We start from the raw sequence: 53,772 nt of genomic DNA on the forward strand, positions 1-53,772 counted from the left end.
GGCAAAGGTCAGTTCTTTGACAATGGCCAGACGGATGAGAATCCGGGCGTGGCAACCATAAAGCACGAACCTTGGCCAGCCGTCTGGCCATTCCTCGGGGTCCCCGCCAGCGACGAGCGTAGCGAGCGAGCTTAACGGCGGGGCAAAGAGTCCCAGACGCGAAAGCGGGCGTGGCAACGAATAAGCATACACATCTCTTCGTCATCCTAGGGCGGAGCAGGCCGAAGGCCGTTGCGCAGACCCTAGGATCAATGCCGTGATCAAGACGCAGCGCGCAAAAGGCGCAAAAGAAAGCTCCTCATCCCGAGCCACCCCTTACAACGTGACCCTCACGGCATGGATCCTCGGGATCAAGACGCAGCGCGCAAAAGGCGCAAAAGAAAGCTCCTCATCCCGAGCCACCCCTTACAACGTGACCCTCACGGCATGGATCCTCGGGTCGCGCCTTTCGCTACGCTCTGGCTTGCCCGAGGATGACGAAAGAAGAAGAACCTCCCACGAGAAGAAGCGAGCCATCCCCACCGCGTCATCCCGGAAGCGAGCCCAGCGAAGTGACGGCGATGCTGTCCGGGATCCATTCCGTGACTTTGCGGAATTATTCTGGGCGGGCAGTGCGCAAGCGAGGCGGAAAACGCCCGGACGCAAACGCAAGCCTGGCAACGAATATGTGCTGGCCTCAGCCCGCCTTGACCAGCACCGAGTTCTCGAACTCGATGACCTTTGCGCCGGTCGAATCGAAGGCCTCGGCGAGGATGGTCAAAAGGTGCCAGCCCGGGCGTGATGCCAGCGGCCGATGGCCGATGCCTGTGCGTGTGAAGTTTATCGTTTCACCGGAATAGACCGGCTTTAGCCATTTGAGGTTCTTGAGGCCGGGCGAGGGGCCAAACTCCGGCGTCGGTCCGGTGCCTGTCCATCTGGTGTCCGCCGAGGTGATCTGGGAGAGGTTGTATTTCATCCACATCGCCGCTGTGTGCCAGCCGGAGGCGCACAGCCCGCCGAGCACGCTCTTCTTCGCCGCCTCTTCATCGAGGTGGAAGGGCTGAGGATCGTATTTGGCGGCGAATGCCTTGATCTCGTCCGGTCTGAACGTATGCGATCCAAGCTGGACCGTTTTTCCGATGCCGAGAAATTCATCGAGCGTCATCAGGCAGCCTCGCGCGTCAGGAACATTACGGAGTTCCGCAGTTCGAACACGGGTTCACCGCGCTGGTTGAACAGTTCCGTCCTGATCGTCACGAGACCGACACTGGGACGAGATTTGGACAGCCGCTTGGACAGCACCGTGCATTTACCGGTGAGCGTGTCGTTGGCCAAAACCGGCGCCCGCCATTTGACCTCGTCTATGCCGGGCGATCCCTGTGAGGTCGAATCGATCAGGAAGGCGTCGCAGATCATGCGCATGAAAATCGCGCAGGTGTGCCAGCCGGAAGCTGCCAATCCGCCGAGGATGCTGGCCTTGCCGGCTGCTTCGTCCAGATGCATGGGTTGCGCGTCGAATTCGGAGGCGAATTCGATGATTTCCTCAGCCGTTACCAGCTTGCTGCCGAGGTCGAGCGAGGCACCTTCGGCAAAATCCTCGTAGGCCCATTTCTTGGCGGTCATGGAATAGAATCTCGTTCAAACCCGTACAACCACCATGAACTGGCCGGGGAACGCATTCAAGAACGAGAGCGCCGCTTTTGCTATGCCACTTTCGTCAGTGCCGGCGGGACGCCGATGGCGGGCAGCACTTGGCCGCCCGCCGCTCATGCCCTCGTTACCGGGTGTTCGGAAGCACCTGGTGAAGAACGATGGCCCATACCGCGCCGAAGGCGATCGACGAGCCCAATATGTACTGCACGAAGTCGGGCAGCGTTTTCACGAAGTCCGGCGGAGCAAGGGTCGCAAACAGCGCCATCAGGATCGGCAGGCCGATGACGAGCATGTTGCGTTCGTTCAGGACGGTGGAGCGCACGACGCGGAAGCCGTTCATGGCGATCACCACGCACAGCACCCCGAACACGCCGCCGATGACGGGGCCGGGGATCGATGCGATGATTGCCGAGAGCTTGCCGATCAGGCCGAAGACGACGAGGAAAATGCCGGCCGCGGCAAAGGCGACGCGGCTTGCGATGCCGGTGATGGCGATGATGCCCGCATTGGAGGAATAGCTGGTGACGGGCGTGCTGCAGAGCAGGGCGCTGACGAGGCAGCCAATGCCTTCGCCGGTTGCGCCACGGTCAAGCTGCTCATCCGAAAGCGGCTTGTCGATCACCGCGCCAATTGCGAACCAGGTGCCTGTCGTTTCGGCCAGCACCACGATGTAGACGATCAGCATGGTGAGCGCAGCCGGCAGAGAGAAGGTCACGTCGAGGTTCAGGAACGCAATTCTCGGCAGCGAAAACCACGTCGCATCGCCCACCGCCGCGAAGCTCAACTGCCCCATGAAGGCTGCGACGACGCAGCCGGCGGCAAGGGCGATGATGACGGAGAGCAGGCGCAGCCACGTGCCCTTCGCGCCGAGCGCCATGCCGGTCAGCATGCAGCCGACCAGTAGTGCGGCCGAGATGAAGGCGAGCACAATATTGCCGCCGACGGTCGCGTTGCCGTGGACGGCGAATACGCTCTCCTTCAAGGCGACGGGCATCAAGGCGACGCCGACCACGATGATGATCGCTCCGCCGACGATGGGCGGCACGAAGCGGGCGACGAGGCGGTGGAATATCTTGGTTGGCGAGCCGAGCAGCATCACCAGTATTGCGCCGGGAATGAGTGCGCCTACCACTGCGGAAAGACCGGCGATGCCGCCGCCCGCGGCGAACGCAATCGCCAGCACGGCTCCGATCGGCACGAAGGACGGACCCTGCACGATCGGCATGCGCATGAAGAGTTGCGACTGGATCAGGGTCGCGATACCGGCGGCGACGAAAGCGGACTGGATGAAGGATGCGGCGTCGCTGACGCTGAACGCCAGTACGGACGCGATGATGAACGGCACGATGTAGACGTCCATCGCCAGAACGTGCTGAAGGCCGAGGACTGCGGCCTTGCCGGGCGGAAGCGGATCATCCGGCTGGCTGATCAGCGAAACTTCTGTCGCAGGTCGTTCCATTTGGTCCCCCTCTATGAATTGAACAACAATCATGTGATCAGTCGCTGCGGATGAACAGGTGCCTTCGCACTTGCCACCGGATTTTTTTGCAACCCGCCACGCCTGGGATCAAACGGACCGAAGAAGATGAAAGAGCCTTTCCTACTCGCAGGAACCGCCTTCCATACGCCGCAGTGCGGAACGTTGGAGATTCTCGAGGATCATCTTTTCATCATTGACGGCGATGGTCGCATCGCCGAAATCCTGCCGCCCCACCATCCCGCGTTTGAAGCAAGAAAATCCGCTGCCCGGTTGGCAGGGAAGCTGACGGAGCTTGGCGCCGGTCAGTATCTTCTGCCGGGGCTGGTCGACCTGCACATCCATGCGCCGCAATGGCCACAACTGGGCAAGGCTCTCGATGTTCCGCTCGAGGTGTGGCTGCAGAAGTACACCTTCCCTCTGGAAGCGAAGTACTCCGATCTGGAATTCGCGCGTGAGACCTATTCCGATCTGGTCGACGGCCTGCTGGCGAACGGTACGACCACCGCACTCTATTTCGCCACGGTGCACACGCCGGCAACGCTGGCCTTGGCCGAGATATGCCTGGCCAAGGGCCAAAGGGCGCTGGTCGGCAAGGTGGTGATGGACGATCCCGATCAGTGTCCGCCCTATTACCGCGACGCCGATGCGGCAAATGCGGTGGCCGACACCAGGCGCTTCATCGAAGCGGTCAGAGAGATGGATCAGGGCGAAAGGCCGCTCGTCCAGCCGGTCATCACCCCGCGCTTCATTCCAAGCTGCACCGACGCCGCCTTGCAGGGGTTGGGAGAACTGGCGAGCCACTACGGCTGCCATGTCCAGACGCACTGCTCGGAAAGCGACTGGGAGAAGAATTTCGTCGAGGAGCGCTTCGGCAAGAGCGACACCGCCTGTCTCGACGGTTTCGACCTGCTCACCCGGCGCACCGTACTGGCGCATTCGAACTTCATCGACGAACAGGATATGGATCTCATTCAGGCAAAGGGCGCCGCCGTTGCCCATTGCCCGCTTTCCAATTTCTATTTTGCCAATGCAGTCTTCCCGCTCCGGGCCGCTCTGGATCGGCATATGCATGTCGGGCTGGGGACGGATGTTTCCGGTGGCTACAGCCCTTCGCTCTTTGATGGCTGCCGTCATGCGCTTTCAGCCTCGAAGGCTTTGCATGGTGGCGTTGATGCCGACCTTCCGCCGCAGGAGCGAGGTGCGTGAGGACGAGCCATCACGCACAAGGAGGCATTCTGGCTGGCAACTGCGGGAGGAGCGCAGGCGCTCGATATCCCGACCGGCAGCTTCCGTGCCGGTCATGAATTCGATGCGCTCGTCATCGATGCCGCGGCGGCATCTTCAAACATCCGCACATACCCGAAGTACGACGCGCTGGAAGACGTGTTCCAGAAGATCGTTCTGAACGCGACCCGGGCAAACATCGCCACGGTGTGGGTAAGCGGCCGAAAGGTAGCCGGCCACTAGAGTAGCGTCGCTTTCGGTGGTCCGGCGATCAGGTGTTGAACTTGAACAGCATCACATCGCCGTCCTGTACGACATACTCCTTGCCTTCGTCGCGGGCCTTGCCCGCTTCCTTTGCGGCAACTTCGCCGCCAAGCGTGACGTAGTCGTCGTAGGCGATAGTTTGAGCCCTGATGAACCCGCGTTCGAAATCGGTGTGGATGACGCCCGCCGCCTGCGGGGCCTTGGTCCCGCGCGAGATCGTCCAGGCACGCGTTTCCTTCGGACCTGCGGTGAAATAGGTGATCAGGTGCAGCAAATCGTAGCCGGCACGGATCAGCTTATCGAGGCCCGGCTCCTCCAACCCCATCGACGCTAGGAATTCTCGCTCCTCATCATCGGGAAGCTGCGCCACTTCAGCCTCGATCGCTGCCGAGATGACCACGGTTTTCGCGCCTTGCGCCTCGGCCATCTTCTCAACGGCGCGGGTATGTTCATTGCCGGTCGCGGCGTCTGACTCCGCGACGTTGCACACATAGAGAACCGGATGCGAGGTGAGCAGGTTCAGACCCCTCAGGATGGTCAGGTCCTCCGCTGCGATCCCGTTCAGCATCACGCGGGTCGGCTTGCCGTCCTGCAGCAGCGTCAGCGCTTTTTCCATAAGCGGCAGGATGGTCGTCGCTTCCTTGTCCTTGCTGCTTGCGCGCTTGCGGATCTGGACGATGCGGCGCTCGATGCTGTCGAGATCGGCCAGCATCAACTCGGTCTCCACCGTCTCGGCGTCCGCAACCGGGTCGATACGGCCCTCGACATGGGTGATGTCGTCGTCCTCGAAGCAACGCAGCACATGCACGATGGCATCGACCTCGCGGATGTTGGCGAGAAACTGGTTGCCCAGCCCTTCGCCCTTGGAAGCGCCGCGAACCAGACCGGCGATGTCGACGAAGGAAATGCGTGTGGGGATGATTTCCTTGGACTTGGCAACCTCTGCGATCTTCTTCAGACGCGGATCAGGGACGGCAACTTCGCCCGTGTTCGGCTCGATGGTGCAGAACGGATAGTTGGCAGCCTGGGCGGCCGCCGTCCGGGTAAGCGCGTTGAACAGCGTCGATTTGCCGACATTGGGCAGGCCGACAATACCGCATTTGAAGCCCATGATTTATCAAGTCCTGTCGATCTTCGGGGGTTGCCCACGGCTATGGGCGAAAGGCCTGACGATCGTCAAGCCCCGGCGGGCCAGCTATTCCTTGTTGCCGAACAGCTTCTTCAACATTGCTGCCATCGGCCCCGTTTCGGGGATTTTCATGGCAGGCCCTTGCTGGCGAGCCTGGCGGATGTGGCTTTGCTGCGGCTTGGGGGTCGCTTTCTTCGGCGAAGGCGTGTCGTCCTCTCCGGTTGGCTGGAGCTTGTCCCGCAAAGTCAAGGTAATGCGGTTCATGAAGGAATTGTCGTCGCCCTTGGCAATCAAGTCTGCATTGTCTGCAACCGACTGGATCAGGACGTCCAGCCATTCCTGGTCGCCCTTGGAGAAATCACCAAGGACATGCCCGTGCACCATTTCCCTTGCGCCCGGATGACCGACGCCGATGCGCACGCGTCGATAGTCCTTGCCGATATGCTGGTCGAGCGAACGGATGCCGTTGTGGCCGCCTGCGCCGCCCCCCACCTTGACCCGCACCTTGCCCGCGGCAAGGTCGATCTCGTCGTAGAATATGGTAACCGCGGACGGCTCAAGCTTATAAAAGCGAAGAGCTTCACCTACTGCTTGGCCGGAAAGGTTCATGAAGGTCTGGGGCTTGATCAGCAGCACCTTCTTGCCGCCGAGCTTGCCTTCGGCGATCTCGGCTTGGAACTTGCGCGACCAAGGAGAAAACGAATGGCGGCGGGCTATCGCGTCCGCCGCCATGAAGCCGACATTGTGCCGGTTGTTCGCATATTTCGCACCCGGATTGCCGAGGCCTGCAAAAAGCAGCATCGTCGTCTCTCCGGGTGGAAAGAGGTTACTTCTCTTCGGCAGCTGCAGGAGCAGCAGCGTCGGTCGCGCCTTCGGCTTCCTGCTTGGCTGCGGCTGTTCCAGCGATGGTCGCGATGGTGAAGTCGCGATCGGAAATCACAGCCTTGATGCCGGCCGGCAGCTTGACCGCAGAGATATGGATCGAATCGCCGATGTCGGCGCCGTCGAGATCCACCGTAATGAAGTCGGGGATCGCATTGGCGGGGCAGTGGAACTCGACTTCGTGGCGCACGACATTGAGCGTGCCGCCGCGCTTGATGCCCGGTGACTTTTCTTCGTTGATGAAGTGAACCGGAACGTTGACGGTCACCTGGGTGTCCTTGCCGACGCGCAGGAAGTCGACGTGCATGGGGAAGTCCTTGACCGGATCAAGCTGATAGTCCTTGGGCAGGACCTGAATCTTCTTGCCGTCAACGGCGATGGTTGCGACCGTCGTCAGGAAGCCGCCGCCATGGATCTTGTAGAAGATTTCCTTGTAGGGCAGCGTGATAGCCAGGGGAGGCTGCTTGTCGCCATAGATGACTGCTGGCACTTTACCGTTACGGCGAACTGCACGGGCGGACCCCTTACCGACCTGTTCGCGCGCTTCGGCCTTGAGCTCGTATGTGTTGCTCATGGCATTTCCTTTCGCGTTGTATGGAGCGTTCGCGGCAGGCAAAGCCAGGCCGTAAACGTTGAAGGTTGCCACAGCGATGCATGATGGCCTGAGAACCGGTATCCGCTTTCGGGGATCATGCAGGAAGGCAGCCTTCCGCCGTGTTGCCTCCAAGGGTGTCTACACGGGTGGCGGCTCTATAGCGGAAGGGGGCGGGCAGCGCAAGGCTTGGTGGCCTTACGCCTTGGTTTTGCTCGCTTGCTTCATGTTGGGCAGGAAGATCGTCAGCAGCCCAAGGAGCGGCAAGTAGGAGCAAATGCGGTACACGTAATCGATGCCCTTCACGTCGGCAACAATGCCGAGCAAAGCGGCAGCGATGCCGCCCATGCCAAAGGCGAAACCGAAGAACACGCCGGCAATCATGCCGACGCGGCCGGGAACCAGTTCCTGGGCAAACACCACGATGTTGGAGAACGCCGACGACAGGATGAGGCCGATAATGATGGTCAGGACAATCGTCCATTCCAGATTGGCGTAGGGTAGGGCCAAGGTGAACGGCAACACGCCGACGATCGAGAACCAGATCATGGCTTTCTGGCCGAAGCGGTCGCCGAACGGTCCCCCAAGCAAAATACCGAGTGCCGAAGCGCCGAGGAACGCAAACAGCAGCACCTGAGACATCTGTACCGAAACACCGAATTTTTCGATGACGTAGAAGGTATAGTAGCTCGAGATGCTGGCCATGTAGGCGTTCTTGGACAGCACCAGCAGGGTCAGGATTGCCAGTGCCCAAGCGACGCGGTTCCGCGAGAAAGGCGAGACGAAGGGCGCTGCCTTGCGGGCGGCCTGCGTGGCGCGGAAGCGGATGTACCAACCTCCAACCTGATAGAGAACGATGATGCCGATCAGGGAGCCGATGGCAAACCAGGCGATGCTCGATTGGCCGAAGGGAACGACGATGAAAGCGGCAAGCAATGGGCCGATCGATTGACCGGCGTTGCCGCCGACCTGAAACAGGGATTGGGCAAGGCCGTGCCGTCCACCTGAGGCGAGGCGAGCGATGCGCGAAGATTCAGGGTGGAACACGGCCGAGCCGATGCCGATCAGCGAAGCGCCGATCAGCAAAAGCCAATAGTGACCGGCATAGGCGAGCACAATCAGCCCCACAAGCGAAGACGCCATGCCGACCGGTAGCGAGTAGGGCATTGGCCGCTTGTCGGTGACGAAGCCCACAACTGGCTGCAGCAATGATGCCGTTACCTGGAAGGTGAAGGTGAGCAAGCCGATCTGCCAGAAATCGAGACCGTAATTGTCTTTGAGCAACGGGTAGATGGCCGATAGCAGCGACTGCATTATGTCGTTGATGCCGTGGCAAAAGCTTACGGCGAGGATGACCGTGAAGGCCGTAGTCGTCGCGGTCGTGGTGGTGCCATCAGCTGTCGCTGTCGTGTCGGTCAAGGAAGGCTCCATGAGGCTTGCAGGCGGTCCTGCGATGTCACGCAGCTTATAGTCCGGTTGCGGTGCGACTTCTTTCGTGGTTTGGTCCAAATATTACGCAAGTGGGCCAACGCTAATGGTAATCAAAGTTTCCCGTCTGGAAGCACCGGTCACGGATCTCTTTACCTTGCATCGGTCACGCCTGGATTGGCTGGAGAGAACCAGCGGGCCGATCATTGCGCTGCCGTCGGAATACCCCGACGGCTACCGGGTGCCGGAGCATCAGCATAGCCGCAGCCAGTTGCTGCACGCCTTGACGGGGGTGGTGCTGGTGAAGACTGACTATGGCCGCTGGATGGTTCCGCCCGACCATGCCATGTGGATCCCGGCAGGCATCGAGCATGCGGTGGAGATGCTGGGCGATGTGAGCATGCGCTCAGTCTATGTTACGCCTGATGCAATCGAGGGGTTGCCGGGCAGCCTTCGCGTCGTGGCTGTCAGCGACCTTATGCGCAGCTTGATTGTCGAGGCCGTCACCTTGCCGCCTGAACCGCAACTTGCCGGTCGTTCCGGCCTGGTCCTTAATCTTCTGCTTCATGAAATTCCGAACCTGCCGGAGAAACCTCTCGGCCTGCCATTTCCTAGCGACAACAGGATTGCCGCACTTTGCCGGCGGTTCGTCGCGGAGCCTTCGCCGCATGCGACCATCGACGACTGGGCTGCACTGGTTGGCATGAGCCGGCGCTCCTTCACGCGGACGTTCCAGAAGCAGACGGGATTGTCCCTGTCGACCTGGCGTCAGCAAGCCCTCTTGTTCGCGGCTTTGCCGCGACTGACGGACGGGGAGCCGGTCACGCGAGTGGCGCTTGATCTCGGCTATGATAGCGTCCCGGCCTTCACGACAATGTTCAAGCGGATGCTGGGCATTTCGCCGAGAGCTTATCTGCGAGGATCGCGAGATATCGAACGGACGGCCCGCTAGAGCCGATACGTTTGGTTTGCGTAATGATGCGTAGATGGCCTGTTCTTAGTCGAACAGGCTGGATACCGACTGTTCCGATGCAGTGCGGGAAATCGCTTCACCCAGCAAATCTGCGACGGTAATGACGCGAATGTTCTGCGCATCAAGTGCAGCCTGGGTCGGCTGGATCGAGTCAGTTGTGACGAGTTCCTGCAGGTGCGAACCGGCGATGCGGGCGGCGGCGCCGCCCGAAAGGACGCCGTGGGTGATGTAGGCAGTGACGCTAGTCGCGCCCTTTTGGAGGAGCGCGTCGGCGGCATTGCAGAGCGTGCCGCCGGAATCGACGATATCGTCGATCAGCAGGCAATCCTTGCCGCGCACGTCGCCGATGACGTTCATCACTTCGGATTCGCCTGGCCGTTCGCGGCGTTTGTCGACGATGGCGAGTTGAGCATCGATGCGTTTGGCTAGCGCACGGGCGCGCACCACGCCGCCGACGTCAGGCGACACGACCATGACGTTGCTGAGTTGCTTGTACTTGGCCTTCACGTCGCGGGCCATTACCGGCACCGAGAACAGATTGTCGGTGGGAATGTCGAAGAAGCCCTGAATCTGGCCGGCGTGAAGATCAAGCGTCAACACGCGGCTGGCGCCGGCGCGGGCGATCATGTTTGCGACGAGCTTGGCCGAGATGGGCGTACGGCCCGAGGCGCGGCGGTCCTGCCTTGCATAGCCGAAATACGGGATGACCGCCGTGATGCGCCGCGCTGACGAACGCATGAAAGCGTCTATCATGATGAGCAGTTCCATCAGGTGGTCGTTTGTTGGGAAAGACGTCGACTGCAGGATGAAGACATCCTCGCCGCGCACGTTTTCCTGAATTTCGACGAAAATCTCCTGATCGGCGAAGCGCCGGACGCTGGCCTTGCCAAGCGGGATGTTGAGATAGCGGGCGACCGCTTCGGCCAGCACCCTGTTGGAATTGCCCGCGAAGAGTTTCATATGTCGTTCCTGGAGAGAATTTTATCGGGCTTTTATCCGCCTTGACCGGTATTGCAAGCACTGAGAGGCGGAATCCTCCGGCAAATCCCAAAAAACGCGATCAAGGCAGGCAGAAGCGTTGTTAGCCGGTACGACCACCGAGCCACGATGAAAATTGGTCTATGGTCTTATTGGCAATGGCCTGCATCGTTGCCGGAGCCACTCCCGCCCAACCTTCGGCGCCATTGACCGCAGGCGCTTTTTCCTGGCCGTTGATGCGGTGAAGGCGATTGCCTCCGGGATCATAGACATCCCAGACGTAGATCACCGTGGTTTCCTTGCCTTCGGTGATAACCGAGAAATAGCCCTTCAAAACATGCGTTGCGGACTGATCGGTGCTTCCGGCCAAGGTAATGCCGCGCTGACGCGCTTCTGTCTGAAGCTGTTCGGACAGCGGGGCGGCAGCCTCCACCGTAGCCCCCACGATGGGTGCGATTTGCAGACGCGTTCTGCTTGCGACAGCCGTTTGCTGGGGTGCGGATGCCGGGGCAGTGGCTGTTGGTGTGGATGCCTGCAGCGGGGTATTGGACGCAGGTGGGCGCACAGCAGTGGTTTCGGTCCCGAATTCGGATGGTATCCTGGAAGACATATCCCCTTGGGATGCCGGTGTGGGGTCAGGCTTCTTACCGAGCGCCGACGGGTCCAGTACACCGGAGCTATTGCAGCCCGAAAGCCCCAGGATCAGGAGCATAGATACGGCCGAAGTGGGCAATCTCCGCATGTGCTCCAGATGCTCCTTGATGGCCCGCTGCGCAGCGCGTTGGTTGTTTCACTTTACGATCAAGTCGAGATCATGGCGCGACAAGGGCTTCGGCTGGGTCTCTGTCGTGAGATAGGTCCGGCCAAGCGTCATGGCCGTTTCCGTCTCGGAATCCATGATTATCATGTGGGCGAACAATGTCATGTTGGGTGCAATCGGCTCGGAATTGCCCTGATAGAACATCGGCATGTCCATCCACGATGGCGTGAAGCGCGCACCTACGGAGTAGCCGCAGGCGTTGAGCCGATGTTTGGTCAAGCCGTGTGCTTCCATGGTCTTTGCATGAGCGTCGAAGACATCGCCGAAGGTATTGCCGGGGGTCATCGCCTTCTCGACGGCGACAAGCGATGCCTGGGACGCGTCGAACAGTTCCTGGTGACGCTTGGAGACCTTGCCGGTGAGGATCGTGCGCATCATCGGTGCATGATAGTGGTGGAAGACGCCGGCCCATTCCAAGGTCAACTGGTCGTTCTTGTTCAGCTTTCGGCGGCCGGCCTTGTAACGGCAAAGCAGGGCGTCGGCTCCGGAACCAATGATGAATTCGTTGGCAGGATAGTCGCCGCCCCCGGTAAAGATGGCCCCTTGCATGGCGGCCAGAATGGCGCCTTCGTCGCCGCCTTGCTTGACCAGAGGGAGTGCAGCGTCGAGTGCATTGTCGGCGAGTTCGGCTGCTTTCTCGACCTTCGTTATCTCGGCGGGACTCTTGAACAGGCGCAGCCGGCCGACAATGCCGGATGCATCGGCGATCTGGCCAAAAGTTTGCAACTGTTCGTCGAGGCGGCGGCCGTTGAAGGCGGTAAGGCCGTGGGTGTCGTATTCCACGCCGATGCGTGCGCCGAGCAGGTCGAGTTCATTGAGCAGGTTGCGCAGGTCGATGGCCGGATTGGCGCCTTCGCGATCCGTCCACAAGACGATGTTGTCGATGATCGAAGTATGTCGGGCCTGGCGCAGGTCGGCTGAGCGGGTAAGCAGCGTCATCGAGCCATCGGCTTTAACGACGAGGCATTGGAAAAAGCAGAAGCCGAAGCTGTCGTAACCTGTCAGCCAGTACATGCTTTCCTGGGCGAACAAGAGCACGGCGTCGAGCTTTTTCTCCGCCAGTTCGATCATCAGCCGGTCGCGACGAGCGTCAAATTCTGAACGTTCGAAATGCAACGCCATTCGTGTCAATTCTCCAAGACGATTGCCGAAACCTGGCGACCGTAGTCCGGTTCCTTACGGTGCGTGGTGCGGCGGTATGAATAGAAGAGATTTTCCTCGGCATAGGTGCAGCGGCCAAGGCATTCAGCAACAACACCGGCCTTGCGCAGGCGGTCAACGGTGTAGGTATTGAGATCGAACAAGGAATGGCCAGGCTTTCCCGAAGGCAGGAAATAGCGGTCGTTCGCAGCATCTACTGACGTGAAACGCTCGACAAATTCCGGCCCGACTTCATAGTTCGCCCGGCCGATCGAGGGGCCGAGCACAGCGACGATGTTTTCACGCTTTGCGCCAAGGCCTTCCATCGCGGTGATGGTATTTTCCAACACGCCGGTGAAGGCGCCTTTCCAGCCAGCATGTGCGGCCCCGATGACACGTGTTTCGTTATCGGCGAACAACACCGGACCGCAGTCAGCAGTAGAGGCTCCCACTGCGATTCCCGGCCGATCGGTAACGATAGCGTCTGCCTTTGGCCGTTCGCCGGTAAATGGCGCGCGGGCTACGATCACATCCGGCGAATGGATTTGATAGGCGGTGAGCAAGTGGTCTGCGGGGACGCCCATCCATTGCGCGACCCGGCGGCGATTCTCCAGCACCAGCACCTGGTCGTCGGCCGAGCCGGTGCCGATATTAAGGCCTTGATAGATGCCCTCGGAGACCCCGCCAATGCGGGTAAAATAGCCGTGGCGAATGCCTTGCGCCTTTGCCTTTTCAAGCAACGGTGACCGGAGCGGGTCCGGTTTGAGCTGATTCAACATTACCGCTTTGTTGTCTCCGCAAACCGTTTCGTCAAGCCAGCGTCCTCCAACGAAAACAATCCGGCACGAGACCTTTTTCTAGATCGGAGAGTGGCGCACCACGTTGTCGAAAGTCAATTCTCTGTTGGAAAAGGCACGTCCGCGGCATTTTTGGGCAGGACTGCCAGCACCTTGAAGAGGTCTCCCATCTCGCCGGGGCCCGCCAATCTTTCGACATCCCGGGATATCTTTTCGCGCCCTGCATCGTTCGCGCTTGCGCCAAGATTGCCTGCCCGTTCCAGCAAGCCCATGGCAACAAGGAAATCGCCCTGCCTCGCCAAGCGCGTAACCAGACCCTTGGCCTGGGCAATTTCGGCAAGCGCCGCGAAATCGACATGCGCGGTCAGATCTGCTTCGCCCGGACTGGCGAGAACGTCTTGATGGGCGTGACCTTTCAGCGCCTGCAATGTATCGCCTACGCCCGGCTCCAGATGGCCGTAGTCGAAAAACAGACCCGCGCCGCCATCTTTTCCTATTCTCTCGGCGATCATATCCATCAGTGCGCTTCGGGCAGGTGCGACCTCGATGACTGCGCCTTCCGGTGCATCGCGGGCGATGTCAGGAACAAGGAATGTGTCGAGTGAGGCTGCGCCCGCGAAGAACGACAGATCATCGTTGCTGTCGAGGCCAACCATGCGTTCGCGCCAATTGCCGCCCTTGCGGACGAATTGGCGAATGGGCACTGCGTCAAACAATTCGTTGCCGATGATGAGGAGGGGGGCGGAGGGAACCGCTTCAAGAGATTCGTGCCATGATATGTTTGCCTCGACACCGCTCAGTGTCTGCTTCTGTATTTCCGTCAGGCGTGGGCTGATCTCGATCATTGCAAATGCCGTCCCACCCAAAAACGCGGGATCGAGGCGTTTGAAGGTTCGCAGCATGTCCTTCATCAAAGTGCCGCGGCCGGGGCCGATTTCAGCCAATGTCACGGGTATGGGACGGCCGATTGCCGACCACGCCTGATATAGCCATATGGCCGCCAATTCTCCGAACATCTGGCTGACTTCAGGGGCGGTGACGAAATCGCCAGCCGCACCAAAGGGCTCGCGGGTCGTATAGTAGCCATCACTTGGGTCGAACAGGCATTGCGCCATGAATTCGTTTACCGGAATAGGCCCCAGCGTTCGAATCTGCTCGACAATGCGCTGTTTCAGCCGAGTCATGCCGGTTGGCGATGTGCCAGCGGTTTTGCCGTCGCCATTGCCCAGGCCCCGATCAGGACCATTGGGATCGACAGGATCATCCCCATGGTGAGCCACCCTCCCAACAGATAGCCAATCTGCTGGTCCGGTTCACGGAAGAACTCAACGAGAATGCGGGATAGCCCGTAGCCGGCGACAAACGCGCCGCAGACGAATCGCGGTGTTTTCAGCTTAAGTCCAGAATGGGTAAGCACCCGCAAAACCACGAATAGGACCAGCCCCTCCAGCAACCCTTCGTAAAGTTGGCTGGGATGACGCAGGAACGGTCCGCCAGTGGGAAACTCGACTGCCCACGGTACGTCGCTCACGCGCCCCCAAAGCTCGGAATTGATGAAGTTGGCAAGCCTTCCCAAGCCGAGGCCGACAGGGACACCGGCGGCTACGACATCGAACAGCGTCCAGGGATGGATGTTGCGTGAGCGGGCGAACAGCGTCATCGCCACAAGCGTTCCGAGAATGCCGCCATGAAAGGACATGCCGCCTTGCCATACGGCCAAGATGTCGGCTGGATTGGCGATGTACCGAGGCAGATCGTAGAACAAGACATAACCGGTCCGCCCCCCAAGCACGACACCTACTGCGGCCCATACGACGAAGTCGTCGATGTCCTGCGGTTTCATCGGCAGGATGCCGTCCGGCCAAAGTCTCTGGTTTGTCACCAGGCGCTTGGCGTACCACCACGCAAACACGATGCCGACGACGTAGGCCAGTCCGTACCAATGCACAGCAAGCGGCCCTAGCTGTATGATGACCGGATCGATGTTGGGAAAGGGCAGTGAAGCCGGCAAGAGCAGGGGGTGGGCGCTCAACGAGAAAACCTCGGGCTGTTGATGACAGGGGCGGACCATGCGGCAGCGTCCCGGCAGGGTCAAGCGATGGTGCGTCGCGAGCGCACTTGCATTCCCGATAGATGGACACTACGTCAAATCCGAGCAAGCGAGGTATTGCCATGTCGACCGGCCCGAACCGCATTCTGGACGAACTTGCCAAGTTGGTGACGGACGCAGCCGGCGCTGCCCAAGGTGTACGCCGCGAAGTCGAAACCGCATTTCGCGGTCAGGCCGAGCGGATTCTCAACTCGATGGAAGTTGTCCAGCGCGAAGAGTTCGACGCAGTGCGTGATATGGCGGCAAAGGCCCGCGAGGAAAATGCCAGACTTGCAGCACGCATCGATGCACTGGAATCCAGATTGGCCGAGCTTGGCGGGTCGGCGGGCAAAGCCGCAAGTGCAACAGCCCCGCGCACCAAAAAATAATCGATAAACTTGTCCACAAAGCGCGAGCCCGAAAAGCGCTTTGTCATGAATCGCTTACCAGCATCGCGTGAATCATCTTGGCAGCGGCTTTCCACATGGGAATGACGCCACGCGTAAAATTGGGCTGGTCACGCGACTCCCGATCAATAGACTGAATTTGTTGCATGATTCGCGGAAGCGATGATGCGCCGGGCGGTGGGGTCCGGTCATGGGGTGTAGCGTCGAGCAGTCCAGGCCGTCCGAGTTCTAAAACAAGAATGTTCGTTGTGTGTGCCTCTTCACGGAGCGTGTGGTGGTGCTCCCAAGCGACAGGAAGCAGTGAATGGAACTCCTCGAACTCGAAGTCTCGCGCGAAATCCACCCCGTGGATGTCATCGAGCAGGTTGCGCACAACAACGACTGGTCCTTCGAGCGGGCCGGCGACGACGAAATCTCGATTACTGTTGTCGGGAACTGGACGGAATATCAGGTTTCGTTCTCCTGGATGGAGGACTTCGAAGCACTGCATCTTGCATGCGCCTTCGATATCAAGGTGCCTGAAAACCGCGCCCTCGAAGTGATGCGGCTGTTGTCACTCATCAACGAACAGATGCTGTTCGGCCATTTCGACCTGTGGGAACAGGAAGGCGCGATCATGTTTCGGCAGTCGCTTCTGCTTGCCGGCGGCGTCGAACCGTCGAGCCAGCAGGTCGAGGTACTGCTGTCTTCGGCACTCGAAGCCTGCGAATGCTATTTTCAGGCGTTTCAGTTTGTCGTCTGGTCGGGCACCTCAGCCAAGGACGCATTGGCCGGCGTCCTGTTCGAGACCTATGGCAACGCATAGGTCCTGTTACAATGAGTTCGGGCAACGCGCGAAAGGCGGAAATCAGCTTCGCCGATTTCGATAAGGTCGATATCAGGGTCGGTACGATTGTCGAGGCCGAGCCTTTCCCCGAGGCGCGCAAGCCGGCCATCAAGCTCAGGATTGATTTCGGTCCTGACATCGGCGTGAAGAAATCGTCGGCGCAGATTACCAAATATTATCAGCCCGAAACGCTTATCGGTCGGCAAGTGTTTGCCGTCGTCAATTTTCCTCCGCGTCAGATTGGGCCGTTCATGTCGGAAGTGCTGACTTTGGGCTTTCCGGATGAGGAGGGTGCCGTGGTGCTTGGTGCGATCGAGCGCAAAGTGCCTGATGGCGGAAGGCTGTTCTGACGTTACTTGAACATCAGGCGGTTGCGCGGACTCCTGGCCTCAGCGCCTCCTCGACCACCTCCAAGAACATTTGAGCACATGCGGTCCAAGTATAGCGGGTGGCGCGCTCGCGAGCCTTTTGCCTGTCAGAGCTCAGTGCGGTCAGCGCGGCTTCTCGAAGATCAGTAGAGATTGCGCCACCAATGCCATCGCCAATGATGTCTATTGGTCCGGTGACCGGGTAGGCCGCAACAGGCGTGCCGCTGGCAAGTGCCTCGATGATGACGTTGCCAAAAGTCTCGGAACGGCTGGGGAGCACGAAAACATCCGCTCCCGCATAGTAGCCTGCGAGTTCACTATTGGGGCGGTGACCAAGAAAGTGCACGTCCGGATATCGCGCCTTGAGCGATGCCAATGCGGGTCCATCTCCTATGACGACCTTTGAGCCCGGCAGATCGAGATCAAGAAATGCGGGCAAATTCTTTTCGATTGCAACGCGGCCCACGCAGAGAAAGACAGGGCGAGGCAGGTCAAGTTCGATCGCTTTCCCGGGATTGAATAGCGTTGTGTCGACCCCGCGCGTCCAAGGCCTCAACTTGTTGAAGCCACGCGCCGACAGATCGATTGCCATAGAATTTGTTGCGACCAGCGTGCCCTGTCCTGCGTTGTGGAAGTTGCGAAGCCAGCCGTAGGTCCATGCTTCGGGGAGCGGCATTCGGGCGCGGAGGTATTCGGGAAAGCGCGTGTGATAACTGGTGGTGAACGGCCTTCCAATTGATAGGCAATAACGCCGGGCCATGATGCCAAGCGGACCCTCGGTGACAATATGGACGTGATCCACGTTCGATTTGTCGATCATCCGGGCGATTCTGCCCGGCGTTGTCAGTGCCAGGCGGATGTCTGGATAGGTCGGCATCGGCAAAGTGGGGAAGATTGCCGGCGTCAGGAATTGCGTTGCCACGCCAAATTCCTTGAGCGCTTGCTCCAAGCGTTCCAAGGTATGGACAACGCCGTTGACCTGCGGGCGCCAGGCGTCGGTGACCATCAGGATGCGCATGCGGCGCCACTCGGTCTGGAATCGTGGATCGTGCAGTTCATTTGCCGCCTAGACCATGTTTTCGCGACAAGCAGATGAAAGCGCGTTTGGCGAAAGATTTTAGGCGGGGACTTTGATGATGGCGCGCAGTCCGCCCAAGGGGCTTTCTTCGAGCGTGATGTCGCCGCCGTGACTGCGCGCGATGTCGCGCGCGATTGGTAGACCAAGACCGGTGCCACTGGCGTCGAGGTTGCGCGCTTCGTCCAATCTCACGAAAGGCTTGAAGACTTCCTCGCGCTTCTCGACAGCAATTCCAGGGCCGTCGTCATCGATCACGATGGTCAAGGATCCATGGCCATGCTTTGCCGCGATCTCGATACTCTGGGAATATCGGAAGGCATTGCCGACGATGTTCGCCATCAGGCGTGCAAAGGCGTTGGGGCGGACCTGGATGTCGGGGTTGCCGCTTAGCGACGTGGTGAGCTTGCGTTTGCGCAGCTTGGCTTCCTCGCCCAGTTTCTGGAAATAGGCTTCGAGATCGAAATGGCCGGCATCTTCGGCGGCATCGCCGCGCGCAAATGCCAGATACCCTTCCAGCATCGACTGCATGTCGTCGATGTCTTTGCCTAGCGCTTCGATATCGGCCTTGGAGCGAGTGAGCGCCAGTTGCAGCTTGAAGCGGGTGAGGATTGTCCTGAGATCGTGACTTACGCCCGTAAGCATCGCCGTGCGCTGCTCGATCTGGCGCTCAATTCGCTCTCGCATCTGGATGAAGGCGAAGCCCGCCCTTCGCACCTCTTCGGCGCCGCGTGGACGGAAATCCGGCGGCATTGGTCTTCCCTTGCCGAAGCTTTCCGCGGCCGCTGCCAGTGCCAGGATAGGCCTGATCTGATTGCGCAAGAAAGGGATGGCAATGGTCAGGAGCACAAGGGAGGTTCCTACCATCCAGATCAGGAAGATGTGGGTGTTGGAGGCGTATGCTTGGTTGCGGCGTACGAATACGCGCAAAACCTTGTCTTCCAACTGGATGCGCACTTCCACAATGTTGGAATTTCCGACCGTGTCGATCCAGAATGGCCGGTTGATCTGTCGCGTGATTTCCGTCGACAGAATCTGGTCCAGAATGGAGAAAAACGGCTTCGGACCGGGAGGCGGCAAGGGATCGGCCGGCAATAGGTCGACCTTCAATTGCATCCTGTCCTGCGCGATGCGGATGATTTTGGCGTAATCGGCGTCGTTGGGATAGGTTTCGACCAGGTCGATGACGGCGGCAATGTCACGGGTGACGGCTTGCGACAGTCGCTGCGTAACGGTCTGCCAATGCCGCTCCATGAAAACGAACGCAATGACTGATTGCAGCAGGATCATCGGGGCGATGATGATGATGAGCGAGCGGGCATAGAGCCGCTTCGGCATGTAGAGCGAGACGAGCCGCCAAAAACGCCGCCATGCGCCGCGCATGGCACCCGCAGCGCGCGAAACGCGCGCTATGATGCCGTCTGGCTCGGGGCCGCCTTGCAATTCTGTTGTCGCCATTCCTTACCGGCCTGCGAATATGCACAAACGGCAAGGTATCTGCCGTTCGCCACAATCTATTCCACGCTGAGCCGATACCCAATACCGCGCACGGTCTGCAGCCACACCGGATTCGATGGATCGCGCTCGATCTTGCGGCGCAACCTGTTTATCTGCACGTCGATGGTGCGCTCGCCGACGTCCGAATCGTCACCGACAAGTTCATGACGCGGAATGGTTTCGCCTGCCCGTTCGGCAAAAATTGCCAGGATCTCCTGTTCGCGATCGGTCAGCTTCAAGACCTCGCCACCCCGCTTCAATTCCCGCCTTGCTATCTGGAATGTATAGGGGCCGAACACCAACTGCTCGACCTTTGGCGTCGATGATGGGCCGCCTCGCCGGAGAATATTGTTGATGCGCAATATCAGTTCGCGCGGGTCGAACGGCTTTGGCAGATAATCGTCGGCACCGGCTGAAAGTCCGGTGATGCGATTGTCAGTTTCTGACAATGCCGTCAGCATCAGAATGGGAACATTCTTGTCGGCCCTCAGAGCCTTTGTCAGTTCGACGCCGCTTTCGCCCGGCATCATCACGTCCAGCACAAGGAGGTCGAAATCGAGACCGGCGAGTTTGCGTCGCGCCTCTGCGGCAGTCCCTGCCACGGTTACCCGAAAGCCGTTCTCGGTCAGATATTGCTTGAGCAGATTGCGAATGCGCGTGTCGTCATCAACGACCAGCAGGTGAGGGGCGTCATCCTCGGGAACCGTATGGTCCAGCCTTTCAGAATTTTCCATGGCTGTCTCCTGAAGCATCCGCTTCATTCATGATTCCTTGGTGGAGCATCAATTTGCGCCCTCAGTTCCGGATTGACCATAGCATTCAGGAAACCCTCCACGAGTGCCCGACCTTCGGCTCCGACATCTTGCAGTGCAGTATGGATGCGGCGTGACTGTGGCCTTGCCAACGCCAAAGCGAGCGCGCGCCCCTTTGCTGTGGGATAAAGCTCACGTTGGCGGCGGTCGCGGGGGCCCTGCAGCTGCACGATGTGATCGGTATCGATCAATTGCTTGAGTACCCGTGCCAATGATTGCTTGGTTATCTTCAAGACTTCGAGAAGTTCGGCAACTGTCAAACCGGGACGACGGTTGACGAAATGCAGCACCCGGTGGTGAGCGCGGCCGAAGCCATAGTCGGCGAGCATCTCGTCCGGATCGGAGGTGAAATCCCGGTAGGCGAAAAAGAAGAGTTCGATGAGAGTAAAGTCGATCCCATCCTCGTTGGCTACCGCCGTTCTTATCGGCAATTCTGGCACGCGTTTCCTGTCCGGCATGGTTTTCCTATAGCGGCGCAAAAATATGTCAGTACTATTGACATATTTTTATTGGGATGGTAATTTTTGACAAGCTTTAGGGCCGATTGCGACCGAAAAGGCAAGACTGGGACCGAATTCCGGAACTTCCTGAGTTTGCCAGAGCCACAATATGGCCTACGCTTTAAGGAAAGCGGCTGCCTTTTTGGCGACCGGCTCGATATGCAACGCTCAGCTTTATGCGGATTTGGTGTCCGCGGGAGGTAATAATGGCATCCGTTCCCTTTGATCAGCTTGAGGGCTTTATCTGGATGAATGGTGAGTTCGTCAAATGGGGGGACGCCAAGGTCCACGTGCTGACACACGGTCTCCATTACGCAAGCGCGGTGTTCGAGGGTGAGCGTGCGTATGGCGGTGAGATATTCAAGCTTACCGAGCACAATGAGCGCTTGCATGAATCGGCTCGCATCCTCGGCTTCAAGATACCCTATTCGGTTTCCGAAATTGACGATGCCTGCATTGCTCTCCTGAAGAAGCAGGGTTTCAAGGATGCTTATGTCCGGCCGATTGCCTGGCGGGGTAGTGAGCAGATGGGCGTTTCGGCACAGAACAGCCGTATCAACTGCGCCATCGCCATTTGGCAATGGCCAAGCTATTTCGACCCGGCGCAGAAGCTGAAGGGGATCAGGCTTGATATGGCGGAGTACCGTCGTCCCGATCCGCGCACCGCGCCTTCGAAATCGAAGGCGGCGGGCCTATATATGATCTGCACGATCTCCAAGCATGCGGCTGAAGCCAAGGGCTATGCCGACGCAATGATGCTGGATTGGCGCGGTCAGGTGGCTGAGGCAACCGGTGCCAATATCTTCTTCGTAAAGGACGGCAAGATTCATACGCCGAAGCCCGATTGCTTCCTTGATGGTATTACACGCCGCACAGTCATCGGCCTGGCCCGCGATCGCGGGTTGGAGGTCATCGAGCGTGCAATACTTCCGGAAGAACTGGAGGGTTTCGAGCAGTGCTTCCTGACTGGAACGGCGGCTGAAGTGACGCCGGTTTCAGAGATCGGTCCATACCGTTTCGAGGTTGGCGAAATCGCCAAAACCCTGATGCATGACTACGCTGCTGCTGTTCAGCCCAAGCACGCTATCGCGGCAGAATAACGCTCTTTATCAGCAAGTTGCGAAGGGGGTGGCATCAGGCCGCCCCTTTTTGTTTGTGTTCCCGGATTTGACTTTCGTTCAATTCGGCGTCTCATGATGCAATCGGCTCAGGCGAGTCGGTCTTACACTTGGAGGGATGTCAGTATGGAAACGCTTCTTCCGATTATTGTTCAGGTGATTACGGGTATTATTGGTGGCCAGGCGGTAGGCGCTGCGGTCAAACAAGCCGCGATGAGCCAGCTTCCCAAGATTCTCAGCGGCGCAATTGGCGGTGTTGGCGGTGCGGCGATCCTGGGAAGTCTGCTTGGAGGTGGTGCGATTGACCCTGCGGCAGCCACGGCGGCGGCTGGCGGAATTGGCGACGCACTCAATCTTAACAATATCGTTGGCGGTGCCGGCGGTGGTGCCATTCTGACTGCAATCGTAGGCGCTGTCATGAATGCTATGAAAAAGTAAGACCGGCTTCGGTTTCCATCCAGAGGGCGGCCTTGGCCGCCCTTTTTTGTTTTGGCTCGGATTGTGTTGTGGACGATTACCCACGATCAACCTACATCAACGGCCACAAAGCAAGGAGCCAACATGGGTCAACTCAACGCTGGTATCGTTCCGGTTACGCCGTTTCAGCAGAATTGCACCATCCTTTTTGACCAGGATGAAAAGACCGGCGTCGTTGTCGATCCGGGCGGCGATGTTGACCGTATCCTGGCAACGCTAAAAGACAATTCCATTGCGGCCACTGCTATCTGGATTACGCATGGTCACATCGATCATGCCGGTGGCGCCATGGATTTGAAAGAAGCACTGGGCGTCGACATCATCGGACCGCATAAGGATGACCGGTCGCTGCTTGCCAACCTTGAAAATCAAGCCAAGCGATTTGGCATCGCAGATGCCGTGCGAAACTGCACCCCTGACCGGTTTCTAACGGAGGGCGAGACGGTTTCTTTCGGCGAGCATCTGTTCGAGATCCTGCATTGTCCGGGCCATGCGCCCGGTCACGTTGTGTTCTACAATCGCGCCGCCAATTTCGCTCATGTCGGCGACGTGTTGTTTCGAGGGTCGATTGGTCGAACCGATCTCCCTGGCGGCGACCATGCCGCATTGATACGCTCGATCAAGGAAAAGCTATTGCCGCTTGGTGACGACATCGGGTTTCTGTGTGGCCACGGCCCCGGTGGACGCTTCGGCGAAGAGCGTCGGACCAATCCGTTTCTCATTGATTGAAGACACAAAAAGCGCCGCTTGAAGCGGCGCTTTTCTCGATAAATTCGACTGTTGTCAGTTCGCCTGGCAGAAGTGACGCAGGCCGTCATACCCGACAAAAGTGCCAGTGCGGGGATTGAAGCTGCGATAGCGGTCCGAGCAGTACTGATACCACTCAGGGCTCCATGGCTCGTACGCGCCGCCGTAGTCGTAGTCGGCGCGATAGTAGCGGCGAACCGGGGCAGGACGCGGCTCACGGATAACGTAGGTGGGTTCCGGCTCGTAGTAGCGCGGCTGCGAAGCAAGTGCTCCGCCGATCAGCGCACCGGCAGCCAGGCCGATGACGCCGGCTGCAAGCGCATCATCGTTGTGGCGATGATGACGACGCCAGCGCCAGTCGTCGGCATGGGCAGCGGGAAGCATAGCCAAGGTCGTCGCGCCAACGGCGAAGGACAAAACGGATGCTTTGAGAATTCTGTTCATGACGATCTCCTTGTTGCCGGCCTGCCGTTGCAGGTGGCGCAGCCCGGTGTTGCCCGAACCAATAGATGACCGTGGCTGAACGGCGGCTGAACGAACTTAGTTCGCGCGATTAACGCAGCCGCATCCCAAATGTTCCCTCGCGGCGCTTAGCCGACGGTGAGGTTGACCGCTTTCGGACCCTTGCCGCGCTTGTCCGGCTCGGTCTCGAACGTCACTTTCTGTCCATCCTCAAGGCCTGGCAGGCCCGATGCTTGCACTGCGGAAATATGCACGAAGACGTCCTTCGCTCCATCATCCGGCGTGATGAAGCCGAAGCCTTTGGCATGATTGAAGAATTTTACTGTGCCGGTCTGCGGCATGGGAAACTCCCTTATGATCCCATAGTCTGCTTTCGGGCTGGCAATGCCCGAACGGCAATTTGTCGTTTATTTTGAGTTGATGGGCAACAAAAAACTTTTTTTGCTAGCTACTATTCAAAAGTCGACGCTATCCGCCGCGCCGCTTAAATAGAAGAAGGGCGCAGCCCGCACGGCCCGCGCCCTTCTCGAAACTTTTTAAGCCGGTAAGGAGCCGGGACTTACGCCGCGCGCAGGTTGACCGCCTTCGGGCCCTTGCCCATGCGGTCGGGCTCGACGTCGAAGGTGACCTTCTGGCCATCGACGAGGGTGCGCAGGCCGGAGGCCTCGATCGCGGAGATATGGACGAACACGTCCTTGGCGCCGCCCTCAGGCGTGATGAAGCCGAAGCCTTTGGTGGTATTGAAGAACTTTACGGTACCGGTCTGGGACATTGGGGGGAAACTCCTTCACCCGATCAGTTTTTTGGTCCTGCCCGCCGCCTGGGTCGGATGCAAGTCCGGTGGTTGCTTCGGCGGTTATGCATTCGCGCACAATAGAACCCCCCGCCAAAAAACGGGGCTGTCAGAGATTTACGATATCGGGGATAGGGTCGTGCAAACGTTCCATTCTCCGGGTGGCAAATGCCCGAACGGCGAATTTATTGCACGGAATTGTGTTTGTTACAATACACTCACTCGCAGGTTGCGTCATCAGCAGCAAGCCCTACGTTGGTAGGGGACTACGCCGCAAGCGGGGCGGCGTCATCGGCCAAAACCGGCCAAGGATAGGCACAGATGCCACCCCAGCGATTATCCGCCCCGTCCGGGTTGTATTTTTCCGCCGATTTGCGACGATCATGGGGCGGTGCTGCCCCCAGCCGCGCACATATTTTTGATGGAGATATGTCATGCGGCTTCAAGGCATTTTCCTTTCCGGTGCGGCGGTCCTGCTTTTTTCCGGCATCCTTGCCGCCTGTACCGTGGTGGTTGACGAAAGCCCCGGCTACAGGCCGCCACCGCCGCCGCGTCCCGGCCCGCAATTCTGCACGCGCGAATACGCGCCGGTGTGCGGACGGCAAGGCCCGCGCATGAAGACGTTCCCCAATTCCTGCGAGGCCGACCGCGCCGGCTACCGCATTGCCTATGGCGGCCAGTGCCAAGGCGGAGGCGGCGGCTGGAACCCGCAGCCACCACCGCGGCCCGAACCGCCGCAGCGCCCGCCGCAAGCCTGCACGATGGAGTACAGGCCGGTTTGCGCGACGCGCCGGGGACAGGTGCGCACCTTCTCCAACGCGTGCTCGGCGCGCGCCGAAGACTGGCGCATCGTCGATACTGAAGGCCCCTGCTAGGCCCGACGCGTCCTGCCCGCCTGATTTCGTGCATGCCTCCCGAAACCGGTTTCGACGTTCGGGAGGCTATCGGCCAGACTTGCGGCCGGCGGATTTGCGGCCCGGCCTGCCCTTGTCCCGTTTCGGAGCGGGGGCGGGTTCGAAGCCGGATTCGGCAAGAAGGCCGCAGACATAGGCGTGGGAAGCGGCGCGGCGCTCCTGCTCGGCAAAGGCGGCCAGTTCGATGCCGGCGGCGATGAGGAAGAAGCGTTCGACGAGTTCGCCGCTCCAGCGCGCGGCGCATTCGGGCGCGCAGACGTCGAGCGCGCGGCAGGACCGGTTGCGGCGGCAGGCGCGGTTTTCACAAGCGTGGTGAAAGCCGGCGGCGGTGGCAAGCAGCCGCCGCGCCACCAGCACCTCGGGCCGCGGCTGGTGGCGCGGCGCAAACAGTTCGGCAAGGGCCGTGGCCGCCTGCGGCACGCACGCGCCGACCAGCTCGATCTGATGATGCAGAAAAGAGATTTCTTCGTACGGGTCCATGACGGGTCCTTTCGACTGCTGCCGTGGTTTCAGGAATGGCGGCGACATGCGCGCATGCTTCGCCGCCCCGGCCGGTGGTCCGGTCGGTTTGAGAAAAAGTCCGGGAAGACGGGCGGCCGTTCGGTCGCTCGTTTAGATAAAGTATGCGGCCTTGCGGCCGCCCGTCCGGTGCTTGTCATCCAGTCGACCGGTCCCAAGATCGTCCGATGGGTCTCACCCTGTCGCGACGATCAGGCGAAATGCGCCTCCTGCCGCCACGGGTTCTCTTTCCTTTGTCATGGAAAGCCCGCCGCAGGACGCCGGCCTGTCGGATGCCCTCGGGTCCATTGGCGCCGAACCAATGGGGGGAGGTCACCGCCGCCCTGTTCCCGCAAGAGCGATGGGGTGGATTATGGGGGAAGGTGGAGAGGGTGTGGATAGATGTGAGGCGACAAATATGTTAAGATATTGAAACCTAACTAAATTATTATAATCGAGTGCATCTATCATTCACCGCAGCATATTTGATCTATCGCTGTACAGTCCAATTCAAATTGATTGGTCGCGTACGAGCTGCCAGCCGACAGTCAACTTTGAGTTTAAGTGCCGCAGTAGCAGAGAACAGCTAATCCGATTTCGTCAATAGGCTTTAGCGCGCTATCTGGATCATCCTTGTAAGTGCTACCAGTTGATCGCTTGTCTCATCATGCTCTGAAGCCCCAAATTTCTGAGTTTAAGAGCGATGGTAGAGGATTTATCGATCGCACCTTTTTGATGAAGAGCGTCGTTGTAGACAACGCCGAGCAGAAGGCATGCCTCGGGAACAGGTACACCGACAGATTCGGCAAAATCCAACTTATTTGCAGTGCCATTACAATCGGTGAGAAATTTTATTTGATCCGCCTGATTCTGGATTTTATCGTAAGTGCATCGCTCGATCTGAACCCTAACGTGAGCACATACAGCGAATGGATCGTAACTTCCGTTGTTGGAAACACATTTATCCCATTCCTCTTTTAAAAACTCATAAAATCCGTGACTCTTACCGTGTTTCTTCGGAAGCCCGTAATTAATATTAAATATATTTGAGATGTCATGATTGTCAGGGTGGTAATGAAGAAAATACCTTGACAGATCTTTGTCCCAAAGCGTGTCGTCTCTATTCAAAATAACCTTACGCATGGTTTCGCTAATTTTTTGCTTTGTGTCTCCAAGGTATACAGTCTGTTGGCGTTTGAGTGCATATCCCTTGAAATAAATTGGGTCTAAGTGAGTTAGTAAACAAATATAAATCTCTCTCCCTTCGTTTCGATACAAATCAATCAATTTACTCAGATAATATTGGGCAACGACGATGTTAGCATCATCAAGATAATCAAATACCTCATCGATTAACAAGATACATGGTTTTGTACGTCCAATGTCCTGAGTTTGCAGCAAATTACAACCGAAGTATAGAAGATCACGCTGGCCGTTTGATAGCGACAAAGCGTCAGGGAAATTGACTAGGACGCGACCTTTGGTCTCTTTTATTTCAGCAGTTACCCAAGCTCCATTGATATCTCCGATGAAATCTTTCAAATTTTGGAGCCGCCGGGAATAAGCGGCGTATTGCAGCCACTTCTTCAGGTTCGGTCTGTCGGATTCACACAAGTCCATCAGTATGTAGCATATGATGGCGCTATCAAGCCAAGTGCCTCCTCCTTGCCCGTGTTTCTTTACCACATCAAACACGGCCTTGAGATGCGGCAGTTCGTCAATTTTGTGAGCGTATTCGGCTGCGACCTGATCGCTGATTGATGCTTTTGTTCCGGCTAAACCCTTTACCTTCTGGATCATTTCTTCGAATAAATCCGAGGGTTTTTTCTGCTTAAGCTTGTCGATAGATGTGATAACCCCAAGCAATTCAATTCTGATAAGTTCATCGTCGCACCTGGTTGATATATTTGGAATAACTTTAGAATTGTTACCAAATAACAGCTTGTATTTCTTAATGTCAAAATTTAATTTTTCTTTTTCATATTTTGTTCCTAGGTCAATAGGTGGAATTTCTAAGTATGGCTTCGCCACTGTGAAGCCATTTATTTTTGGAAGCTTTGCTTTTGGTTCGATATTTGATTTAATCACATGAATATCGAACTTACCTGATATTTCGTTCAGGTGCGAATTCGCGCTCAGGGTATTTCCGTCGTATTCAATGGCAAGACGTGATACAGCAGCGTCTTTTTTCTTGTATTTGTCTTTTTCGTCAACGTTGAGCTTATTACCTCTAGTGCAGTTGAAGGCCGTAGATATGCTGCTCTTACCAAACCCATTTGGGGCAACGAGGATGTTAGTGCAATTTTGGCGAAGATTAACCGTCAAACTTACCTTTTCAAACCCCCGAATATTTTCAATGTGAATTTTTGAGATCGTCATATCTAGCCCTACGAATCGTCAACCACTGTTACGGGTCAAGTGTAGGGTGACTTTCTGTGCTTCGGCAAGCCGGAGGCGTGGAGCCAGTTTTGCCTGCAATAGGCCTTCGTATTCTCATTTCCAGTTGTTTAGCGTCCTCAGATTAGAATATCGCGATGGGCAGTTTATGGAGTGAGGGCCAGTCCATTTGAAGGCGTCGTTGATGCGTTGGTCGCTTTTGGGATGATATTAGCTTGGAATTCATGACTTGAAATTGATGCAAAGTGGAAGTGGTGGCAGGTTGGAACGTGGATGTGTCCGCCTCTCTCATCCTTCGACCCATTCTTATGTCACTCTCATCACCTCACCCCTTCTCCCCATTCAGCGCGACCGCTGCCCTAATGAGCGCGGCGAAGGCGGCTTCGTCGAGTTCTTCACCCTCGCGTATATCAATGGCGCGGCGGGCGTTGCCTTCGAGGCTGGAGTTGAACAGGCCTGACGGGTCTTCCAGCGACGCGCCCTTGTGAAAGGTGAGCTTGACCACGCTCTTGTAGGTCTCTCCGGTGCAGATGATGCCGTTGTGCTCCCACACCGGCACGCCGCGCCATTTCCACGTCTCGACCACGTCCGGCTCTGCCTTGTGGATGAGCTTGCGCATGCGGGAAAGCGTCTTCCCGCGCCAGTCGCCCAAGTCTGCGATGCGGGCGTCGATCAGCCGGGAGGCTTCTTCAGTCTGGCCGGCGGCGGGCGGGGAGGCGGGCTTGTTCGTGGTCATGTCCGGTCTCTTTGCGGTGGGTGCTTGCCTTAGTAGGGATTGCTTGGCGGGGCTGGGCTGGCGGTGGCTCACATGCGCTCGCCCGGCAGCGCGCTTGCCTGTTTCACCCAGTCGGTGAAGCGGGCTTCGTCGAGCGCGTCGTTTTCGCGGATGTCGAGGTAGCGCACGTCCTTCTGTTTCGAGGTTCCGGGCGGCAGGGGGTCAAGCGCCGCGCCGCGGAAGAAGGCGACCTTGATGTATTTTTCGAAGCAATGATAGCTGAGGAACCAGCCTTCGCCCTCGATGCCATAGAAGGGCGAATTCCATTTGACCGCCTTGGCGACGCCGGGAACGGCGCTGGTGACGAGCGCGTCGAGGCGGCGGCCGAGCGCGCTTTTCCAGCCCGGCATGGCGGCGATGTAGGCCTGCACGGGTTCCTCGCCATAGCCCTTGGCGATCTGCGGGTTGCCGCCGGAAAGCAGGCGGGGCGGCTGTTTTGCCTGCGGTGGTTTCGCTGTCTTGCCGGCCATTTTTCTTCTTCTTCGATCGAGGAAGGGAAGGTGAAGGATAGGGCGGTTTCGGCCGATGTCGACAGAGTGGCGACGCCCGATGCCGGGAAGGCGGCCCGCAGCAGGGTGCGAGCCGCCTTCTCTTGCCGGCGGGTCAGGCCTTGTTCAGCTCCATCATGGATTCGAAGCCGCCATAGATCATGCGCTTGGCATCGAACGGCATGGTCTCGAAGTTGGGCTGGGTGCGCGGGTCGGCCATGACCTTGGCGTTGATGTCGTCGCGGTGCTGACGCGAGTTGTAGACGATCCACGAGAAGACGACGGTCTCGTCTTCCTTGGCCTGCACGGCGCGCGGGAACGAGGTCAGTTTGCCATAGGGCACGTCGTCGCCGACACATTCGACATAGGCGAGCGCGCCGTATTCCATCCAGACATCACCGGCCTTGCGGGCCATTTCCCTGTAGGCTTCCAGATTGGCCTTCGGCACGGCCAGCACGAAACCATCGACATAGGACATGAGTTCTCTCCTCGGTTTTGTTTTGCGGGTGGTCGCGGTCAGTTCTGTGGAGCGTTAAGGGCCCATTCGACGCCGAACGGATCGCGCAACGCGCCCCAGCGGTCGCCCCAGAACATGAGCTGGAGCGGGGTGGTGATCTCGCAGCCGGCATCGACGGCGCGTTGCCACCAACGGTCGATGTCGGCGTCGGCGAGGTGGAGCTGCATGGTGCAGCCCTGCGGGGTCTTCGCCGGGTGGCCATGCTCGGGGTAGAAATCCGAGATCATCAGGCTGGACCCGTTGACGTAGAGGTGGACGTGCATGGTGCGGCCCTTCTCGTCGGGCGGCACGGCGAATACCTGCTCGGCGCCAAAGGCCTTGCCATAGAAATCGGCGGCCTTCATCGCGCCGTCGATCTGCAGGTAGGGGGTGAGGCCGCCAAGCGGCTTCGGCATGGGCGGGAAGGGCGGTTGCGGTCCTTCATCGGACATGGGATTCTCCTGTCTTCGGCTTCTTGCCCCCACAGGACGTATGGCGGCGGGGCGATCCGACAAGCGGGGCGAAGTTTTTTGGCGGGTGCAGGCGGTCAGTTGACGAAGGTGTTGCGCACGCGCACCGAGTTCACGACGTAGGCGACCCAGATGGCGCCGATGATCGCGCCGGGGGCGTAGACCTTGAGGAAGTCGGCCGTGGCGAAGTTGGCGACGGTGTTGATGCCGGTGGTGGCGGTGACCCACACGCCGATGACGAAGGGCACCGCAAGGCCGACGATGTAGCTGATGATGAACAGGTTGGGGAAGGTGGCGCGGGTCTTGAAGAACTGGACGGCGACGTAGACGAGGAAGCCGACATAGGCGAGCCGCATGCCGCCGTCGCCGATGAAGGCGAGCGGGTAGCGCGCGGCGGTGCCTTCCGGCAGGCTGCCATATTCTTCGATCATGCCGGTGAGAATCTGCAACGGGCCGACGACCTGGCCGATGGCCATCAGGATGAGCCAGCCGCCGATGCCCTTGAGCTTTGGCGGCTCGACGGTCTCGGTGGCAGTCGGATACGGCTCGGCCATCACGCTTCCCCCACGCGGTCGCGGAAGAATGCCATAGATGCGGCCTGGCCGCCACAGCCGGCGCGACCTGGCGTTAACGCGGGCTTTTCGCGATCAATGGCCGGGGCGGCCGGTCTTGGACGGACGGCGCTTGCGCCGCGCCGCTTCCGCCGGATCCTCGTAGGAGCCGATGCCGGTACGCTCGCGGACGATTGGCTTTACATCCTCCGGCTTTGCCGGCTTGACGCCTTCGACCGGCTTTTCGGTGCGGCGCACGGTCATTTCATCGAGCGAGTTCTTGCGGAATAAAGATGGCTTTCTCTCGCTCACGCTGTCGCCGCTGCGCGGCTCGCTCCGCAGGGGCGCCGAACGATCGGCGGCGGCCTGTCGGCCACTCGGGCTGCGCCCGGTTTCCTCGGGGATGCCGAAATCGGAGCCGTGGGCTTCGCGCGCCGACTGCTTCTTGAACAGCGAGCGTGAAACGGCATTGGCCGGGGTCGGCATGTCGGTGCCGGGGCCCATGTCGTCGATGGACGGCTTGGCGAAGAGGGATGTTGGCGGGGCAGCGCTGCCCCTCACCTGCCTGCCGGCATCCTCTCCCCGTGGACGGGGAGAGGAAACGCTGTCATCGACCGTGCGATGGCGTTCGCGGCCCTTGTTGTGCTTGCCCTTCTCGCGGCCGGAGACGGGACTTTCCATGTCGGCGTATTTGGCGAGCGGATCGTCGGAGATGGCGAGTTCCATCTCGCGCAGCCGCTTGATCTCGTCGCGGATGCGGGCGGCCTTCTCGAAGTCGAGATTGGCGGCGGCATCGCGCATCTGCTTGTCGAGCGCCTCCAGATGGGCCTTCAAATTGTTGCCCATCATCGCGCCGGCTTCATCGGTGAACTGCGAGATGTCGGCGCGGACATGGTCCTTTTCGTAGACCGAATCGAGGATGTCGGAGATGCGCGACTTGACGCTTTCCGGCGTGATGCCGTTGGCCAGGTTGTATTCGAGCTGCTTTTCGCGGCGGCGGTTGGTTTCCGCCATGGCGCGTTCCATTGAGCCGGTGATCTGGTCGGCGTAGAGGATGACCTTGCCGTCGACGTTGCGGGCGGCGCGGCCAATCGTCTGGATCAGCGAGGTTTCGGACCGCAGGAAGCCTTCCTTGTCGGCGTCGAGGATGGCGACGAAGCCGCATTCGGGAATGTCGAGGCCTTCGCGCAGCAGGTTGATGCCGACGAGAACGTCGAACGCGCCGAGACGCAGGTCGCGCAGGATCTCGATGCGCTCGAGCGTGTCGATGTCGGAGTGCATGTAGCGCACGCGGATGCCCTGCTCGTGCAGGTATTCGGTCAGGTCTTCGGCCATGCGCTTGGTGAGCACGGTGCAGAGCGTGCGGTAGCCCTTTTTCGTCGTCTCGCGGATTTCGCCGACGACGTCATCGACTTGGCTCTTGGCGGGGCGGACCTCGACCGGCGGGTCGATAAGACCGGTGGGGCGAATGACCTGTTCGGCGAAGACGCCGCCGGACTGCTCCATTTCCCAACCGCCCGGCGTCGCGGAAACGGCGACCGACAGCGGGCGCATGGCATCCCATTCCTCGAAACGCAGCGGCCTGTTGTCCATGCAGGACGGCAGGCGGAAGCCGTATTCGGCCAGCGTCGCCTTGCGGCGGAAGTCGCCGCGATACATGCCGCCGATCTGCGGGATGGTAACATGGCTCTCGTCGATGAAGATGAGCGCGTTGTCGGGCACATATTCGAACAGGGTCGGCGGCGGGTCGCCCGGCTGGCGACCGGTCAAATAGCGCGAATAGTTCTCGATGCCGGCGCAGGAACCGGTGGCTTCCAGCATTTCGAGGTCGAAGCGCGTGCGCTGCTCAAGCCGCTGCGCTTCAAGCAGGCGTCCCGCCTTCTCAAGCTCGGCCAGACGGTGCTGCAACTCTTCCTTGATGGACTTGATGGCCTGATTCAAGGTCGGGCGTGGCGTGACGTAGTGCGAGTTGGCGTAGATCTTGACCGATTTCAGGTCGCCGGTCTTGTGGCCGGTAAGCGGGTCGAACTCGGTAATCTGCTCGATCTCGTCGCCAAACATCGAGATGCGCCATGCACGGTCTTCAAGGTGGGCGGGGAAGACTTCGATGGTGTCGCCACGCACGCGGAAGGAACCACGCACGAAGTTGGCATCCTGACGCTTGTATTGCTGGGCCACGAGGTCGGCGAGCAACTGGCGCTGATCGAGACGGTCGCCGATCGCCATCTGGAAGGTCATCGCCGTATAGGTTTCGACCGAGCCGATACCGTAGATGCAGGACACGGAAGCGACGATGATGACGTCGTCACGCTCAAGCAGCGAGCGCGTGGCCGAGTGGCGCATGCGGTCGATCTGCTCGTTGATCGAGGATTCCTTCTCGATGTAGGTGTCGGTGCGCGGGACGTAGGCTTCCGGCTGATAATAGTCGTAGTAGGAGACGAAATACTCGACCGCGTTCTCCGGGAAGAATTTCTTGAACTCCGAATAGAGCTGGGCAGCCAACGTCTTGTTGGGTGCGAGGATGAGGGCAGGTCGCTGCGTCTCCTCGATCACCTTTGCCATGGTGAAGGTCTTGCCGGAGCCGGTGACGCCGAGCAGGACCTGCGTGCGATCGGTATTGTTGACGCCTTCGACAAGGTCCTTGATGGCGGTCGGCTGGTCGCCCGCCGGCTGGAAGTCCGACTCCATCTTGATGGCGATGCCGCCTTCGGACTTTTCCGGGCGGGCGGGCCGGTGCGGCGTCCACAGAACGCCGTCCTTGTGAAGCGGATTGCCGGATTCAATAAGCGCCGACAGCGCTGCCACCGTTGCGGTTACACCGGAGTTGGAGAGCGTTTCGGCGTCTTCCAGGCTGATGTCGATGCCGGCGACCGGGTTCAGGCCGACAGCGACGCGTTCCTTGGCCGATGCTGCGCCGCCCATCGACGTGCCGCGCCCGGAGCGGGTGGGCGAAGAAGAACGCTCGGGGATTTTTTTCTTTTTTGCGCTCACGCTGCCGCCGCTACGCGGCTCGCTCCGCCCTCCTTCTTTCTGCGCGCCTTCGGCGTCGCGGGAGCGCGCGCCATCGGGCGCGACGGCCGGCCGGCCTTGCCGAGCTTCGCTCGGTAATTCGGCTTCGCGCGCGATCTGCTCGGCCCAATCGGAGATGGAGCCGGAAAGGGGGGCTCCGGAAAATTCAGCCTGCGGCGCTTCGGCAAAGCCCTTGCGCTCCAGCGGCTCGGACGCGTCGAGATAGTCGGTGACGGCATTGCCGCGCTTGCGGGGCATGCGGCTGTCTTCGGCCTGTGAAGGCGCATTCTTTGCAGGGGTTTTGGCCATTGCCGGAATATGGGAGGAGTCAGACTAAATGGGAAGAGCAGAATGGCGCTGCATCGCTTGTTTCAGTTTGAATTGCTGACATCAGGCTGTCAGGATCGGGCCGATTCAACAGGTATCCGGGAGAGATCATGACGGCTTATGTGGTGGCGACAATGGCGATCCATGACCCGCAAACCTATCGCAAGTACACGGACCTGACGCCGCCCCTGGTAAAGCGGCACGGCGGCAGGTTCCTGACGCGCGGCGACGAGGTGACGACGACCAAGGGAGAGGCGTTCAAGGAACGCATGGTGCTGCTCGAATTTCCTGACAAAGCACATGCAGAGGCATGGTTGTCGGACCCCGAATATGTCGAGGCCTGCAAGTTCAGAGACGCGTCGGCGGCTGTCCGCGTGCTGATCCAGGAAAGCCGCGGAAACACGGAAAACCCCGACCCCAAGCTTTAGCGCCTGCCCGGTGGCCTCGAACTATCCGCTTTCCTACAAGCTGACCTGGCTGCCCCGGTTCCTGAAACCGTCGCTCGGGGGCGGGTCCGGCGCGTTCGCGCCGCCGGCGCAGGCACTGTTGCGGCCAATGCCGGCCAGCACGGTGCGGCTGGCATTTGTCGGCGATATTTCGGCCGTGGCGAACCGGGGTTTGCCTATCTTCGATCCGGTGCTTGCCGAGGTCCTGTCAGAGGCCGACCTGATAGTCGGCAATTGCGAAAGCCCGGTTGTTCGGCGAGTGACGGCGAAGGTGGGGACGGGGCTGGGGTTGCGGCACGCGATGACGCGGAGCTTCCTTGAAGGAGCGCTCCAGGCTGCGGGCGTGGGGGCGCGCAAGCTTGTGCTGTCGCTGGCGAACAATCATGCGCTCGACCAAGGCGCTGACGGGTTCGATGAAACGGTTGCGACGCTTGGAGAGATGGGTATAAGGCCGATCGGAACAGTGGCCAATGGAGCTTTGACCCGCATCAAGGCCGGACCTTTGACCGTGGGTTTCGCTGCGTTCACGCAATGGCGCAATGCCTCCCACGAGATGTTTGCCGGGCGGGTGATGATGGACCCGGACGGCTGGTTGAACGAGGGACGCGAGGGGATCGACCTGCTGGTTGCGGTGCCTCATTGGGACCGGGAGTTCCGGCATTTCCCACAAGCCGAAACGCGTGAGACGGCCCGTCGGCTGGCCGCCCAAGGTGCAGGACTGATTGCAGGCCACCATACGCATGTGGTGCAGCCGGTCGAGCGGATCGGGGATTCCGTCGCGGCCTACGGGCTGGGGGACTTTCTCGGCACGGTGTTTACGCGGCAGCCCTGGCCGGGCCGGATCGGCGCAATCTTTATCGCGGATATCAGCACCGAATCCGAAACGCTGGGCAAGGCGGCCGCTTACCGGATACAATTCTTCTACCGGTTGCGTGAGGGTGCGCGCGAACGGCTGCTGCCGTTAGAGGCTCTTGCAGGGACGATGAAGAACCGGGTCGATGCGCGGCTGGCTGCGATCTTTCCGGCGTGAGGCTGGGCTCAGCGGAAGCGCAGTTTCAGACCGACAATCGCTGCAATGAACAGGAACGAGACCGTGTTGGCGGCGATGACCGGCGTCGAGCCGATGGCAAGGCCGTAAACCACCCACAGGAAGACGCCGAAGGCCAAGGCCGCAGTGGTGGCCAGAGAGATGTCCTTAGCCTGCCGCTCGCGCAGAATTTTCAGGATCTGCGGAAGCCATGCAAAGGTCGTGATGACGGCGGCGACCGCGCCAATGATTTCGAATGAAGGATGCAAGGTGGTAGCTTTCGGAAAGGAGCCGGATTGCTAGCCTGATATGCCAGATTTGGCGTTTGTTTGGAAGCTTGGCCGCCCTGTTGGACCAACGAAACAAAATGTGTTGCGGAAAAACATCCGGGACCGATTTCGTGATCGAAGGAAGCGGCAAATGCGGCCCCGGTGTGGTTGTCACAAACCCTTGCCATGAATGGCGCAAGCGACTCGTTTTGGTGGGTTTGCGGCTGTCACAATTTGGCGTTCGTCAGGGCCGAAGCGGGAGAGCCGTTGGCAATGTGTCGGAAATAAGTTCCTGAATCCATTTGGAAAAGTCACCCTTCGTGATTTGAACGGGAGGCTGCCTGGGCCTAGGTCTGGTGGCGTTCCCGGCAACGGCGAAAGCAAGCTGGCCGGGAGGACGAAACCGCTCAAAACGGAGTACGATCCATGAAGAAGACCCTTGCTACCGCCGGCGCCCTGCTTGCATTCCTCAGCACCGCCTATGCGGCGACAGTGGAAGGCACCATCCAATCGGTCGACCCGCAGACCAAGTCGATTACGCTTGACGATGGCAAGATCTACCAGCTTCCAGCCGAAGCATCTGTCGATCAACTGGCGGTCGGGGCCAAGGTTGTCGTCACCGTGGACGACACCACCGGCACGGTGACATCGATCCAGAACGCTTCGTAGCGCCTAAGTAGAATACGCGTAGAGTTTCCGGCCGGTCCCGATGGGGCCGGCCTTTCTATTTGCCAACTTAAAAACCGGATTCCACTTTCCGGGCCAATGCTTTATTCCGTAAGCCAAGAGGCATTGCGGGGGAGGCATGCGCTTGAAGGTGGGTGTCATCCTTAATCCGGTGGCGGGAGGCGGCAAGCTCAAGCAAGACTGGCCGCGGGTGGCGGCGCTGCTGAAGACGCATTTCGGCGAGTTCGACCTGCGGGAGACGCTTGCCGAAGGCGATGCGGAGCGGCTTGCGATCGATCTTGCGGCGCAAGGCTGCGATCTGGTGATCGCGGCAGGAGGCGACGGCACCGCAAGCGAGGTGGCCGACGGTCTGTTGCAGGCGTTCGACGAAACCCGCCGCGTAACGGAACTGGCGCTGCTGCCCTGCGGCACGGGAATAGATTTCGCGCGTGGGCTCGGCCTGCCGAAGAGGCTCGATGTGCTGCTGAAGCAGATTGCCGGGGCCAAGGGCCGCAAGGTCGATGCCGGGCGCATCACCTATGTCGACGACCACGGCAAGCTGGCCAGCCGGCATTTCATCAACATTGCCAGCCTTGGTCTTTCGGGCGTGACCGACCGCGCGGTGAACGCCGACAAGCGCAAGGGGCGCGTCTCGGCCAAGGCGCTGTTTTACTGGCGCACGGTGGCGGAATTCGTGCGCTACCGGTTCCAGCGGGTGCGCATAACGGTGGATGACGGCAAGCCGGTGGAGGCAAGCATCGCGCTGGTGGCGGTCGCCAATGGCCGCTTCTTCGGCGGCGGCATGATGATTGCGCCGGATGCCGACTTGCACGACGGGCAGTTCGAAATCGTGATCCTGAAAGCGGCGAGCAAGCTGCAACTGATCTGGGACCTGCGGCTGGTCTATGGCGGCAGGCACCGCAACCATCCGGCGATCACCATGCTGCGCGGCCGCAAGGTGCTGGTGGAGCCGGTGGGCAGCGCTTCCGTCAACGGCGCGCTGGTGGATATAGACGGGGAGTCGCCGGGGCGCATTCCGGCGACGTTCGAGATGCTGCCGGGGGCGCTGACATTGCGGTATTGAGCGCTTCAGGAACTGATTCAAGCGCTTGCTGGATTGATTCCGACGGGATGCGTAAGTGATTGATTTTGCTGGGTGTGATAGGGGTCAGGCTTCCAGCCGGGCCGGGAAGCCGGGCGCACGAAGCTCCTTGCCGACGGCATCTTCCAGCAGCTTGACGATCTGGGTCGACCAGGCGCCGCCGCCATAACTTTCCTTGCCTTTTTCGAAGATCGAGTTGACCCGCTGGGCGAGGTCGAGCGGCACGCCTGCCTCGTTGGCCATGCGCATGGCGAAGCCGAGGTCCTTGAGCGCGAGGTCCATGGTGAAGCCGATGTCGTAGGAGCCGTTCAGCACGAGTTGGCTCTCGGTCTCGTGGACGAAGGAATTGCCTGAGGACGCGACGATGGCGTGGTAGGCCTGCGCGAGGTCGAGCCCGCCGGTCTTGGCCAGCATCAGCGCCTCGCCGGCGGCGACGAGATGGATGAAGGCCAGCATGTTGGTGATGACCTTGATGATCGCTCCCGACCCGACCGGCCCCATGTGGAAGGAGCGGGCGCACATCGCTTCGATTGCCTTGCGATGGTGTTCGTAGAGGGCGAGGTCGCCACCGACCAGTGCGGTAACCTGGCCGGATGCCGCCAGATGCACGCCGCCGGTGACCGGGCATTCAAGCGTCTGGATGCCGCGCGCTGCGGCAAGTGCGGCGAGATGGATGATTTCGTCGCGGCCGTTGGTGGACATCTCGATCCACGTGCCGCCTTCGGGCAAGCCCTCCAGCAGGCCGCCGGGGCCGGTGAGGACGGCTTCGCTGATGTTGGGCGAGGGCAGGCAGGTGATGGCATTGCCGGCCTTGGCTGCTGCGACGGCGGGGCTTACCGCAGGCTTGGCGCCAAGCGCCATGAGCTTTTCGACGGCGGCCGGCGAGGGATCATAGACGACAAGCGAAAAGCCGTTGCGCAGGAGGCTGGCAGCCAGGTTGCTGCCGAGATTGCCGAGACCGATGAAAGCGTATTTGTGCCGCGCGCTCATGGAAACAAGGGATCCTGGGTCATCTGCAGATGCAAATCCTTGCCGGTGTAAGGATGCGCCTCGCAGACGGCTTCGTCCAGTTCCACGCCGATGCCGGGCTCTTTTGACGGAATAACGTTGCCGTCCTGCCACTCGATCTTTTTCTTCAGGAGCGTGGCGTGGAAGCCGTCCCACTGCTTGAGCGATTCCAGGATGAGGAAATTGGGCAAGGTGACGGCAAGCTGGATGTTGGCAGCGCCGACGATCGGGCCGCAATAGCAGTGGGGGGCGACCTGGATGTGGTAGGCCTCGGCCATCGACGCGATCTTCTTGGTCTCGAGGATGCCGCCGGAGCGGCCGAGATCGGGCTGGAGGATGGAGGCGGCGCGGTTTTCGATGACGCGGGCGAACTCGAACTTGGTGGTCAGCCGCTCGCCGGTGGCAATGGGGATTCTCGTGCCGCGCGCCACTTCGGCCATCACTTCCGGCATGTCCGGCGGCACCGGCTCCTCGAACCAGAGCGGATCGTAGGGCTCGATGGCCGCGGCCATGCGCAGCGCGCCCGAGGCGGTGAACTGTCCGTGGGTGCCGAACAGGATGTCGGCCTTGGTGCCGACTGCCTCGCGGATGGCTTTCAGCATGCGGGCCGAGAGGTCGATGTCGTGAAGGCGCGGCTGGTGGCCGTCGAAGGCGGTGTAGGGGCCGGCGGGGTCGAGCTTGACGGCGTTGAAGCCCTGCTCGACGTAGAGCGCGGCGCATTCGGCGGCGAGGTCGGGGTCGTTGTAGACGTTCCTGCCGTGCGCATCCTCGGAATGGACCGAGCCGGTGTGGGGATAGAGATAGGTGTAGGAGCGCAGTTTCTCGTGCACCTGACCGCCGAGCAGCTTGTAGACCGGCTTGCCAGCTTCCTTGCCGATGATATCCCAGCAGGCGATTTCGAGCGCGGAGAAGCAACCCATGCCGGAGACGTCGGGGCGTTGGGTGAAGCCGGACGAGTAGCAGCGGCGGAAGAAGCTCTCGATGTCGTGCGGGTCGCGGCCCACAAGGTAGCGCTCGGCCATGTCCTCGATCATGCGCGCCGTGACATGGGCGGAGAACGTGGCGTTGTAGGCCTCGCCATAGCCGACGACGCCGCCGTCGGTGGTGAGCTTGACGAAGATGAAATATTTGCCGCCGATGCCCGGCGGCGGATTGCCGACCACGAAGGTTTTGACGTCGGTGATTTTCATCGATTGTCCTCCAGAACCATGAGCGCGCCTTTCCAGCCGGTCATGATCGATGCGGCGTTGGTGTTGCCGGTGACGTTGTCGGGAAAGATCGAGGCGTCGATGACGCGCAGGCCCGACAGGCCGTGGACCCGCAGGCGCGGATCGACGACGGCGCGCGCGGGATCGGGTCCCATGCGGCAGGTGGATACGGGATGGTAGACGGTGCCAGAACGCTTCCTGAAATCCTGAATCAGGTCGGCGTCGGAAGTGATTGACGCACCTGGCAAAACCTCTTCCTCCACGATCTCGGCAATGGCCGGCATGGAAGCCAGCTTGCGCAGGAATTTCACCGCGTCCAGCATCTCCGAAACATCCTCGTTGGTCGAGAAGGCATTGGGCATGATCTTCGGATAGTCGAGCGGATTGGCCGAGCGGATCATGATCTGGCCACGGCTGGAGGGCCGGCAATTGGAAAGGCCGATGGAGAATCCGGGCCAAGGATCGGGCGACAGGATGGGGCGTTCGCCGCTTTTGGGGATGACGGTGGAGAAGGCCTGGAAATAAAGCTGCATGTTGACCCGGCGCTGGCCGGGATCGGTGTGGAAGAAGCCGCCGCCCTGGTTCATCGACATCGACAGCGGACCGGTGCGCAACAACAGGTACTGCATGCCGACCAGCGCCTTGCCCCACCACGGGCGCAGGATCTGGTTCAGCGTCGGCAACCGGCCTTTCCAGGTGTAATTGATGCCCTGATGGTCTTGCAGATTGCGGCCGATATTTTCCGAGGCATGGGTGACATGAATGCCGAGGCCTGCAAGCAGTGCGGCGGGGCCGACGCCCGACAGTTGCAGCAGTTGCGGCGTGTTGATCGAGCCGCCGCTGAGGATGACCTCGCGACCGGCGCGCACGGTCTTGCGCTCGCCGTCCTGCATGTATTCGACGCCGATGGCGCGCTTGCCCTCGAACAGGATGCGGGTGGCCAGTGCGTTCATTTCGACGCGGACGTTGGCGCGTTTCATTGCCGGGCGCAGGAAGGCGCGGGCGGCTGACATGCGCCGGCCGTTTTTCGTGGTGATCTGGTAGACGCCGACGCCTTCCTGTGAAGCGCCGTTGAAATCCTGATTGAGCGCAAGCCCTGCCTGCTGGCCAGCCTTCAGGAAGCGATCGGTGAGCGGATGGACCTTGCGGCGGTTGTCGGTGACGTGGATCGGGCCGCCCTTGGCGCGCCATGCATCGGCGCCAGCTTCATTGTCCTCGATTGCCTTGAAGATCGGCAGGAGGTCATGGAAACTCCAACCTGTATTGCCGGCCTCGGCCCATGCGTCGAAATCCTCGCGCGCACCCCTGATCCAGACCATGGCGTTGATGGAGCTGGAGCCGCCGAGCAGCTTGCCGCGCGGCCAATGGTCGGCGTTGCCGGCAAGTCCGGGATCGGGCTCGGTCTTGTAGTTCCAATTGACGGCGGGGTCGAAGAAGGTCTTGCCGTAGCCAAGCGGCATCTGGACATAGAAGCGGCGGTCGGTGCCGCCGGCTTCCAGAACGAGGACTGAAAAGCGGCCGCTTTCCGACAGTTTTTCCGCCACGACCGAACCGGCAGAGCCGGAGCCGACAACGATGAAGTCATAAGTGGTCATGATGGGTGAAGCGGCTCCGGAAATTTCGCCGATACCCTAGACTGGTAGGACGCTGGCCGTCATCGGGCCTTCCGTCATGGCTTATGAAAAAAGCGACCGCCAACTGCGTTGACGCACCATGCGAGCGGCATTACGGACGGATGGCAAGTCAGACGAGAAGGTTGCGGCATGGTGCATTATTCAAACGGCGAACCGCGTGGCGAACTGACGTTGCGCACGCTTGCCATGCCCGCTGACGCCAATGCCGCCGGTGACATATTCGGCGGCTGGGTGATGGCGCAGATGGATCTTGCCTGTGGTATCCGCGCAGCCGAGCGGGCGCGTGGACGCGTCGTGACCGCGGCGGTCAACGAGATGGCTTTCGCCAAGGCGATGAAAGTCGGCGATACGCTGTGCATCTACACCCATGTCGAGCGCGTCGGGCGCACGTCGATCACGCTGAAGGTCGAGGCCTGGGCCCAGCGCTACCTGTCCGATCTGATGGAAAAGGTTACCTACGCCGATTTCGTCATGGTGGCGCTGGATGGCGAGGGCAAACCCAAGCCCGTCCCGGCCGAGTAGAATTCAGGTGATGGCGGCTTGCGCCGTTGGCCTTTCAGCTCGTTGCAGTGCTGTCGAATTGCGCACGGGCGCTGGTGATGCGGCCTGTATTGGCGCGCGCCCAATCGCTTAGTGCGGTTACGGGGACGAGCAGTTCGCGGCCAAGATCGGTCAATTCATAATCGACGCGCGGCGGGATGGTCGGAAAGACGGTGCGGGTGACGAAGCCGTCACGCTCCAGGCTGCGCAGCGTCGTCGTCAACATCTTCTGTGAAATGCCGCCGACGGCATGACGCAGTTCGTTGAATCGCATCGGACCGTTGCCCAGCGTCGAGACCACCAGGACAGTCCATTTATCTCCCACCCGTTGCAGGATGGCGCTGATGGCGCGGCAATCCTCGGTGTGGTGCAAGTGCCTCGGTTTCAAAAAAGTGCCTCCTTGCGGAACTGGATGACAGTCACTCATATAGTGCAGGTATCCAATTTATACCACATTCCCCACAGGAGAGACCACTATGACGAAACCAAGGATTGGAGTCATCATCGGCTCGACGCGCGAGGGCCGGTTTGCCGAAACGCCGGCCCATTGGGTTGCCGAGATTGCCAAGGCGAGAGGCGACCTCGATATCGAGATCGTCGACCTGCGCGATTTTCCGCTGCCGTTCTTCGACGAGTTGTCATCCTCGCTCTATAGCCCGTCCAAGAGCGAAGTGGCGCAACGCTGGCAGAAGAAGGTTGCCGGCTTCGACGGCTTTATCATCACTGCGGCGGAATACAGCCGCGGCCCCGTCGCCGTGCTGAAGAACGCGCTCGACTACGCCTATACGGAATGGAACCGCAAGCCTGTTGCCTTTGTGGGCTACGGCGGCGTCGGCGGCGCGCGTGCCGTCGAGCAGTTGCGCTTGAACGCAATCGAATTGCAGATGGCCCCGATCCGCAACGCGGTCCACATCACCTGGGGCGATTTCATCCAGATCAAGCAGCACGGCAAGAAGCTGGAAGAGTTCGAACACCTTAACCAGGCTGCGAATGCAACCGTTGAGGAGCTTGCCTGGTGGGCCAAGGTGCTGAAGACGGCTCGCTACAACGAGGCCGAGACGGCACAGGCCGCCTGAGGACTTTCAGATGATAGTGGCCTGCAAACTGTCGCCTTTCTTCGCTGCCGGTGCTCATGTACCTCAAGTACATTGCGCTCCCGGCCTCGAAAGCCGGCGTTTTCGGCTCACCCTGACCTGAAATTTGAGCGTGCCAAAATGCTCGAATAGACCAATTTCCTCCCAGGGAAACCGAAGGGCGGTGCAGGCACCGCCCTTTCTTCGTCCGGCTAGCGGGCGATTTCGCGATGGCCCGTCGGCAGCTTCGTTGCCATGACCTTGTCGATGCGGCGGCCGTCGAGATCGACCACCTCAAAGCGCCAGCCCTGCGCATCGACGCTTTCGCCGACCGACGGGAGATGGTGCATGTGAGACAGGACGTAGCCTGCCACGGTCTCGTAGTCGCGGCTTTCCGGCAGGTCGATGCCGATGACGTCGGCCATTTCATCCGCCTGCATGTAGCCTTCCAGCAGCCAGGAGCCGTCTTCGCGCTGCACGGCGGATTCATCGGGGTCGTCGTCGTCCAGATCTGACCTGAACACGCCGGTGATGGCCTCGAGAATGTCGGCAGGGGTGACGACGCCTTCGAAATGGCCGTACTCGTCATGGACAAGCGCCATCGGCATGTCGGCCTCTTTCAGCTTGGCCAGCACGTCGAGCGCATCGGCCTGATCGTGCACGATGGGAGCCTGGCGAACATGCTTGCGCGCGTCGAGCGCTTTTCCCGCCAGGAGGGTCGCAAGGATATCGCGGGTCTGGACGACGCCGATCATGGCATCGACGGCTCCATCGGCAGCCGGCAGGCGCGAATGCTGGGTTTCCATCAGAAGCCTGCGGATCGTCGCTTCATCAGACTGCACATTGATCCAGTCGACATCGGTGCGCGGCGTCATGACGGCGCGGACGGCACGATCGCCCAGACGCATGACGCCGGCGATCATGCGGCGCTCGTCGGATTCGATGGTGCCGTGATGCTCGGCCTCTGCGACCAGCATCTTGATTTCCTCGTCGGTGACCTTTTCTTCGCTTTCGCCACGTTGGCCAAGCAGCCACAAGACCGAGCGGCCGGAGATGTCGAGCAGCCAGACAAGCGGCGCCGCGATCCTGGCGAGAATGGCCATGGCCGGTGCAACCCTCGAGGCGACGCGCTCGGGGTCGCGAAGCGCGATCTGCTTGGGCACCAGTTCACCGATGATGAGCGAGCCGTAAGTGATCAGGGCGACGACGATGCCGACGCCGAGCGGATCGGCCACGCTTTGCCTGATGCCGTTTGAAGCAAGCAGGTCGGCCAGTCTTTCACCGAGCGTAGCGCCCGAGAACGCGCCCGAAAGCACGCCGACCAGCGTGATGCCGATCTGGACAGACGACAGGAACTTGCCGGGGTTGGCGCCGAGTTCGAGCGCGCGGGCCGCACCGCTGACATTGCGGTCGATCATTGTCTTGAGGCGCGCGCGGCGAGAGGAGACGATCGCCAGTTCGGACATGGCCAACAGGCCGTTCACGCACACGAGCACGACGACGATGGCGATTTCAATGTAAAGCATGGACGCTCATTAGCATCAGACAAGGTGCGCGGCAAAGACGCCAAATGAAAATAGAAATACAAAAACCAGGAAATTGCATAATGGAAAATGTCAGGGCTTCAAAGTGCCAACGATGACTTTTCCGTCGGTGAAATAGGCATCGCCGCCACCGTTGCGGCCGCTCGAGGTTGCGCCGATGCCTTTTATCTCGCGTGTTGAGGCCAGCACGGATGCTTCAAGAAGATCACGCATGAGGAGATCGCGTTCGGCATCGACGTCCGGGCCGATGTGATGCGTGATCGCGCCGGTGTCATGGCTGACGCCGACGCCGCGATCGAAGCTGGCGGCGCCGAGCCAGAGCGGGCGGCCGTCGTCCTGAAGCTCCGGGGTCTGCCACAGGCGGACATGATGGCGCTGGTCGGCGCTGTCGCCGACCGGTTTTTCGAAGGCGAGATCCTGGGCGCGGCCCTCGTAGAGGAGCTGGCTAACCGGCGCATCGGGATAGGGCCGGTCGAAGAGTACGCTTTCGCCGATCTCGACGGCGGTCTTGAGCGTGACGGCATCAGCGGTGTCCCAATGGGCCAGCGCGAAGGCGCGCATGATTTCGGTGCGGGTGCCGACAAGGCCGACATTGATGGGATCGCCGGCGATGCCTTGCGGCGTGCGCGTGACCATTTCCATCGCAGAGGTGTCGGCATGTCGGTCGCGCAGCGTCCAGAATTCGGGCGCGGCGAAATAAGCGAGGCCGAGATAGGCGCCGCAGGCGAGCGCAAACCATTTTGCAGAGCGCCGCAACAGCCGCTTGCGCTTCATCGACCGCCTACCCAGTCAGTTTCCCACCCTGATGAAGCTGACAGACTATCTGCAGGCGCGATAGCCATTCCTGCGGTTCTTGATGTCGAAATGGAAGTGGTTGCGGTGGTCGTAGTTGTAGCCGGGGCCGAGCACGGTGGTGAAATAGGAACAGCCGTCGGCGCGTACGGTGTTGAGCAGGCTGCGCTCGCGGAAGGCGAACAGGCCGGGCTTGCGGACATCGATTTCCTTGCCGCTGTTCAGCTCGATGCTCATGACGTCGAGCGCATTTCCCTTGCCGTGCTCGGACAGTACGCCTTCGCCACGGATGCGGCGGCAGGAATAGCTCGACCCCTGATGAATGGCTTTGACGCCGGAGAAATAGCGCAGGCGGGCGGCAGGAACGAGTTCGCTGCGGGTCCATGTGGCGAAGCTGGCGGCCATGGCGCAGGTGAGCGTGGCGGCGGGCTTCATCTCGACATTGCCGATGGCGGCCACCTTGACGGGATAGGCGATGCCGCACTGGCCGCCGTCCTGGATCGGCGCAACATCGCTATAGGAGACGCCGAGGCTCTTCAGGTCGTCGCGGCACTGGACCTCTTCGGTCGGCATGACGTTGCCTTCGGCGAACGGCTCATCCATGCGCGGATAGGCGGCAGTCATGTAGGGATTGGATGGAACCAGCGTCTGCATGCCGGAATATTGCGGCACGGTTGCGGTCTGGGTGCCGACATCCACGGCGGGCTCGAGACTGAACACGTCGCCTGAGGTGCAGGCCGAAACGGCGCCAACTGCCGCCAACAGCGCGAAACGCAAGGCAAGCCGCCGCAAACGCTGCGCCTGAGGCATGCCACCCATTGCGGCGCGAGACTTCCCGAGCATCGAACGATCCCTGACCTTTGAGGAAACAGAGATTAACCACGAAGGGTAAAGGAAAAATCAGTGCCGACATTCATCGCTGTGGCGGGATTGCGGCAGGCTTCGTCGCCGCGGGCCCACGATCACTGGCAGAAGGTGCCGCCATTGCGGCGGGGCTCCAGGTCGAGGTGGAAATGCCGGGCATGATCGGCATCGCTGCCGGGGCCAAGCACGGTCTTGAACGGGCCGCATGCCTTTTTGCGCACGGTATCGAGGAATTTCGCCGGCTTCTGTCCGGGAGCAGGACCGACTTCGACGATCGAACCGTCCTGCAAGGTGAAGCTGGCGATGTCCAAGGCATTGCCGAAAGCGTGCTCCGACATTTTCTGGCCGTTATGGCGGGGGCGACAGACATAGGCGGAGGCTTGGGCGATCGACTTCAAGGGCGAGCCGAGTTCTGCCGTGGCAGCGGGCGAGATGGTGTCCTTGATGAAGCGGGCAGCGGCCTCGGCCATCTGGCAGTTCATCAGCGCTTGCGGCGCAAGCTCGACGGATACGCCAAGCGATTTCACGGAAACGGGGTAGGGCAGCGCGCAGCCCGCTTCCGCATCGTGCTCGGCCTTGCGATCCTCGAACACGACGCCCAGTGCATTGAGGCGCTTGCGGCATTCGAGTTCTTCTTCCGGCATGGTCTCTGCTGCCTTGTTGGCTGAGCGGGGATCGGCGAGGGGCTTGGCCGGTTTGGCTGGCGCGTTGTCTTTTTCTGCCTCGCCTTTCGGCTTTTCGGAAGGGAGCGGGGTGTCGGCCGGCGCGACAGGCTGGTCGGCGGTATGGTCTGGCCGCGGTTGCGGCAGCGGAGGCGTATCGGCTTGGCCGCTTGCCTGCTCGCCTGGCCTGGCGCTTTGCTCGGGAACCGGCGCCGATTGGGGAAGCGTGACAGGTTTGGCCGTTGCCGATCCCGTCAGTGGCAACGGCGATAAATGGGCAAATAGCAGTATCGGCAGCAAAGAGAAGCGCGAAAAATCCATCGCCCTGCAACGTCAGCAGGATGAGCGAGGTTGCACCGACAGCCATCACGTTCAATGACGGATTGTTGCCTTGGCGCGGCGAATGGCGTGTTGAGGTGTTGATTCCGGGCTTGCCGCCAGCGCCTTGTTTCGGAATCGAATTTTATCGGTGGCGTTGCCTATTGCTGATGTGAATCGCGTAGCCGCCGGTCCCAATCTTCGACCGTGCGGGTGGTGATGCGACGGGCGGCAAGGTCGCGCCATGACGTTGCAAGTTCCGGCAATCCGGCAAGTTCTTGCAAGGCGTCCATGTCGAGCGTGCGGGTGTAAAGAAGGTCGATAACGCGCGACAGCGGCCATTCAGGCTGCGGGCGCCGTTCGAGAAGGAAGGGGTCGCCCGCCTCCACCTCACCTTCTTCCAGCACGCGGTAGTACCACCCGGTGCGGGCGGTTTTCTGGACAAGGTAGGCCATGTCCGGCCGCCCGAAGCGGGCATTCAGCCGCCAGCAAGGCTGACGGCCCTGGCTGACCTGAAGCGTGGCAGAGCCCAGCCGGTAGATATCGCCGATGCAGATGTCGGCTTCGGTCATGCCTTGCGTCGATATGTTTTCCCCAAAGCCCGGAGCGTCCGCGACGACACCGTCGCCTCGCCAGGTGGAGTAATGCTCGCGCGGGTAATGGTGCAGGGCTTTTTCCGGGCCGCCATGATGGCGGGTATCGCCTTGCTGGTCGCCCTCAAGGCCAGTCAGAGTGACAAGTTGCGGGCCAGCCGCCTTTTCCTTGGCGATGCCGCTCGGAACACCGCGCGGCCCGAGCGGCGCGAGCCTTCCGATGAACAAGGTGTCGATGACGACTTCCGTAGGCGCGATCTTGCGGACTGGAATGCTATTCTGCAACGGCTTCCAGCCCCTGTTCCAGCCAGTCGGCGAGTTGCGGCATTCCAAGCAGGTATTTCGCCGTTTGCCGCCAAGGACGCTGCCTGGCTGCGGCCAGGGCTTCGCTCCATTCGCTGGCGTCGTAGTCGCCGCGTCCAACCCATGTGAGCGCGATCAATTCGGCGGCCTCATCGACGTTGAGATCACCGATCAGTTCCCGTAATTCCCGTTCGGTCAGGTCTTCGGATTCTTCCTCGGCGAGACCATCGTGCTGATGAAGATCATGGCCGTCACCATCGAACTCGACCTCATGCTCGCTGCCGTCGGCGAAATCGTCCGCCATGCCGGCGCTCAGAGCCTTCGCCTTGAGAATGAACAGGCGAACCGTGTCCGGTCCGATGGAGAGTTCCCACTCTCTTTCTGCGCGATGCTGCACTGGACGCCTCCGTGCTTGTCCTTTCCGGTGTGCTTCGGCCAAGCAGAGCGATGATAGCGCATTTGCAGATTGCGTCATCCTTTGATGCTGGCGGCATGGCGTGCCGATTGACAGAGCCAGTATCCGGAATGAAATGGCGCAATTTCACTGACTGATCGGACCCCCTGACGTGGCGATGCTGTTGTCTCCCAAGATCCTGCCAATCCTGATGCTGATAGCGTCGAATGTGTTCATGACATTTGCCTGGTACGGGCATCTCAAGTTCAAGACGTCGCCCATCTACATCGCCGTGCTGGCGAGCTGGATGATTGCGTTCTTCGAATACTGGCTGGCTGTTCCGGCCAACCGCATCGGCAGCCAAGTCTATTCCACGGCGGAATTGAAGACGATGCAGGAGGTGATCACGCTCACCGTGTTTGCCGTTTTCTCGGTATTCTACCTGAAGGAAGCCCTGACGCTGAACCATGTGCTGGGCTTTGCGTTGATAGCCGGTGGAGCTGCGCTGATCTTCAAGGGCTGATGCGGCCTTTACCGGGATGAAATGCGGGAGTTGAGGCGTTAACGTGCTGATACCTGTCCAAGGAGGCTTCGATGCGCACAAGATTGCTGATGCAAGTAGCGGCACTTGCCGTTTTGCCACTGGCTGCCATGCCGGCGTTTGCCGCTGGCGGCGATAGTGGCGGTACCGGCGGCGGCACGGAAACCGTGACCCAATGCAAGAACGGCCAGGTATTCGACAAGAAGCTGAACAAATGCGTCGAACCAAAGCAAGGCATGCTCGACGACGACAACATTTACGAAGCCGGTCACGCGCTTGCCATGGCGGGCCGTTATGACGAGGCAATCGCCGTGCTCAGCCTTGCCGAAGACAAGACCGATCCGCGCATTCTCAATTATCTCGGCTATTCGCACCGGAAGGCCGGCCGAATCACCGTTGGTCTCGGCTACTATCAGGAAGCGTTGCAGAACGACCCCGACTATACGCTTGTGCGCGAATATCTGGGCGAAGCCCATCTGCAACTGGGGGATGTCAAGGCGGCGCGCGAGCAGCTTGGCGAGATCGAAAAGCGCGTCGGAAAGGATGCCCGCGAGTACGGCATGCTGGCCGAGCAGATCGATCATTTCCTGAAAAGCTGAGGCGTAATCGAACGGATACGCCTGATTTCGGCTGAATTCCGCACCGGCGTATGCAAGTCAGGGCCGGGGTCTCGCTGTACCTCAAGCGTGCGCGACCTTGGTCCTGCACATTGCCGCCAATACGCCCTAAAGCTGATTATCCGGCTGTGATTTTAGGGCGTGAAAAAGCTGCGGCAATTGCTATATTGAATAAATCCGAGATGTGACGGTCCCGTCGGGTGGTTCCGGCGGACCGTTTTCTTTTTGTGCTTCAGAGCCATCCAGTGGAAATGGATCGGCGGCAGGAAAGGACTGGCCATGAATAAGGTGCCGATGACCGGCAAGGGCTTCGATACGCTGAAGGAGGAGTTGCGCTGGCGCCAACAAGAAGAGCGGCCGCGCATCATCGAGGCGATCGCCGAGGCCCGTTCGCATGGCGATCTGTCCGAAAACGCCGAGTATCATGCCGCCAAGGAAGCGCAGAGCCTGAATGAAGGCCGCGTTGGCGAGCTTGAGGATTTGATTGCCCGTGCAGAGGTGATCGATATTTCCAAGCTGAGCGGCGAAAAGATCAAGTTTGGCGCTACCGTCGTGCTCGTCGATGAGGATACGGAAGAGGAAAAGACCTATCAGATCGTCGGCGACCAGGAAGCCGACGTGAAATCGGGCCGTATTTCGATCTCCTCGCCTATCGCGCGGGCGCTGATTGGCAAGGAAGTGGGCGACGCCATCGAGGTCAATGCACCGGGCGGCGCGCGCGGCTACGAGATCGTCGACCTGCGCTGGCTCTAGGCTGCTGTAACAATGACAAGCCCGATGCCCGCGACCCGCACTGACCTGTCGCGGGTTGAGGTCGTTGTACCCAATTTCAAGCAGCGGCTTTCCGGCGTCACCAGCACCATCATCCAGCTTGTTCCGCTGCAGGCGGTCGAAATCGGCGTTGCGACGCTTGGGCCCGGCTTGCCTGACAGCCTGCCGAAAATGCGCTGGTGGCAGGTGCCCGGCCTGCTGCGGCGGCCGAATGGTGCGGCGGTGCGCGTCTGGCATGCACGCCGCAACCCGGAAATGCTGGCGGGAGCCATCCTGAAATATGTGCTGCGCGCACCCCTGAAGCTTGTGTTTACGTCGGCCTCGCAGCGCAAGCATACGCGCTGGACGCGCTTTCTCATTCGCCGCATGGATGCGGTGATCGCCACCAGCCGCAAGACAGCCGCCTATCTTGAAGTACCGAACACGGTGGTGATGCATGGCATCGACATCGAACGCTTCCACAAGCCGGCCGACAAGGCAGAGGCTGTGCGGGCTGTTGGACTTGATCCGACGCCGCTCTATGCAGGCTGTTTCGGTCGTGTCAGGCACCAGAAGGGCACGGACCTGTTCGTGGACAGCATGATCGAGCTGTTGCCGCATCATCCGCGCTGGTCGGCTATCGTGGCGGGCCGTGCGACGGCGGAACACAAGGATTTCGAGGCTGGACTGCGCGCAAAGGTGGAAAAGGCTGGGCTTGCAGAGCGCGTCCTGTTCGTGGGCGAACATCGCGACATCGAACGCTGGTATCAGGCGCTTTCGCTTTACATCGCGCCGCAGCGCTGGGAGGGCTTCGGACTGACGCCGCTGGAAGCCATGGCCAGCGGTGTGCCGGTGGTGGCAAGCGACGTGGGCGCTTTTTCCGAACTCATCGAGGATGGTGTCACCGGCGCTCTGATTGCGCGCGACGATCTTGGTGCGATGGTGGTCGCGGCGGGCGCCTTGATGGGTGATGACAAGGCGCGTGAAGGGGCTGCCGCAGCTTCGTTGCAACGTGCGCACAAGCTGTTTCCGTTGCAGCGAGAAGCCGCAACCCTGATAGGGATTTATAGGCGCTTGCAGGCTGGGACTTCGTCATGAGCGCGGATGGCCGCATAACCGTTATAACGGTGGCGTACAACAGCGATGCGGTGCTGCCCAACCTGCTAGGGTCGGTTCCTGCATCCGCAAAGGCGGTCGTGGTCGACAATGGGGGTGGGCAAGGCGTCGAGGGAATTGCTGCCCGCTTCAATGCCCGCTTGATCCGCCTGACCGGTAACCAGGGTTTCGGGCGGGCCTGCAATGCAGGTGCTGCGGTTGCGCAGACCGAGTTCCTGTTCTTCGTCAATCCCGATGCCAGGATCGAGCGTGGCGCGGTCGAGACGCTTGTCGCCACCGCTGATGCGCTTCCTGACGCGGTTGCGTTCAACCCCGCAATGGTCGACGGCAAGGGCAGGCGGCATTTTCGCCGGCAATCGGCGCTGTCCGACCCGAGCATTCGGGTGGATGACGGAGACCCTTCGACACCGATACGCGTGCCGACGTTGCTGGGCGGTGCGTTGTTTTGCCGGCGCGCGGCGTTCGAGAAAGTTGGCGGTTTTGACCCGGCGATTTTCCTCTACCACGAGGATGACGACCTGGCGGTGCGGCTGAACCGGGAGTGCGGCCCGCTCTACTATGTTCCGGGAGCCGTCGTTCATCATGAAGGCGGCACGGGCTCTGGCCGCTCACTGACGGTCGCGCGGCTGAAGGGCTATCACATGGCGCGGGCGCGAGCCTATGTGCTTGCCAAGCACGGCCATGCCTTGCCGCGTGCGCGGACACTTGCGCGCGCGGCATTCGAACTGCTTTTGCCGCACAATTTCCTTTCCGCGCGTCGACGGGCAAAGCACGCCGGCCAGTTTGCCGGGGCGTGGTCTGCGCTGAAAGACGGCGGCCCTTTCAAGGACGAATGACAGGATCAGCCGATAAGCCGTCGCTTCGTCCGCTCGAACCATCCGAGCGATTTACCGCCTCGGCTCACCACGAAAGCCTGCGGCGCCACGAAGGATGCTTTTGAGTCCGCGATCGGAGAGAAGCCGCGCAGTGCGAACAGGCGCTGCCATTCGGCAATCGGCAGGACGTTGAAGTGGGTCGGTTCGTCGAAATCGTCCGGGGACGACGAGAACAGGATCATGTCGCTGGCGTTGCACAGATTGTCCAAGGCCAGATCGGCTTGTTCCGGGGGAATATGTTCCAGTACTTCGATGCAGATCGCGAGATCGTACTTTTGCCCGTTGCGCAGCGGGATAGGCTCTAGGATCGAATGAACCTTGAGGCGCTCGACCATGTCTTGGCGCGCGTTTGAAATCGCATAGGGAGAAACGTCATACCCGTATGCATCGATCCCGAGATCGCAAAGGGATTCTACAAGCAGGCCATACGCGCAGCCGACATCGACCGCCGTTCTTGGGGCGTATCTGCGCTTGATGGTGCGGGCAATCCGACCGAAGAAATTCAGCCAAGTAGGATGGCGACCGTATTGATCGTATCCGCCAGTGGTACACCCGTTGGCATAGTAATCCTTGTCATACAGATCGGCGGGATTTTCCCTGGCTGTATCGATGGTGGCTTTTTCTCGCCGCGTGTTCTTCGGATTCATATCTAAGCCTTTCGGGAACCGTGCAGTCTTTTGGGTTGGCTGTTTAGGTCAGTTTTAGTCGCAGTGCCTTGATTTCCGAGACGATCGTCTCGGCGAAAGGGCCCTCGAGGCTAGAGGCAATTTCGAGCGTTGTATCCGAACTCTCACGGTTTAACCAAGTGGGGGATTTCTTTAGAAACTGAAATCCAAGTTCATTCAGCGTGTATTCCGGGAGAGCGTAGCTGACGCCTTGCCGCGCAACAGCGGTGAGGATGAAGTTTTCCGCATGCTGCCGCCAGTCTGCTGCGGCTTGAGTGGCCTTGGCAACAACGACCTTCTTGATGGCTAGCAAGCGCGGATCTTCCGGGA

61 protein-coding genes and 1 pseudogene (1 of these 62 only partly in view) are annotated in these 53,772 nt (G+C 60.1%); 21 read left to right on the forward strand and 41 right to left on the reverse strand.

Annotation, left to right across the window (positions count from 1 at the left end):
• Positions 1-676: 676 nt before the first annotated feature.
• From ASD50_RS04505 to ASD50_RS04515, 3 genes are all read right to left on the reverse strand, one after another.
• Positions 677-1,144, reverse strand: a complete 468-nt coding sequence (locus ASD50_RS04505; RefSeq protein ID WP_056236717.1) for a MaoC family dehydratase — start codon at positions 1,142-1,144, stop codon at positions 677-679.
• Complete coding sequence (locus tag ASD50_RS04510; protein ID WP_056236719.1) at positions 1,144-1,602, reverse strand: MaoC family dehydratase; 459 nt, start codon at positions 1,600-1,602, stop codon at positions 1,144-1,146. Before ASD50_RS04510 ends, ASD50_RS04505 begins: the two co-directional genes overlap by 1 nt.
• Before the next feature lie 154 nt (positions 1,603-1,756).
• The gene (locus ASD50_RS04515; protein ID WP_056236721.1) at positions 1,757-3,091 is read right to left on the reverse strand and encodes a uracil-xanthine permease family protein; all 1,335 of its coding nucleotides are present in this window, start codon (positions 3,089-3,091) and stop codon (positions 1,757-1,759) included.
• A gap of 126 nt (positions 3,092-3,217) precedes the next feature.
• On the opposite strand from ASD50_RS04515, the pseudogene guaD reads away from it, so the two are divergent.
• Positions 3,218-4,579, forward strand: a pseudogene (guaD, locus tag ASD50_RS04520) (guanine deaminase).
• A 28-nt stretch (positions 4,580-4,607) separates the two neighbouring features.
• Here the strand turns inward: guaD and ychF are convergent.
• From ychF to ASD50_RS04540, 4 genes are all read right to left on the reverse strand, one after another.
• Positions 4,608-5,711 (reverse strand): redox-regulated ATPase YchF, encoded by a 1,104-nt coding sequence (gene ychF, locus ASD50_RS04525; RefSeq protein ID WP_056236724.1) that lies wholly within the window; start codon positions 5,709-5,711, stop codon positions 4,608-4,610.
• 84 nt (positions 5,712-5,795) lie between these two features.
• Complete coding sequence (pth, locus tag ASD50_RS04530) at positions 5,796-6,530, reverse strand: aminoacyl-tRNA hydrolase (RefSeq protein WP_056236726.1); 735 nt, start codon at positions 6,528-6,530, stop codon at positions 5,796-5,798.
• 25 nt (positions 6,531-6,555) lie between these two features.
• Positions 6,556-7,185, reverse strand: coding sequence for a 50S ribosomal protein L25/general stress protein Ctc (locus ASD50_RS04535; protein WP_056236996.1), 630 nt, complete (start codon positions 7,183-7,185; stop codon positions 6,556-6,558).
• Positions 7,186-7,401: 216 nt separating this feature from the next.
• Positions 7,402-8,622: an MFS transporter gene (locus tag ASD50_RS04540; RefSeq protein ID WP_056236998.1), complete on the reverse strand. Its 1,221-nt coding sequence runs from the start codon at positions 8,620-8,622 to the stop codon at positions 7,402-7,404.
• A gap of 115 nt (positions 8,623-8,737) precedes the next feature.
• Between ASD50_RS04540 and ASD50_RS04545 the strand changes: the two genes are divergently transcribed.
• Complete coding sequence (locus ASD50_RS04545) at positions 8,738-9,583, forward strand: AraC family transcriptional regulator (RefSeq protein WP_056236728.1); 846 nt, start codon at positions 8,738-8,740, stop codon at positions 9,581-9,583.
• Positions 9,584-9,628: 45 nt separating this feature from the next.
• On the opposite strand, the gene ASD50_RS04550 is transcribed toward ASD50_RS04545, so the two are convergent.
• The 6 genes from ASD50_RS04550 to lgt form a co-directional block, all read right to left on the reverse strand.
• Positions 9,629-10,564, reverse strand: coding sequence for a ribose-phosphate pyrophosphokinase (locus ASD50_RS04550; RefSeq protein WP_056236730.1), 936 nt, complete (start codon positions 10,562-10,564; stop codon positions 9,629-9,631).
• Positions 10,565-10,685: 121 nt separating this feature from the next.
• Complete coding sequence (locus tag ASD50_RS04555) at positions 10,686-11,294, reverse strand: hypothetical protein (RefSeq protein ID WP_413813873.1); 609 nt, start codon at positions 11,292-11,294, stop codon at positions 10,686-10,688.
• Positions 11,295-11,372: 78 nt separating this feature from the next.
• Positions 11,373-12,524 (reverse strand): M24 family metallopeptidase, encoded by a 1,152-nt coding sequence (locus ASD50_RS04560; protein WP_056236734.1) that lies wholly within the window; start codon positions 12,522-12,524, stop codon positions 11,373-11,375.
• A 5-nt stretch (positions 12,525-12,529) separates the two neighbouring features.
• Positions 12,530-13,321, reverse strand: a complete 792-nt coding sequence (pgeF, locus tag ASD50_RS04565) for a peptidoglycan editing factor PgeF (RefSeq protein WP_056236736.1) — start codon at positions 13,319-13,321, stop codon at positions 12,530-12,532.
• A gap of 113 nt (positions 13,322-13,434) precedes the next feature.
• Positions 13,435-14,523 (reverse strand): class I SAM-dependent methyltransferase, encoded by a 1,089-nt coding sequence (locus tag ASD50_RS04570; protein ID WP_056236738.1) that lies wholly within the window; start codon positions 14,521-14,523, stop codon positions 13,435-13,437.
• The gene (lgt, locus tag ASD50_RS04575) at positions 14,520-15,410 is read right to left on the reverse strand and encodes a prolipoprotein diacylglyceryl transferase (protein WP_056236740.1); all 891 of its coding nucleotides are present in this window, start codon (positions 15,408-15,410) and stop codon (positions 14,520-14,522) included. The genes ASD50_RS04570 and lgt overlap by 4 nt, the downstream gene beginning before the upstream one ends.
• 101 nt (positions 15,411-15,511) lie before the next feature.
• On the opposite strand from lgt, the gene ASD50_RS04580 reads away from it, so the two are divergent.
• From ASD50_RS04580 to ASD50_RS04590, 3 genes are all read left to right on the forward strand, one after another.
• The gene (locus ASD50_RS04580) at positions 15,512-15,817 is read left to right on the forward strand and encodes an accessory factor UbiK family protein (protein ID WP_056236743.1); all 306 of its coding nucleotides are present in this window, start codon (positions 15,512-15,514) and stop codon (positions 15,815-15,817) included.
• A 322-nt stretch (positions 15,818-16,139) separates the two neighbouring features.
• Positions 16,140-16,640 carry a YbjN domain-containing protein gene (locus ASD50_RS04585; protein ID WP_056236745.1) on the forward strand — a complete coding sequence of 167 codons (501 nt, stop codon included), beginning with the start codon at positions 16,140-16,142 and terminating at the stop codon, positions 16,638-16,640.
• 11 nt (positions 16,641-16,651) lie between these two features.
• On the forward strand, positions 16,652-17,011 hold the full coding sequence (locus ASD50_RS04590) for a tRNA-binding protein (RefSeq protein WP_056236748.1): 360 nt from the start codon (positions 16,652-16,654) through the stop codon (positions 17,009-17,011).
• 13 nt (positions 17,012-17,024) lie between these two features.
• Here the strand turns inward: ASD50_RS04590 and ASD50_RS04595 are convergent, their stop codons facing one another.
• The 4 genes from ASD50_RS04595 to ASD50_RS04610 form a co-directional block, all read right to left on the reverse strand.
• Positions 17,025-18,047: a glycosyltransferase family 4 protein gene (locus ASD50_RS04595; protein WP_056236750.1), complete on the reverse strand. Its 1,023-nt coding sequence runs from the start codon at positions 18,045-18,047 to the stop codon at positions 17,025-17,027.
• A gap of 99 nt (positions 18,048-18,146) precedes the next feature.
• On the reverse strand, positions 18,147-19,562 hold the full coding sequence (locus ASD50_RS04600) for an ATP-binding protein (protein ID WP_082549489.1): 1,416 nt from the start codon (positions 19,560-19,562) through the stop codon (positions 18,147-18,149).
• Positions 19,563-19,618: 56 nt separating this feature from the next.
• Positions 19,619-20,335: a response regulator gene (locus tag ASD50_RS04605; protein ID WP_056237003.1), complete on the reverse strand. Its 717-nt coding sequence runs from the start codon at positions 20,333-20,335 to the stop codon at positions 19,619-19,621.
• A 23-nt stretch (positions 20,336-20,358) separates the two neighbouring features.
• Positions 20,359-20,871 carry a MarR family winged helix-turn-helix transcriptional regulator gene (locus ASD50_RS04610; protein ID WP_056236752.1) on the reverse strand — a complete coding sequence of 171 codons (513 nt, stop codon included), beginning with the start codon at positions 20,869-20,871 and terminating at the stop codon, positions 20,359-20,361.
• Between the two features lie 248 nt (positions 20,872-21,119).
• On the opposite strand from ASD50_RS04610, the gene ASD50_RS04615 reads away from it, so the two are divergent.
• The 3 genes from ASD50_RS04615 to ASD50_RS04625 all read left to right on the forward strand — a co-directional run bounded on the left by ASD50_RS04615 (position 21,120) and on the right by ASD50_RS04625 (position 23,237).
• On the forward strand, positions 21,120-22,013 hold the full coding sequence (locus tag ASD50_RS04615) for a branched-chain amino acid aminotransferase (protein ID WP_056236754.1): 894 nt from the start codon (positions 21,120-21,122) through the stop codon (positions 22,011-22,013).
• 144 nt (positions 22,014-22,157) lie between these two features.
• On the forward strand, positions 22,158-22,469 hold the full coding sequence (locus ASD50_RS04620) for a hypothetical protein (protein ID WP_200952377.1): 312 nt from the start codon (positions 22,158-22,160) through the stop codon (positions 22,467-22,469).
• A gap of 123 nt (positions 22,470-22,592) precedes the next feature.
• Positions 22,593-23,237 carry an MBL fold metallo-hydrolase gene (locus ASD50_RS04625; RefSeq protein WP_056236756.1) on the forward strand — a complete coding sequence of 215 codons (645 nt, stop codon included), beginning with the start codon at positions 22,593-22,595 and terminating at the stop codon, positions 23,235-23,237.
• Positions 23,238-23,291: 54 nt separating this feature from the next.
• Here ASD50_RS04625 and ASD50_RS04630 read toward each other — a convergent pair whose 3' ends face one another.
• The 3 genes from ASD50_RS04630 to ASD50_RS04640 form a co-directional block, all read right to left on the reverse strand.
• Entirely contained in the window at positions 23,292-23,699 is a 408-nt protein-coding gene (locus ASD50_RS04630) for a BA14K family protein (protein WP_056236758.1), read from the reverse strand.
• Between the two features lie 146 nt (positions 23,700-23,845).
• Entirely contained in the window at positions 23,846-24,058 is a 213-nt protein-coding gene (locus ASD50_RS04635) for a cold-shock protein (protein WP_056105658.1), read from the reverse strand.
• Positions 24,059-24,276: 218 nt separating this feature from the next.
• Positions 24,277-24,489, reverse strand: a complete 213-nt coding sequence (locus ASD50_RS04640; protein ID WP_056236761.1) for a cold-shock protein — start codon at positions 24,487-24,489, stop codon at positions 24,277-24,279.
• A 455-nt stretch (positions 24,490-24,944) separates the two neighbouring features.
• Here ASD50_RS04640 and ASD50_RS04645 point away from each other — a divergent pair, with 455 nt between their 5' ends.
• A complete protein-coding gene (locus ASD50_RS04645) occupies positions 24,945-25,385 on the forward strand; it encodes a Kazal-type serine protease inhibitor domain-containing protein (RefSeq protein WP_056236763.1) in 441 nt (146 codons plus the stop codon).
• Between the two features lie 66 nt (positions 25,386-25,451).
• On the opposite strand, the gene ASD50_RS04650 is transcribed toward ASD50_RS04645, so the two are convergent.
• From ASD50_RS04650 to uvrB, 8 genes are all read right to left on the reverse strand, one after another.
• The gene (locus ASD50_RS04650; RefSeq protein WP_056236765.1) at positions 25,452-25,904 is read right to left on the reverse strand and encodes a hypothetical protein; all 453 of its coding nucleotides are present in this window, start codon (positions 25,902-25,904) and stop codon (positions 25,452-25,454) included.
• A 660-nt stretch (positions 25,905-26,564) separates the two neighbouring features.
• Complete coding sequence (locus tag ASD50_RS04655; protein WP_056236767.1) at positions 26,565-28,301, reverse strand: hypothetical protein; 1,737 nt, start codon at positions 28,299-28,301, stop codon at positions 26,565-26,567.
• A gap of 343 nt (positions 28,302-28,644) precedes the next feature.
• Positions 28,645-29,055, reverse strand: a complete 411-nt coding sequence (locus tag ASD50_RS04660) for a DUF1801 domain-containing protein (protein ID WP_056236769.1) — start codon at positions 29,053-29,055, stop codon at positions 28,645-28,647.
• 68 nt (positions 29,056-29,123) lie between these two features.
• Positions 29,124-29,564, reverse strand: a complete 441-nt coding sequence (locus tag ASD50_RS04665; RefSeq protein ID WP_056236771.1) for a DUF1801 domain-containing protein — start codon at positions 29,562-29,564, stop codon at positions 29,124-29,126.
• Positions 29,565-29,697: 133 nt separating this feature from the next.
• Positions 29,698-30,060 (reverse strand): DUF1428 domain-containing protein, encoded by a 363-nt coding sequence (locus ASD50_RS04670; RefSeq protein WP_056236773.1) that lies wholly within the window; start codon positions 30,058-30,060, stop codon positions 29,698-29,700.
• A gap of 38 nt (positions 30,061-30,098) precedes the next feature.
• Positions 30,099-30,530, reverse strand: coding sequence for a VOC family protein (locus tag ASD50_RS04675; protein WP_056236775.1), 432 nt, complete (start codon positions 30,528-30,530; stop codon positions 30,099-30,101).
• A 95-nt stretch (positions 30,531-30,625) separates the two neighbouring features.
• The gene (locus tag ASD50_RS04680) at positions 30,626-31,102 is read right to left on the reverse strand and encodes a DUF2569 family protein (RefSeq protein WP_056236777.1); all 477 of its coding nucleotides are present in this window, start codon (positions 31,100-31,102) and stop codon (positions 30,626-30,628) included.
• A gap of 93 nt (positions 31,103-31,195) precedes the next feature.
• Positions 31,196-34,417, reverse strand: a complete 3,222-nt coding sequence (gene uvrB / locus ASD50_RS04685; RefSeq protein ID WP_056236779.1) for an excinuclease ABC subunit UvrB — start codon at positions 34,415-34,417, stop codon at positions 31,196-31,198.
• Between the two features lie 128 nt (positions 34,418-34,545).
• Here uvrB and ASD50_RS04690 point away from each other — a divergent pair, with 128 nt between their 5' ends.
• Positions 34,546-34,863 (forward strand): DUF1330 domain-containing protein, encoded by a 318-nt coding sequence (locus ASD50_RS04690; RefSeq protein WP_056236781.1) that lies wholly within the window; start codon positions 34,546-34,548, stop codon positions 34,861-34,863.
• 10 nt (positions 34,864-34,873) lie between these two features.
• The gene (locus ASD50_RS04695) at positions 34,874-35,911 is read left to right on the forward strand and encodes a CapA family protein (protein WP_056236784.1); all 1,038 of its coding nucleotides are present in this window, start codon (positions 34,874-34,876) and stop codon (positions 35,909-35,911) included.
• A gap of 8 nt (positions 35,912-35,919) precedes the next feature.
• On the opposite strand, the gene ASD50_RS04700 is transcribed toward ASD50_RS04695, so the two are convergent.
• On the reverse strand, positions 35,920-36,177 hold the full coding sequence (locus tag ASD50_RS04700; RefSeq protein ID WP_056236786.1) for a SemiSWEET family sugar transporter: 258 nt from the start codon (positions 36,175-36,177) through the stop codon (positions 35,920-35,922).
• 426 nt (positions 36,178-36,603) lie between these two features.
• Here ASD50_RS04700 and ASD50_RS04705 point away from each other — a divergent pair, with 426 nt between their 5' ends.
• Both ASD50_RS04705 and ASD50_RS04710 read left to right on the forward strand, forming a co-directional pair.
• Positions 36,604-36,846: a DUF1344 domain-containing protein gene (locus tag ASD50_RS04705; RefSeq protein ID WP_056236788.1), complete on the forward strand. Its 243-nt coding sequence runs from the start codon at positions 36,604-36,606 to the stop codon at positions 36,844-36,846.
• 136 nt (positions 36,847-36,982) lie between these two features.
• Positions 36,983-37,927 (forward strand): diacylglycerol/lipid kinase family protein, encoded by a 945-nt coding sequence (locus tag ASD50_RS04710; protein WP_244484430.1) that lies wholly within the window; start codon positions 36,983-36,985, stop codon positions 37,925-37,927.
• Between the two features lie 84 nt (positions 37,928-38,011).
• On the opposite strand, the gene ASD50_RS04715 is transcribed toward ASD50_RS04710, so the two are convergent.
• From ASD50_RS04715 to ASD50_RS04725, 3 genes are read right to left on the reverse strand one after another with little or no spacing between them, the layout of a single operon-like run.
• Complete coding sequence (locus ASD50_RS04715; protein ID WP_056236791.1) at positions 38,012-38,935, reverse strand: NAD(P)-dependent oxidoreductase; 924 nt, start codon at positions 38,933-38,935, stop codon at positions 38,012-38,014.
• The gene (locus tag ASD50_RS04720) at positions 38,932-40,143 is read right to left on the reverse strand and encodes a mandelate racemase/muconate lactonizing enzyme family protein (protein ID WP_056236793.1); all 1,212 of its coding nucleotides are present in this window, start codon (positions 40,141-40,143) and stop codon (positions 38,932-38,934) included. The genes ASD50_RS04715 and ASD50_RS04720 overlap by 4 nt, the downstream gene beginning before the upstream one ends.
• Complete coding sequence (locus ASD50_RS04725; protein WP_056236795.1) at positions 40,140-41,756, reverse strand: GMC family oxidoreductase; 1,617 nt, start codon at positions 41,754-41,756, stop codon at positions 40,140-40,142. The genes ASD50_RS04720 and ASD50_RS04725 overlap by 4 nt, the downstream gene beginning before the upstream one ends.
• Before the next feature lie 168 nt (positions 41,757-41,924).
• Between ASD50_RS04725 and ASD50_RS04730 the strand changes: the two genes are divergently transcribed.
• Positions 41,925-42,317: an acyl-CoA thioesterase gene (locus ASD50_RS04730; protein ID WP_056236798.1), complete on the forward strand. Its 393-nt coding sequence runs from the start codon at positions 41,925-41,927 to the stop codon at positions 42,315-42,317.
• Between the two features lie 34 nt (positions 42,318-42,351).
• On the opposite strand, the gene ASD50_RS04735 is transcribed toward ASD50_RS04730, so the two are convergent.
• A complete protein-coding gene (locus tag ASD50_RS04735) occupies positions 42,352-42,723 on the reverse strand; it encodes a winged helix-turn-helix transcriptional regulator (protein ID WP_162251983.1) in 372 nt (123 codons plus the stop codon).
• Between the two features lie 88 nt (positions 42,724-42,811).
• On the opposite strand from ASD50_RS04735, the gene ASD50_RS04740 reads away from it, so the two are divergent.
• Positions 42,812-43,411: an NADPH-dependent FMN reductase gene (locus ASD50_RS04740; protein ID WP_056236803.1), complete on the forward strand. Its 600-nt coding sequence runs from the start codon at positions 42,812-42,814 to the stop codon at positions 43,409-43,411.
• Positions 43,412-43,620: 209 nt separating this feature from the next.
• Here the strand turns inward: ASD50_RS04740 and ASD50_RS04745 are convergent, their stop codons facing one another.
• The 4 genes from ASD50_RS04745 to ASD50_RS23750 form a co-directional block, all read right to left on the reverse strand.
• Positions 43,621-44,934 carry a hemolysin family protein gene (locus tag ASD50_RS04745; RefSeq protein ID WP_056236805.1) on the reverse strand — a complete coding sequence of 438 codons (1,314 nt, stop codon included), beginning with the start codon at positions 44,932-44,934 and terminating at the stop codon, positions 43,621-43,623.
• A 90-nt stretch (positions 44,935-45,024) separates the two neighbouring features.
• Entirely contained in the window at positions 45,025-45,726 is a 702-nt protein-coding gene (locus ASD50_RS04750; protein ID WP_056236807.1) for an LssY C-terminal domain-containing protein, read from the reverse strand.
• 45 nt (positions 45,727-45,771) lie between these two features.
• Positions 45,772-46,554 carry an extensin family protein gene (locus ASD50_RS04755; protein WP_244484439.1) on the reverse strand — a complete coding sequence of 261 codons (783 nt, stop codon included), beginning with the start codon at positions 46,552-46,554 and terminating at the stop codon, positions 45,772-45,774.
• Positions 46,555-46,706: 152 nt separating this feature from the next.
• Entirely contained in the window at positions 46,707-47,252 is a 546-nt protein-coding gene (locus tag ASD50_RS23750) for an extensin family protein (RefSeq protein ID WP_244484431.1), read from the reverse strand.
• Positions 47,253-47,505: 253 nt separating this feature from the next.
• Between ASD50_RS23750 and ASD50_RS23755 the strand changes: the two genes are divergently transcribed.
• Complete coding sequence (locus ASD50_RS23755) at positions 47,506-47,649, forward strand: hypothetical protein (protein WP_244484432.1); 144 nt, start codon at positions 47,506-47,508, stop codon at positions 47,647-47,649.
• Between the two features lie 100 nt (positions 47,650-47,749).
• On the opposite strand, the gene ASD50_RS04765 is transcribed toward ASD50_RS23755, so the two are convergent.
• Both ASD50_RS04765 and ASD50_RS04770 read right to left on the reverse strand, forming a co-directional pair.
• The gene (locus ASD50_RS04765) at positions 47,750-48,466 is read right to left on the reverse strand and encodes an MOSC domain-containing protein (RefSeq protein ID WP_244484433.1); all 717 of its coding nucleotides are present in this window, start codon (positions 48,464-48,466) and stop codon (positions 47,750-47,752) included.
• On the reverse strand, positions 48,456-48,881 hold the full coding sequence (locus tag ASD50_RS04770; protein WP_056236815.1) for a DUF3775 domain-containing protein: 426 nt from the start codon (positions 48,879-48,881) through the stop codon (positions 48,456-48,458). Before ASD50_RS04770 ends, ASD50_RS04765 begins: the two co-directional genes overlap by 11 nt.
• A 169-nt stretch (positions 48,882-49,050) precedes the next feature.
• Between ASD50_RS04770 and ASD50_RS04775 the strand changes: the two genes are divergently transcribed.
• The 5 genes from ASD50_RS04775 (at position 49,051) to ASD50_RS04795 (ending at position 52,738) form a co-directional block, all read left to right on the forward strand.
• Positions 49,051-49,401 (forward strand): DMT family protein, encoded by a 351-nt coding sequence (locus tag ASD50_RS04775; protein ID WP_164480438.1) that lies wholly within the window; start codon positions 49,051-49,053, stop codon positions 49,399-49,401.
• A gap of 71 nt (positions 49,402-49,472) precedes the next feature.
• Positions 49,473-50,018, forward strand: coding sequence for a tetratricopeptide repeat protein (locus ASD50_RS04780; RefSeq protein WP_056236821.1), 546 nt, complete (start codon positions 49,473-49,475; stop codon positions 50,016-50,018).
• A 297-nt stretch (positions 50,019-50,315) separates the two neighbouring features.
• A complete protein-coding gene (greA, locus tag ASD50_RS04785) occupies positions 50,316-50,789 on the forward strand; it encodes a transcription elongation factor GreA (RefSeq protein ID WP_056236824.1) in 474 nt (157 codons plus the stop codon).
• Positions 50,790-50,813: 24 nt separating this feature from the next.
• Positions 50,814-51,884: a glycosyltransferase family 4 protein gene (locus tag ASD50_RS04790; protein WP_056236827.1), complete on the forward strand. Its 1,071-nt coding sequence runs from the start codon at positions 50,814-50,816 to the stop codon at positions 51,882-51,884.
• Complete coding sequence (locus ASD50_RS04795; RefSeq protein ID WP_082549491.1) at positions 51,881-52,738, forward strand: glycosyltransferase family 2 protein; 858 nt, start codon at positions 51,881-51,883, stop codon at positions 52,736-52,738. Before ASD50_RS04790 ends, ASD50_RS04795 begins: the two co-directional genes overlap by 4 nt.
• A 5-nt stretch (positions 52,739-52,743) precedes the next feature.
• Here the strand turns inward: ASD50_RS04795 and ASD50_RS04800 are convergent, their stop codons facing one another.
• Together ASD50_RS04800 and ASD50_RS04805 are read right to left on the reverse strand one after the other, a co-directional pair.
• Positions 52,744-53,424 (reverse strand): class I SAM-dependent methyltransferase, encoded by a 681-nt coding sequence (locus ASD50_RS04800; protein WP_056236829.1) that lies wholly within the window; start codon positions 53,422-53,424, stop codon positions 52,744-52,746.
• A 43-nt stretch (positions 53,425-53,467) separates the two neighbouring features.
• Positions 53,468-53,772, reverse strand: partial view of a rhamnan synthesis F family protein gene (locus ASD50_RS04805; RefSeq protein ID WP_056236832.1) — the end only. The gene runs 865 nt beyond the window's last position; the window shows 305 of its 1,170 coding nt (coding positions 866-1,170); its start codon lies beyond the right edge, outside the window — the gene reads right to left on this strand; its stop codon occupies positions 53,468-53,470.

It is taken from the genome of Mesorhizobium sp. Root552 (assembly GCF_001427285.1).
Classification (GTDB): Bacteria; Pseudomonadota; Alphaproteobacteria; order Rhizobiales; family Rhizobiaceae; genus Mesorhizobium.

What these genes read in the sequence shown, in the direction of transcription:
- ASD50_RS04505 (WP_056236717.1), bottom strand. Translation starts at nt 1,144, where the DNA reads ATGACGCTCGATGAATTTCTCGGCATCGGAAAAACGGTCCAGCTTGGA.
- ASD50_RS04510 (WP_056236719.1), bottom strand. Translation starts at nt 1,602, where the DNA reads ATGACCGCCAAGAAATGGGCCTACGAGGATTTTGCCGAAGGTGCCTCG.
- ASD50_RS04515 (WP_056236721.1), bottom strand. Translation starts at nt 3,091, where the DNA reads ATGGAACGACCTGCGACAGAAGTTTCGCTGATCAGCCAGCCGGATGAT.
- ychF (WP_056236724.1), bottom strand. Translation starts at nt 5,711, where the DNA reads ATGGGCTTCAAATGCGGTATTGTCGGCCTGCCCAATGTCGGCAAATCG.
- pth (WP_056236726.1), bottom strand. Translation starts at nt 6,530, where the DNA reads ATGCTGCTTTTTGCAGGCCTCGGCAATCCGGGTGCGAAATATGCGAAC.
- ASD50_RS04535 (WP_056236996.1), bottom strand. Translation starts at nt 7,185, where the DNA reads ATGAGCAACACATACGAGCTCAAGGCCGAAGCGCGCGAACAGGTCGGT.
- ASD50_RS04545 (WP_056236728.1), top strand. Translation starts at nt 8,738, where the DNA reads ATGGTAATCAAAGTTTCCCGTCTGGAAGCACCGGTCACGGATCTCTTT.
- ASD50_RS04550 (WP_056236730.1), bottom strand. Translation starts at nt 10,564, where the DNA reads ATGAAACTCTTCGCGGGCAATTCCAACAGGGTGCTGGCCGAAGCGGTC.
- ASD50_RS04555 (WP_413813873.1), bottom strand. Translation starts at nt 11,294, where the DNA reads ATGCTCCTGATCCTGGGGCTTTCGGGCTGCAATAGCTCCGGTGTACTG.
- ASD50_RS04560 (WP_056236734.1), bottom strand. Translation starts at nt 12,524, where the DNA reads ATGGCGTTGCATTTCGAACGTTCAGAATTTGACGCTCGTCGCGACCGG.
- pgeF (WP_056236736.1), bottom strand. Translation starts at nt 13,321, where the DNA reads ATGTTGAATCAGCTCAAACCGGACCCGCTCCGGTCACCGTTGCTTGAA.
- ASD50_RS04570 (WP_056236738.1), bottom strand. Translation starts at nt 14,523, where the DNA reads ATGACTCGGCTGAAACAGCGCATTGTCGAGCAGATTCGAACGCTGGGG.
- lgt (WP_056236740.1), bottom strand. Translation starts at nt 15,410, where the DNA reads ATGGTCCGCCCCTGTCATCAACAGCCCGAGGTTTTCTCGTTGAGCGCC.
- ASD50_RS04580 (WP_056236743.1), top strand. Translation starts at nt 15,512, where the DNA reads ATGTCGACCGGCCCGAACCGCATTCTGGACGAACTTGCCAAGTTGGTG.
- ASD50_RS04585 (WP_056236745.1), top strand. Translation starts at nt 16,140, where the DNA reads ATGGAACTCCTCGAACTCGAAGTCTCGCGCGAAATCCACCCCGTGGAT.
- ASD50_RS04590 (WP_056236748.1), top strand. Translation starts at nt 16,652, where the DNA reads ATGAGTTCGGGCAACGCGCGAAAGGCGGAAATCAGCTTCGCCGATTTC.
- ASD50_RS04595 (WP_056236750.1), bottom strand. Translation starts at nt 18,047, where the DNA reads ATGCGCATCCTGATGGTCACCGACGCCTGGCGCCCGCAGGTCAACGGC.
- ASD50_RS04600 (WP_082549489.1), bottom strand. Translation starts at nt 19,562, where the DNA reads ATGGCGACAACAGAATTGCAAGGCGGCCCCGAGCCAGACGGCATCATA.
- ASD50_RS04605 (WP_056237003.1), bottom strand. Translation starts at nt 20,335, where the DNA reads ATGGAAAATTCTGAAAGGCTGGACCATACGGTTCCCGAGGATGACGCC.
- ASD50_RS04610 (WP_056236752.1), bottom strand. Translation starts at nt 20,871, where the DNA reads ATGCCGGACAGGAAACGCGTGCCAGAATTGCCGATAAGAACGGCGGTA.
- ASD50_RS04615 (WP_056236754.1), top strand. Translation starts at nt 21,120, where the DNA reads ATGGCATCCGTTCCCTTTGATCAGCTTGAGGGCTTTATCTGGATGAAT.
- ASD50_RS04620 (WP_200952377.1), top strand. Translation starts at nt 22,158, where the DNA reads ATGGAAACGCTTCTTCCGATTATTGTTCAGGTGATTACGGGTATTATT.
- ASD50_RS04625 (WP_056236756.1), top strand. Translation starts at nt 22,593, where the DNA reads ATGGGTCAACTCAACGCTGGTATCGTTCCGGTTACGCCGTTTCAGCAG.
- ASD50_RS04630 (WP_056236758.1), bottom strand. Translation starts at nt 23,699, where the DNA reads ATGAACAGAATTCTCAAAGCATCCGTTTTGTCCTTCGCCGTTGGCGCG.
- ASD50_RS04635 (WP_056105658.1), bottom strand. Translation starts at nt 24,058, where the DNA reads ATGCCGCAGACCGGCACAGTAAAATTCTTCAATCATGCCAAAGGCTTC.
- ASD50_RS04640 (WP_056236761.1), bottom strand. Translation starts at nt 24,489, where the DNA reads ATGTCCCAGACCGGTACCGTAAAGTTCTTCAATACCACCAAAGGCTTC.
- ASD50_RS04645 (WP_056236763.1), top strand. Translation starts at nt 24,945, where the DNA reads ATGCGGCTTCAAGGCATTTTCCTTTCCGGTGCGGCGGTCCTGCTTTTT.
- ASD50_RS04650 (WP_056236765.1), bottom strand. Translation starts at nt 25,904, where the DNA reads ATGGACCCGTACGAAGAAATCTCTTTTCTGCATCATCAGATCGAGCTG.
- ASD50_RS04655 (WP_056236767.1), bottom strand. Translation starts at nt 28,301, where the DNA reads ATGACGATCTCAAAAATTCACATTGAAAATATTCGGGGGTTTGAAAAG.
- ASD50_RS04660 (WP_056236769.1), bottom strand. Translation starts at nt 29,055, where the DNA reads ATGACCACGAACAAGCCCGCCTCCCCGCCCGCCGCCGGCCAGACTGAA.
- ASD50_RS04665 (WP_056236771.1), bottom strand. Translation starts at nt 29,564, where the DNA reads ATGGCCGGCAAGACAGCGAAACCACCGCAGGCAAAACAGCCGCCCCGC.
- ASD50_RS04670 (WP_056236773.1), bottom strand. Translation starts at nt 30,060, where the DNA reads ATGTCCTATGTCGATGGTTTCGTGCTGGCCGTGCCGAAGGCCAATCTG.
- ASD50_RS04675 (WP_056236775.1), bottom strand. Translation starts at nt 30,530, where the DNA reads ATGTCCGATGAAGGACCGCAACCGCCCTTCCCGCCCATGCCGAAGCCG.
- ASD50_RS04680 (WP_056236777.1), bottom strand. Translation starts at nt 31,102, where the DNA reads ATGGCCGAGCCGTATCCGACTGCCACCGAGACCGTCGAGCCGCCAAAG.
- uvrB (WP_056236779.1), bottom strand. Translation starts at nt 34,417, where the DNA reads ATGGCCAAAACCCCTGCAAAGAATGCGCCTTCACAGGCCGAAGACAGC.
- ASD50_RS04690 (WP_056236781.1), top strand. Translation starts at nt 34,546, where the DNA reads ATGACGGCTTATGTGGTGGCGACAATGGCGATCCATGACCCGCAAACC.
- ASD50_RS04705 (WP_056236788.1), top strand. Translation starts at nt 36,604, where the DNA reads ATGAAGAAGACCCTTGCTACCGCCGGCGCCCTGCTTGCATTCCTCAGC.
- ASD50_RS04710 (WP_244484430.1), top strand. Translation starts at nt 36,983, where the DNA reads ATGCGCTTGAAGGTGGGTGTCATCCTTAATCCGGTGGCGGGAGGCGGC.
- ASD50_RS04715 (WP_056236791.1), bottom strand. Translation starts at nt 38,935, where the DNA reads ATGAGCGCGCGGCACAAATACGCTTTCATCGGTCTCGGCAATCTCGGC.
- ASD50_RS04720 (WP_056236793.1), bottom strand. Translation starts at nt 40,143, where the DNA reads ATGAAAATCACCGACGTCAAAACCTTCGTGGTCGGCAATCCGCCGCCG.
- ASD50_RS04725 (WP_056236795.1), bottom strand. Translation starts at nt 41,756, where the DNA reads ATGACCACTTATGACTTCATCGTTGTCGGCTCCGGCTCTGCCGGTTCG.
- ASD50_RS04730 (WP_056236798.1), top strand. Translation starts at nt 41,925, where the DNA reads ATGGTGCATTATTCAAACGGCGAACCGCGTGGCGAACTGACGTTGCGC.
- ASD50_RS04740 (WP_056236803.1), top strand. Translation starts at nt 42,812, where the DNA reads ATGACGAAACCAAGGATTGGAGTCATCATCGGCTCGACGCGCGAGGGC.
- ASD50_RS04745 (WP_056236805.1), bottom strand. Translation starts at nt 44,934, where the DNA reads ATGCTTTACATTGAAATCGCCATCGTCGTCGTGCTCGTGTGCGTGAAC.
- ASD50_RS04750 (WP_056236807.1), bottom strand. Translation starts at nt 45,726, where the DNA reads ATGAAGCGCAAGCGGCTGTTGCGGCGCTCTGCAAAATGGTTTGCGCTC.
- ASD50_RS04755 (WP_244484439.1), bottom strand. Translation starts at nt 46,554, where the DNA reads ATGCCTCAGGCGCAGCGTTTGCGGCGGCTTGCCTTGCGTTTCGCGCTG.
- ASD50_RS23750 (WP_244484431.1), bottom strand. Translation starts at nt 47,252, where the DNA reads ATGCCGGAAGAAGAACTCGAATGCCGCAAGCGCCTCAATGCACTGGGC.
- ASD50_RS04780 (WP_056236821.1), top strand. Translation starts at nt 49,473, where the DNA reads ATGCGCACAAGATTGCTGATGCAAGTAGCGGCACTTGCCGTTTTGCCA.
- greA (WP_056236824.1), top strand. Translation starts at nt 50,316, where the DNA reads ATGAATAAGGTGCCGATGACCGGCAAGGGCTTCGATACGCTGAAGGAG.
- ASD50_RS04790 (WP_056236827.1), top strand. Translation starts at nt 50,814, where the DNA reads ATGCCCGCGACCCGCACTGACCTGTCGCGGGTTGAGGTCGTTGTACCC.
- ASD50_RS04795 (WP_082549491.1), top strand. Translation starts at nt 51,881, where the DNA reads ATGAGCGCGGATGGCCGCATAACCGTTATAACGGTGGCGTACAACAGC.
- ASD50_RS04800 (WP_056236829.1), bottom strand. Translation starts at nt 53,424, where the DNA reads ATGAATCCGAAGAACACGCGGCGAGAAAAAGCCACCATCGATACAGCC.